This is a genomic window from Roseibium sp. RP-7 (assembly GCF_053005225.1).
The window spans coordinates 2,631,163-2,688,833 of sequence record NZ_JBRKQA010000001.1; the positions used below are offsets into that span (position 1 = coordinate 2,631,163).

At 56.9% G+C, this 57,671-nt stretch carries 44 protein-coding genes (2 of these 44 only partly in view); 30 read left to right on the forward strand and 14 right to left on the reverse strand.

Going from position 1 to position 57,671, the window contains the following annotated elements:
- A protein-coding gene (locus ACVDG9_RS11860) for a DMT family transporter (protein WP_447238047.1) crosses the window boundary here: on the forward strand, window positions 1-411 show its 3' end. The gene continues 513 nt to the left of window position 1, outside the view; only the last 411 of its 924 coding nucleotides appear in the window; its start codon lies beyond the left edge, outside the window; its stop codon occupies window positions 409-411.
- 18 nt (window positions 412-429) lie between these two features.
- On the opposite strand, the gene ACVDG9_RS11865 is transcribed toward ACVDG9_RS11860, so the two are convergent.
- On the reverse strand, window positions 430-1,443 hold the full coding sequence (locus ACVDG9_RS11865) for an alpha/beta hydrolase (RefSeq protein WP_075283947.1): 1,014 nt from the start codon (window positions 1,441-1,443) through the stop codon (window positions 430-432).
- 117 nt (window positions 1,444-1,560) lie between these two features.
- Between ACVDG9_RS11865 and nagZ the strand changes: the two genes are divergently transcribed.
- The 11 genes from nagZ to ACVDG9_RS11920 all read left to right on the forward strand — a co-directional run bounded on the left by nagZ (window position 1,561) and on the right by ACVDG9_RS11920 (window position 11,556).
- On the forward strand, window positions 1,561-2,580 hold the full coding sequence (gene nagZ, locus ACVDG9_RS11870; RefSeq protein ID WP_447238048.1) for a beta-N-acetylhexosaminidase: 1,020 nt from the start codon (window positions 1,561-1,563) through the stop codon (window positions 2,578-2,580).
- Window positions 2,581-2,591: 11 nt separating this feature from the next.
- Window positions 2,592-3,431 carry a segregation and condensation protein A gene (locus ACVDG9_RS11875; protein WP_022998725.1) on the forward strand — a complete coding sequence of 280 codons (840 nt, stop codon included), beginning with the start codon at window positions 2,592-2,594 and terminating at the stop codon, window positions 3,429-3,431.
- Complete coding sequence (scpB, locus tag ACVDG9_RS11880; RefSeq protein WP_022998724.1) at window positions 3,421-4,128, forward strand: SMC-Scp complex subunit ScpB; 708 nt, start codon at window positions 3,421-3,423, stop codon at window positions 4,126-4,128. Before ACVDG9_RS11875 ends, scpB begins: the two co-directional genes overlap by 11 nt.
- Window positions 4,128-5,267 carry an ABC transporter ATP-binding protein gene (locus ACVDG9_RS11885; protein ID WP_055654167.1) on the forward strand — a complete coding sequence of 380 codons (1,140 nt, stop codon included), beginning with the start codon at window positions 4,128-4,130 and terminating at the stop codon, window positions 5,265-5,267. Before scpB ends, ACVDG9_RS11885 begins: the two co-directional genes overlap by 1 nt.
- Window positions 5,268-5,393: 126 nt before the next feature.
- Window positions 5,394-5,618 (forward strand): twin-arginine translocase TatA/TatE family subunit, encoded by a 225-nt coding sequence (locus ACVDG9_RS11890; RefSeq protein WP_022998722.1) that lies wholly within the window; start codon window positions 5,394-5,396, stop codon window positions 5,616-5,618.
- A gap of 41 nt (window positions 5,619-5,659) precedes the next feature.
- On the forward strand, window positions 5,660-6,088 hold the full coding sequence (tatB, locus tag ACVDG9_RS11895) for a Sec-independent protein translocase protein TatB (protein WP_022998721.1): 429 nt from the start codon (window positions 5,660-5,662) through the stop codon (window positions 6,086-6,088).
- Window positions 6,085-6,885 (forward strand): twin-arginine translocase subunit TatC, encoded by an 801-nt coding sequence (gene tatC / locus ACVDG9_RS11900; RefSeq protein WP_447238049.1) that lies wholly within the window; start codon window positions 6,085-6,087, stop codon window positions 6,883-6,885. Before tatB ends, tatC begins: the two co-directional genes overlap by 4 nt.
- A 71-nt stretch (window positions 6,886-6,956) precedes the next feature.
- The gene (serS, locus tag ACVDG9_RS11905; protein WP_206906488.1) at window positions 6,957-8,237 is read left to right on the forward strand and encodes a serine--tRNA ligase; all 1,281 of its coding nucleotides are present in this window, start codon (window positions 6,957-6,959) and stop codon (window positions 8,235-8,237) included.
- 189 nt (window positions 8,238-8,426) lie between these two features.
- Window positions 8,427-9,185 carry a 5'/3'-nucleotidase SurE gene (gene surE, locus ACVDG9_RS11910; protein WP_447238050.1) on the forward strand — a complete coding sequence of 253 codons (759 nt, stop codon included), beginning with the start codon at window positions 8,427-8,429 and terminating at the stop codon, window positions 9,183-9,185.
- Between the two features lie 20 nt (window positions 9,186-9,205).
- Window positions 9,206-9,898 carry a protein-L-isoaspartate(D-aspartate) O-methyltransferase gene (locus ACVDG9_RS11915; RefSeq protein ID WP_022998717.1) on the forward strand — a complete coding sequence of 231 codons (693 nt, stop codon included), beginning with the start codon at window positions 9,206-9,208 and terminating at the stop codon, window positions 9,896-9,898.
- Between the two features lie 227 nt (window positions 9,899-10,125).
- Window positions 10,126-11,556 carry a peptidoglycan DD-metalloendopeptidase family protein gene (locus tag ACVDG9_RS11920; protein WP_447238051.1) on the forward strand — a complete coding sequence of 477 codons (1,431 nt, stop codon included), beginning with the start codon at window positions 10,126-10,128 and terminating at the stop codon, window positions 11,554-11,556.
- A 119-nt stretch (window positions 11,557-11,675) separates the two neighbouring features.
- Here ACVDG9_RS11920 and ACVDG9_RS11925 read toward each other — a convergent pair whose 3' ends face one another.
- Window positions 11,676-12,548, reverse strand: a complete 873-nt coding sequence (locus tag ACVDG9_RS11925) for an ATP-binding protein (RefSeq protein WP_370201040.1) — start codon at window positions 12,546-12,548, stop codon at window positions 11,676-11,678.
- Between the two features lie 243 nt (window positions 12,549-12,791).
- On the opposite strand from ACVDG9_RS11925, the gene yajC reads away from it, so the two are divergent.
- The 5 genes from yajC to ACVDG9_RS11950 all read left to right on the forward strand — a co-directional run bounded on the left by yajC (window position 12,792) and on the right by ACVDG9_RS11950 (window position 17,041).
- A complete protein-coding gene (gene yajC, locus ACVDG9_RS11930; RefSeq protein ID WP_022998714.1) occupies window positions 12,792-13,127 on the forward strand; it encodes a preprotein translocase subunit YajC in 336 nt (111 codons plus the stop codon).
- A gap of 71 nt (window positions 13,128-13,198) precedes the next feature.
- Window positions 13,199-14,809 (forward strand): protein translocase subunit SecD, encoded by a 1,611-nt coding sequence (gene secD, locus ACVDG9_RS11935; RefSeq protein WP_447238052.1) that lies wholly within the window; start codon window positions 13,199-13,201, stop codon window positions 14,807-14,809.
- 16 nt (window positions 14,810-14,825) lie between these two features.
- Window positions 14,826-15,776: a protein translocase subunit SecF gene (gene secF, locus ACVDG9_RS11940; RefSeq protein ID WP_062488805.1), complete on the forward strand. Its 951-nt coding sequence runs from the start codon at window positions 14,826-14,828 to the stop codon at window positions 15,774-15,776.
- Between the two features lie 10 nt (window positions 15,777-15,786).
- The gene (locus tag ACVDG9_RS11945) at window positions 15,787-16,164 is read left to right on the forward strand and encodes an Mth938-like domain-containing protein (protein WP_447238053.1); all 378 of its coding nucleotides are present in this window, start codon (window positions 15,787-15,789) and stop codon (window positions 16,162-16,164) included.
- A 25-nt stretch (window positions 16,165-16,189) separates the two neighbouring features.
- Window positions 16,190-17,041, forward strand: coding sequence for a phytoene/squalene synthase family protein (locus ACVDG9_RS11950; RefSeq protein WP_447238054.1), 852 nt, complete (start codon window positions 16,190-16,192; stop codon window positions 17,039-17,041).
- Window positions 17,042-17,168: 127 nt separating this feature from the next.
- On the opposite strand, the gene trmFO is transcribed toward ACVDG9_RS11950, so the two are convergent.
- From trmFO to uvrA, 4 genes are all read right to left on the reverse strand, one after another.
- On the reverse strand, window positions 17,169-18,587 hold the full coding sequence (gene trmFO / locus ACVDG9_RS11955; protein WP_447238055.1) for a methylenetetrahydrofolate--tRNA-(uracil(54)-C(5))-methyltransferase (FADH(2)-oxidizing) TrmFO: 1,419 nt from the start codon (window positions 18,585-18,587) through the stop codon (window positions 17,169-17,171).
- Window positions 18,588-18,882: 295 nt separating this feature from the next.
- On the reverse strand, window positions 18,883-19,032 hold the full coding sequence (locus ACVDG9_RS11960; RefSeq protein ID WP_006933293.1) for a DUF1127 domain-containing protein: 150 nt from the start codon (window positions 19,030-19,032) through the stop codon (window positions 18,883-18,885).
- Between the two features lie 830 nt (window positions 19,033-19,862).
- Window positions 19,863-20,012 (reverse strand): DUF1127 domain-containing protein, encoded by a 150-nt coding sequence (locus ACVDG9_RS11965; RefSeq protein WP_006933294.1) that lies wholly within the window; start codon window positions 20,010-20,012, stop codon window positions 19,863-19,865.
- Between the two features lie 244 nt (window positions 20,013-20,256).
- Entirely contained in the window at window positions 20,257-23,187 is a 2,931-nt protein-coding gene (gene uvrA, locus ACVDG9_RS11970) for an excinuclease ABC subunit UvrA (protein ID WP_447238056.1), read from the reverse strand.
- Between the two features lie 584 nt (window positions 23,188-23,771).
- Here uvrA and ACVDG9_RS11975 point away from each other — a divergent pair.
- The gene (locus tag ACVDG9_RS11975; protein ID WP_447238057.1) at window positions 23,772-24,326 is read left to right on the forward strand and encodes a single-stranded DNA-binding protein; all 555 of its coding nucleotides are present in this window, start codon (window positions 23,772-23,774) and stop codon (window positions 24,324-24,326) included.
- Between the two features lie 61 nt (window positions 24,327-24,387).
- Here ACVDG9_RS11975 and ACVDG9_RS11980 read toward each other — a convergent pair whose 3' ends face one another.
- Window positions 24,388-24,864 (reverse strand): hypothetical protein, encoded by a 477-nt coding sequence (locus ACVDG9_RS11980; protein ID WP_447238058.1) that lies wholly within the window; start codon window positions 24,862-24,864, stop codon window positions 24,388-24,390.
- A 531-nt stretch (window positions 24,865-25,395) separates the two neighbouring features.
- On the opposite strand from ACVDG9_RS11980, the gene ACVDG9_RS11985 reads away from it, so the two are divergent.
- Window positions 25,396-27,285 (forward strand): L,D-transpeptidase family protein, encoded by a 1,890-nt coding sequence (locus tag ACVDG9_RS11985; RefSeq protein ID WP_209010186.1) that lies wholly within the window; start codon window positions 25,396-25,398, stop codon window positions 27,283-27,285.
- Between the two features lie 80 nt (window positions 27,286-27,365).
- On the opposite strand, the gene ACVDG9_RS11990 is transcribed toward ACVDG9_RS11985, so the two are convergent.
- Entirely contained in the window at window positions 27,366-28,511 is a 1,146-nt protein-coding gene (locus ACVDG9_RS11990) for a zinc ABC transporter substrate-binding protein (RefSeq protein WP_447238059.1), read from the reverse strand.
- 171 nt (window positions 28,512-28,682) lie between these two features.
- Here ACVDG9_RS11990 and ACVDG9_RS11995 point away from each other — a divergent pair, with 171 nt between their 5' ends.
- From ACVDG9_RS11995 to paaZ, 8 genes are all read left to right on the forward strand, one after another.
- On the forward strand, window positions 28,683-29,543 hold the full coding sequence (locus tag ACVDG9_RS11995) for a PaaX family transcriptional regulator C-terminal domain-containing protein (protein ID WP_447238060.1): 861 nt from the start codon (window positions 28,683-28,685) through the stop codon (window positions 29,541-29,543).
- Between the two features lie 129 nt (window positions 29,544-29,672).
- A complete protein-coding gene (gene paaA, locus ACVDG9_RS12000) occupies window positions 29,673-30,665 on the forward strand; it encodes a 1,2-phenylacetyl-CoA epoxidase subunit PaaA (protein WP_152507656.1) in 993 nt (330 codons plus the stop codon).
- Between the two features lie 5 nt (window positions 30,666-30,670).
- The gene (locus ACVDG9_RS12005; RefSeq protein ID WP_022998700.1) at window positions 30,671-31,153 is read left to right on the forward strand and encodes a DUF3291 domain-containing protein; all 483 of its coding nucleotides are present in this window, start codon (window positions 30,671-30,673) and stop codon (window positions 31,151-31,153) included.
- 16 nt (window positions 31,154-31,169) lie between these two features.
- Window positions 31,170-31,454, forward strand: coding sequence for a 1,2-phenylacetyl-CoA epoxidase subunit PaaB (paaB, locus tag ACVDG9_RS12010; protein WP_006933303.1), 285 nt, complete (start codon window positions 31,170-31,172; stop codon window positions 31,452-31,454).
- The gene (paaC, locus tag ACVDG9_RS12015; protein ID WP_205838570.1) at window positions 31,454-32,230 is read left to right on the forward strand and encodes a 1,2-phenylacetyl-CoA epoxidase subunit PaaC; all 777 of its coding nucleotides are present in this window, start codon (window positions 31,454-31,456) and stop codon (window positions 32,228-32,230) included. Before paaB ends, paaC begins: the two co-directional genes overlap by 1 nt.
- Window positions 32,231-32,234: 4 nt before the next feature.
- Window positions 32,235-32,747: a 1,2-phenylacetyl-CoA epoxidase subunit PaaD gene (gene paaD, locus ACVDG9_RS12020; RefSeq protein WP_447238061.1), complete on the forward strand. Its 513-nt coding sequence runs from the start codon at window positions 32,235-32,237 to the stop codon at window positions 32,745-32,747.
- Window positions 32,748-32,875: 128 nt separating this feature from the next.
- On the forward strand, window positions 32,876-33,949 hold the full coding sequence (gene paaE, locus ACVDG9_RS12025; RefSeq protein ID WP_077292895.1) for a 1,2-phenylacetyl-CoA epoxidase subunit PaaE: 1,074 nt from the start codon (window positions 32,876-32,878) through the stop codon (window positions 33,947-33,949).
- Window positions 33,950-33,980: 31 nt separating this feature from the next.
- Window positions 33,981-36,029, forward strand: a complete 2,049-nt coding sequence (gene paaZ, locus ACVDG9_RS12030; RefSeq protein WP_447238062.1) for a phenylacetic acid degradation bifunctional protein PaaZ — start codon at window positions 33,981-33,983, stop codon at window positions 36,027-36,029.
- Window positions 36,030-36,161: 132 nt separating this feature from the next.
- On the opposite strand, the gene paaK is transcribed toward paaZ, so the two are convergent.
- The 3 genes from paaK to paaG are packed head-to-tail and all read right to left on the reverse strand — an operon-like array spanning window position 36,162 to window position 38,743.
- Window positions 36,162-37,472: a phenylacetate--CoA ligase PaaK gene (gene paaK, locus ACVDG9_RS12035; protein ID WP_447238063.1), complete on the reverse strand. Its 1,311-nt coding sequence runs from the start codon at window positions 37,470-37,472 to the stop codon at window positions 36,162-36,164.
- Between the two features lie 38 nt (window positions 37,473-37,510).
- Window positions 37,511-37,936, reverse strand: a complete 426-nt coding sequence (paaI, locus tag ACVDG9_RS12040; protein WP_022998694.1) for a hydroxyphenylacetyl-CoA thioesterase PaaI — start codon at window positions 37,934-37,936, stop codon at window positions 37,511-37,513.
- 12 nt (window positions 37,937-37,948) lie between these two features.
- Complete coding sequence (gene paaG / locus ACVDG9_RS12045; RefSeq protein ID WP_022998693.1) at window positions 37,949-38,743, reverse strand: 2-(1,2-epoxy-1,2-dihydrophenyl)acetyl-CoA isomerase PaaG; 795 nt, start codon at window positions 38,741-38,743, stop codon at window positions 37,949-37,951.
- 292 nt (window positions 38,744-39,035) lie between these two features.
- On the opposite strand from paaG, the gene ACVDG9_RS12050 reads away from it, so the two are divergent.
- Entirely contained in the window at window positions 39,036-40,319 is a 1,284-nt protein-coding gene (locus tag ACVDG9_RS12050; protein WP_209009505.1) for an HlyD family type I secretion periplasmic adaptor subunit, read from the forward strand.
- A 112-nt stretch (window positions 40,320-40,431) separates the two neighbouring features.
- On the opposite strand, the gene ACVDG9_RS12055 is transcribed toward ACVDG9_RS12050, so the two are convergent.
- Complete coding sequence (locus ACVDG9_RS12055; RefSeq protein WP_447238064.1) at window positions 40,432-50,613, reverse strand: cadherin domain-containing protein; 10,182 nt, start codon at window positions 50,611-50,613, stop codon at window positions 40,432-40,434.
- 187 nt (window positions 50,614-50,800) lie between these two features.
- Here ACVDG9_RS12055 and ACVDG9_RS12060 point away from each other — a divergent pair, with 187 nt between their 5' ends.
- Window positions 50,801-52,534, forward strand: a complete 1,734-nt coding sequence (locus ACVDG9_RS12060; RefSeq protein ID WP_447238065.1) for a peptidase domain-containing ABC transporter — start codon at window positions 50,801-50,803, stop codon at window positions 52,532-52,534.
- Window positions 52,531-54,747 carry a peptidase domain-containing ABC transporter gene (locus tag ACVDG9_RS12065; RefSeq protein WP_367021230.1) on the forward strand — a complete coding sequence of 739 codons (2,217 nt, stop codon included), beginning with the start codon at window positions 52,531-52,533 and terminating at the stop codon, window positions 54,745-54,747. Before ACVDG9_RS12060 ends, ACVDG9_RS12065 begins: the two co-directional genes overlap by 4 nt.
- A gap of 76 nt (window positions 54,748-54,823) precedes the next feature.
- Here the strand turns inward: ACVDG9_RS12065 and ACVDG9_RS12070 are convergent, their stop codons facing one another.
- Both ACVDG9_RS12070 and ACVDG9_RS12075 read right to left on the reverse strand, forming a co-directional pair.
- Complete coding sequence (locus tag ACVDG9_RS12070) at window positions 54,824-56,191, reverse strand: aspartate aminotransferase family protein (RefSeq protein WP_447238066.1); 1,368 nt, start codon at window positions 56,189-56,191, stop codon at window positions 54,824-54,826.
- A 32-nt stretch (window positions 56,192-56,223) separates the two neighbouring features.
- On the reverse strand, window positions 56,224-57,671 hold the 3' portion of the coding sequence (locus tag ACVDG9_RS12075) for an NAD-dependent succinate-semialdehyde dehydrogenase (RefSeq protein ID WP_447238068.1). It continues 49 nt past the right edge of the window; only the last 1,448 of its 1,497 coding nucleotides appear in the window; its start codon lies beyond the right edge, outside the window — the gene reads right to left on this strand; it ends in the stop codon at window positions 56,224-56,226.

Genomic DNA, 57,671 nt, shown 5'->3' on the forward strand with positions numbered 1-57,671 from the left:
GCCGTGTTCATGGCCTGTGAAGCCCTGATCATGCGCTATATTGCCCAGCGCGAGGACACCGTCACCATCCTGGCATATGTCAATGTCTTTGCCGCGGTGCTGTTGAGTGGGCCGGTCCTTTGGCTGATCGTCAAAGAGGGAGTTTCCTGGAACGATCTGCTGATTTTTGCCTGGATGGGTCCATTGGCAATTGTCGGCCAATCTATGAATATTTCCGCCTACAGAAGAGCAGGGGCGGCAACACTTGCTCCCGTGTACTACGGCACAGTGGTGATGTCGGCTGTTTTCGGTTTTGCAGTCTGGGGAGAAATTCCCACTCGCGTTGCTGTCTTTGGGGCCGTTCTGATTGTGGCGGGAGGTGCTATTCTGACCCTGCCGAACCCTTTCAGAAAGTTCCGCCAGGCTTCCTGAGATGCCTGGCGCCGAAGGTCAATGACTGAGCTTTTCTGCCAGAAACGGCAGGCTTTCATCCAGCCGGTAATCCACTGAGGAATGATTGTCGCTGAATTCCTGATAGACGTGGTCAACGCTGGCTTCGCTCAGTTTCCTGTGCAGGCGGCGCGCACCATAGACCAGGTTGTATTGATCGACATCGCCGCATTCGATCCAAAGGCCTTTCAAGGATTTCAGGGCATCGATGTGATCACCTACGATGTGCACAGGGTCCCACTTCAGCCAGGCATTCCAGCGTTCTTCAATGAGTTCGCATGTTTCCGGATCGACAGGCAGCCGGATGCCGCAAAAGACCTCCGGATCGGGATCCGGATCGTAGGTTGCAGCCATGGCAAAGGTCATCAGGTCATGAAGTGAGTTGCCCGGATATTTCGGACCCTTTTCAAAATCCCGGACGAAAGCTTCGATTGAGCCCGCTTTTGCAATTGCCCTCAATGCGCTTGGCATTTCGGGCAGGTAACAAAGTTCAAACGCCATGTCACCGGAATGGCAGGCGGCGGCAGACCAGACGTCTGAGTGTTTCATCGCGTGAATGATCGCGCCGTAGCCGCCTGAGGATTTTCCGAAGATACCGCGCTTGCCGGAGCCGCCGCACTTGAAGCGATTTTCAACATCTTCCAGCATTTCGGTTGTCAGCCAGGTTGCCCAGGGCCCCATAGCGTCACTGTCGATGTACTGGTTCCCGCCAAGACGCGTGAAACAGTCGGGAAAAGCGACTGCAACAGGTGGCATGGCACCGTCATGGATGAGCCTGTCGAGCCGCTCCGGTACGTTCTCACCGAAATTCTTCCAGTTTGTGTGAGCCGGGCCGCCGGCGGTAAATCCGACGATATCCACCAGAAGCGGCAAGCCGCTGCCGTCATGACCATGCGGGGTATAGACGTGGATCTCGCGCGTTGCCGTATCTCCCAGCCGGTTTCTTCCAAGGATTTCAGATCTATGGGAAAAACGGTGCAGGGTGCCGGCAGGAATGTCGAGACGCGCGCGCATGGGGGCTCCAATCAGATCTGGGACGAAGGTCGTCTAGATTGCAAGATAGTGACAAGGGTGCAAGAGGCAGCACTTGCATTTCTTGACGGCTCCCGGCGCTGCGGCTAAGCCGGATCAATGACCAAAGCCTTTGTATCCGGGTGTGCCGGACCGACCCTGACAAGTTCCGAAATCGACTTTTTCCAGCAGGAAGACCCTTGGGGACTGATCCTGTTCGCGCGCAACATCGAAACGCCGGAACAGGTCAGGATACTCACGTCGGCTTTTCGGGAAGCTGTAGGCCGGAGCGATGCACCCGTTCTGGTGGATCAGGAAGGTGGCCGGGTGCAACGGTTGAAGCCACCTCATTGGCCAAAGTATCCGGCACCGAAGGCATACGGTGATCTGTACGACCGGGACGCTGCAGCAGGACAAAGAGTTGCCTGGCTTGCCGGGCGGCTAATCGCAGATGATCTCTACAAGGTTGGCATAACAGTCGATTGCCTGCCTTGTCTGGATGTCAGGTTCCCTGAAACTGTCGATGCTATCGGAGACAGGGCGTTTTCACAGGATCCGGAAGTCGTTGCAATACTCGGCAAGGCGATGGCGGAAGGTGCTTTGGCGGGTGGCGTGTTGCCCGTGATCAAACATATTCCGGGCCACGGACGCGCACGTGTCGACAGTCATTTTGAGCTGCCGCGTGTCAATGCGGCCATTTCTTCTTTGGAAAGCGTGGATTTCCGGCCCTTCAAGGCCCTTTCTCACGTGTCATTGGGGATGACAGCCCATATTGTGTACGAGGGGATCGATCCGAATACAGCTGGGACGCAAAGCGCGAAAGTCATTCAGGAAATCATCAGGGGTGAAATCGGCTTCGACGGCTGTCTGATGAGCGACGACATTTCCATGAAGGCGCTCGGTGGCAGTTTTGAGGACCGGTCCGGCAAGATCATCGAAGCAGGGTGCGACATCGTTTTGCACTGCAATGGTGATATGGATGAAATGATTGCAGTCGCGAAGGTGGTGCCCGAGCTTTCGGGTGAAGCCAGGCGGCGTTGCGAGACGGCCTTGAGCGGTTTCCAGGTTCCCGATCCGGAATTTGACAGGCTTGCGGCCTTTGATGAATTTCACTCCTTGACCGGCTGGCAGGGCGTTTGACCGGAGCGGCAATGGCGGAAATGGAAAACAGCTCGAAGAGACAGCAGGATGGTTCCTATGATCTTCTCAGTTCTGTCAGCACTCCCGAGGAGCGTGCGAGTTCCGATCCGCAACTTGTTGTCGATGTGGAAGGTTTCGAAGGCCCGCTCGATCTCCTGTTAGGCCTGGCGCGAACGCAAAAGGTAGATCTTGCGCGTATTTCCATTCTCGAACTCGTCGAACAATACCTGGAATTCGTGGCCGAAGCCCGCAGGATGAGGCTGGAGCTGGCCGCGGACTATCTGGTCATGGCTGCATGGCTTGCTTTCCTGAAGTCCAAACTGTTGCTGCCTGAGCAGAAGAATGAGGACGAACCGACAGGGGAGGAACTTGCCGCGGCTCTCGCTTTCCGTTTGCGGCGTCTGGAGGCTATGCGGGAGGTTTCCGAAAAACTCCTGACCCGGAACAGACAGGGGCGGGACGTGTTCCATCGTGGTGAACCTGAAACCATGTCGGTGCAACACAAGAGTATCTGGGACGCTTCCATCTACGATCTGCTGTCTGCGTATGCCACGCAGCGCCAAAGGCAATCCGTAACCTCCGTCCGTGTGTTGCGCAGGACGGTATGGTCGCTGCAGGAAGCGCGCGAACTGCTCACCAAACTGGTGGGCCGTGTCGGTGAATGGGCCCCGATGAATGCCTATCTGCGCGATTATCTCTACGACAACAAGGATTGGGCGACGATTGTCGCAAGCACCTTCAGCGCCAGTCTCGAGATGGTGCGCGAAGGACAGGTCGAAATCCGGCAGGGCGAACCTTTTTCGCCGGTTTATATCCGTGCCGTCATGAAGGAGCCGGATCATGGCGTCTGATTTCGATCTTCTGCAGTTGGAAAACGACGAGGAAACTGCTCCATCTAAGCCTCTGGATCCGGCTGGCCTTCGCATGGTAGAAGCGTTGCTGTTCGCCTCGTCCGAACCGCTGTCGCTTGAAGAGCTGACACTACGTCTGCCAGAAGGCACGGATGTGCTGGCCCTTCTCGAGGAGTTGCAGAACACCTATGCCTCGAGAGGCGTCAATCTGGTGAGGGTCGCGGGGAAATGGTGCTTCCGAACGGCTGAGGATCTCGCCTATCTGATGCACCGGAACGTCGAAGAACAGCGCAAATTGTCGCGCGCAGCACTCGAGACGCTTGCGATCATCGCCTATCATCAGCCGGTCACGCGCGCCGAGATTGAGGAAATTCGAGGCGTTTCCACGTCCAAGGGAACGCTTGATGTTCTGCTTGAAACGACATGGATACGAATGCGAGGACGCCGCAGAACTCCCGGCCGTCCCGTCACTTACGGAACCACCGATCATTTCCTGATCCACTTCGGTCTGGAGAATGTCCGAGACTTGCCGGGACTTGAGGAGCTGAAGGGAGCTGGGCTTCTGGACAGCGCCGTGCCGGCCTCGTTCCTTGTGCCGACACCCAATGACGATATCGCATTGACGGAAGATGAGGATCCACTAGAAGACGGGTCTCTGTTTGACGATGATGACGCGGACGAGACCGCCGGATCCTGATGCCCGATCGCAAAAAGCCGACTTCAACCAATGGCAATGGCCATACGCTGAGCTGGGGTGCGCCCGGAACAGCCGGCGCAACCATCGCCGCAGGTCTGGTCTTTGAGAATGTGTCTCACGATTATGATGGTGTGACATCGGTTCAGGACCTGAGCCTGTCCATCGCACCAGGCGAGATCCTTTGTCTGCTTGGTCATTCCGGCTGCGGCAAGACAACATTGATGCGTATTGCCGCAGGCGTTGAGCGTCAGAGCAAGGGCAGGGTGCTGATCAACGGCCGGGAAATTGCCGGCGATGAACTGTTTCAGCCGCCTGAAAAGCGCGGTGTCGGCCTGATGTTCCAGGATTACGCGCTTTTTCCGCATATGAGCATTCTGGCGAATGTAATGTTCGGCCTGACCAACATGCCAAGACGGGAAGCCCAGACCGCCGCCCTGAGCGCACTCGGCCGTGTCGGTCTGGCGGACTATGCAGCCGACTATCCTCACGCGCTTTCCGGTGGTGAACAACAGCGTGTCGCGCTGGCCCGTGCACTGGTTCCCCGGCCCGGCATTCTCCTGATGGACGAACCATTCTCGGGTCTCGACAAACGTCTTCGTGACAATGTGCGCGATGAAACGCTCGCGGTTATTCGCGAAACGCGCGCCACCTGCATCATTGTGACCCACGATCCGGAAGAAGCCATGCGCATGGGCGACAAGATCGCACTGATGCGCCAAGGCCGCCTGGTTCAGCACGGCACGGCCGCAGACCTATACAAGGCGCCCGTCGACCTGTTTGCCGCCAGGTTCTTTTCTGAACTGAACCAGTTGGAAGGTGTTGTGACCCCGGCAGGTGTCGAAACGCCGGTCGGCGTCTTGTCATCGGAGGGCTTGTCGCCGGGGCAGAAGGTTGATGTTTGCGTTCGGCCACAAGGCGTTGTTTTGAACAATGCGGGATTGTGCGGTGTTCCCGGCAGAATTCGTTCGAAACGATTCGTCGGCGAGGTCGATTTGTTGTCTATTGCAATAGACGGGCTCAATCATCCCCTCCAGGCAAGGGTTCGTGCGGGCAGTCCCTGGGAGCGTGGAATGGACGTTGCCGTCACGACTGATCCGAAAGACGTGCTTGTTTTTCCGCGTTCACCTTCCCAAGTCTAAGGGGAGGGCAACTTATCATTCCGTCTAAGTGATCGAAATCAAATAGACTGGCATGTTGCAGGGAGTGGGCCGTTTTTGTAAGAAGGGCCTAAGGGCTTTTAAAGCCGATTATCAGGAGTTTGGCGTATGGGCATTAGTATTTGGCAGATCTTGATCATCGCAGTGGTCGTTGTTCTGCTGTTCGGACGTGGCAAGATTTCCGATCTCATGGGTGATGTTGCAAAGGGAATCAAAAGCTTCAAGAAGGGCATGGCCGAAGACGACGTAGCCGACTCTCCGAAGACCATCGACCACAAGAGCAGCGAAACGGCATCGTCCGTGAACGCCGAAGATCAGACCAAAGCGAGCTGATCTCAATCTGCATCGCGTCTCCTTAAGGGACGATACATCTCATGTTCGATATCGGGTGGACCGAACTATTGGTGATCGCCTGTGTGGCGATCATCGTCGTGGGGCCAAAGGATTTGCCGCGCATGCTGCGCACACTTGGCCAGACGATTGGGAAGATGCGAAAGCTTTCGCGTGAGTTCCAGTCGACCTTCAACGACGCGCTGCGTGAGGCCGAACAACAGGCCGATATCGCTGACATGAAGAAGCAGGTCGAATCGGCCGCCAACTTCAATCCGTTGGGTGATTTGAAAAAATCCATCGAAGAAGACGCGACCAAGAAAGCCGACAAGCCAAAAGTGGCAGCCAGCGAACCGGCGTCGCCGCCGGCAGACAGCGCAAATGCGGATAAGGTTTCTCCTACGGAAACAGCCCAGGCTGAAACCGAGGCAAAGCCGAAAACCGCGCCGGTGACGGAAGATGTAAAGGCATGAGCCAGGACGAAATCGACGCCTCGAAGGCGCCACTGATCGAACATCTGATTGAACTGCGTCAACGACTTATGTGGTCGATCGGTGCGATCCTTGTGATGTTCGTTATCTGCTTCTATTTCGCCACGGATATCTACAACATCCTGACTGTGCCTTACCTGCGCGCTGCAGGAGAGGGCCACCCGGTGGAGATGATCTTCACCGCGCCGCAGGAATGGTTTTTCACCCAGTTGAAGCTCGCGCTTTTCGGCGCGCTCTTTCTGGCTTTTCCTGTCGTGGCCAGCCAGGTCTACATGTTCGTGGCGCCCGGGCTCTACAAGCATGAGCGTGGCGCGTTCCTGCCGTTTCTGGTCGCAACGCCTGTTCTGTTCCTGATCGGTGCCTGTCTCGTCTATTTCCTGGTCATGCCCATGGCCATGGGCTTCTTCCTGTCTCAGGAACAGGCTGCGGCCACCGGTAAGGTTGCCATTCAGCATCTTGCCAAGGTGAGTGAATACCTGGGCCTGATCATGATCCTGATCTTCGCCTTCGGCCTGGTGTTCCAGTTGCCGGTGGTGCTGACCTTGCTCGGCAGGGCAGGCCTGGTGAGCTCCGATACGCTTCGCCAAAAACGCAAATATGCGATTGTTGGTGCCTTTGCTGCTGCTGCAATTTTGACACCACCCGACCCGATCTCGCAGATCGGTCTTGCGCTGCCTACGCTGCTTCTCTACGAAGTCTCCATTCTGTCCGTCAAACTGGTGGAACGCCAGCGTGCCGAAAGGGAGGCTCAACGCGAAGCCGAGGATGCGGCCGCTTGATGCTTTGAACGCTGCGCTTCCCGGATTGACAGACGGAATTGATTGAAACGACCGTCGTTCGGGAAGCGAAGATGTTTGATATTAGATGGATACGGGAAAACGCAGTCGCCTTTGACCAGGCTTTGGCTAAACGGGGTTATGAAGCTTCCGCAGCCAAACTGATCGCACTGGACGATTCCCGTCGCTCCCATATCACCAAACTTCAGGAAGCTCAGGAACGGCGCAACGCCGCCTCCAAGGAAATCGGCAAGGCCAAGGGCTCGGGCGATGACGCGCGTGCGCAGGAGCTGATTGACGAAGTCGCACAGATCAAGGCTTTCATTCAGTCGGGTGAAGAAGAAGAGCGTAAGCTCATTGCCGATCTGGAAGCGGCCATGGCCGTCATCCCCAATCTGCCGCATGACGATGTTCCTGTGGGCGAGGATGAAGCCGGCAACGTGCTTCTGAAGACGCACGGTGAAAAACCGGTCTTCACGTTCAATGAAGCTCCGAAAGAACACTATGAGCTGGGCGAAGACCTCGGCGGCATGGACTTTGCCGCAGCGGCCAAGCTGTCTGGTTCGCGCTTTGTGATCCTCAAGGGTCAGATTGCCCGGCTGGAACGCGCTCTTGGCCAGTTCATGATTGACCTGCACACCCAGGAAAACGGCTATACAGAGGTATCGCCGCCGCTTCTGGTTCATAGCGATCCGCTCTACGGGACCGGGCAGCTGCCGAAATTCGAGGAAGATCTCTTCAAGACCACCACGGATCACTACCTGATCCCGACGGCCGAAATACCGCTGACCAATCTGGTTGCCGGTGAGATTCTCCCAGAAGATCAACTGCCGCTTCGTGTGACTGCGCTCACCTATTGTTTCCGGTCCGAGGCCGGGTCTGCCGGGCGTGATACGCGTGGTATGCTGCGCCAGCATCAGTTCCAGAAATGCGAACTCGTTTCCGTTACCAAGCCGGAAGACTCGCTCAACGAACTGGAACGCATGTTGGGCTGCGCGGAGAAAGTTCTGCAGAAACTCGGCCTGCATTACCGGGTGATGACCTTGTGCAGCGGCGATATGGGCTTTGGCGCACGCAAGACCTACGACATCGAGGTCTGGCTGCCCGGGCAGGATACCTACCGCGAGATTTCGTCCTGTTCTGTTTGCGGCGACTTTCAGGCGCGCCGCATGAATGCAAGGTTCCGGCCCACTGACTCAAAACAACCGCTCCACGTGCACACCCTCAACGGATCGGGTATCGCAGTTGGCCGGGCATTGATTGCCGTTTTGGAAAACTATCAAAATGGCGATGGCACCATCACCGTTCCCGACGTTCTGCGACCTTACATGGGCGGTCTGGAAAAGATCGGCTGAGCGGGACCGGCGGGAACGGCGGCCTCATCTGCATTGCGTGGATCGTGAGCGCTGGCGTTCAGTCGCAGCATACCGCCGGAATTTTGATTGCAATGGACGGCAACCGCGCAAGTTTGCCGTCCATCTTCATTTGGGCCTCTTCGGACCTGATGTCAGAAGAGCTCGTGGGAAAACGGAGCAAAGATCGAGATGCGTATCCTCATCACCAATGACGACGGAATTCAGTCTCCCGGGCTGACGGTTCTGGAACACATTGCCAGGACACTTTCCGACGATGTCTGGGTAATCGCTCCTGAAACCGACCAGAGTGGTGTTGCCCATTCCCTGACACTGAGCGACCCGCTGCGCCTTCGTAAGCTCGATGACCGGCACTACGCCTTGAAAGGGACGCCAACAGATTGCGTGATCATGGGCGTGCGCAAGGTGCTTCCCGGTTTGCCGGATCTTGTGCTGTCGGGAATCAACCGGGGCCAGAACCTCGCTGAAGACGTGACCTATTCCGGAACTGTTGCCGGAGCGATGGAAGGTGCCATCCTCGGGATCAGGTCGATCGCCGTTTCCCAGGCTTACAATTGGGATGTGCGTGCCGAGCCGGACTATTCGACCGCTGAGGCCCATGCGCCGGCGCTCTTCCGCAGGCTGATCGATTTCGAACTTCCGCAATATACGTTGTTGAATGTCAACTTTCCGGCCTGTGACGCCAAGGACGTGAAGGGGATCAAGGTTACCGTACAGGGGCACCATGAACAAAGCGGACTGTCCATCGACGAGCGTTCGGACGGGCGTGGTTATCCCTATTACTGGCTGCGTTTTCAGGATCGCGGCAAATCCGTACTTGATAATTCCGATCTGCAGGCAATTGCGGATGGATATGTTTCCGTTTCGCCGCTACGCATAGATCTGACAGCCCACGACCTGGTGACACACTTGGCGGAGGCTTTGGGGTAAACCCTGAGGGGGAACGGTTCATGGCCGGTCAATTGCCCGGCAAGGAAAACAGGACGATGGCGTCCGCTTTGCCGGATGAAGCGGAAGCCCGCGCTGCATTGGTTCTGGCACTGCGACAGCGCGGTGTCGGGGCGAGGGACGTACTGGCTGCAATTGAACGCGTCCCTCGGCGCCTTTTCCTGTCCGCACGCCATCACAGTCTTGCCTATGAAGACGCAATGCTGCCGATCGAATGCGGGCAGATCGTTTCAGCACCTTCAATCGTTGCCTTCACGGTACAGGCGCTAGCAATCGACTCCAGTCACGTGGTTCTGGAGATAGGGACCGGTTCCGGCTATCAGGCAGCCGTTATGTCCCATCTCGCCGCCCAGGTGGAAACGCTCGACAGGTTCGCCACCTTGACGGATCTGGCAACACGACGTTTTGAGGCGCTCAAACTGACGAACGTCAAAGCCCGGCAGGCTGACGGTTTGAGCGAGTTTCGCCAGAAAGGCCCCTACGACAGGATTGTCGTCAACGCGGCAGTGGAAGAAGTACCAGATCCTTGGCTGCAGCAGCTGAAACCGGGAGGCATCCTGATTGCGCCGGTCGGTCAGGCAAAAAAGGCCCAGCCGTTGATCAAGTTCCAGAAAACCGAGAGTGTTGTGACTGCGGAAACGCTGATGATGGTGCGGACGGTCATGTTGCAGCCGGGAATCGCCAAGAAGCTCTAGAACGGTGTTTCATGCCGATTCTTGGGCCCATGCATTCGTTGAGCTTACTCGACCACTTGCCTGTTCAAATTTACTATAATCGGCGCGATTGCTGGCTTTCTGGTTTGCTTCAATACTGAGAAATCGTTGTTTTTCAGCGAAAGCGTCAACCGTCTTTAGCCTTTATAAACCTTACTGCCGTCTACTCTTAACCATAACAGCCACAGTCAGCGGTTAGAGTTAAGGCGATGATGAAGCGGAAGCGTACCCTCCGCAGGGATCTGATGGGCAAGGTAGCGACAGTGTCGCTGGTTGCTGTTGCTCTCGCGGGATGTTCCAGCGCGGTCGAGCGATTTGGTGAACCACCCTATTATACGGGCAATACACAGAATCAGCGGGATATTCTCAACGGCGGCCAGAAGCAGCCGACATACCAGGATATCGTGAATGGGCCTGGAGGGACCGCCGCAGGGCTTCCACAGAGTTCGTCCCAGCCGGTGACGACGGGGTCCATCCCGAACAGAACACCATCTGTCCAGTCTGCGCCGTTGCCGGCGCCGATGACGACGGCTCAGCGTCCTGCACCTGTCCGCGCAACACCAGTTGCGACACAGCCCGCACCGGAAGCGGTGGCATCGGCCGGGAATGTGAGGAGCTGGAAAGGGTGGACGTCAGCCGGCGGAACCCGGGTGCAAATGCGTCAGGGTGATTCCATCAATTCGATGGCACGCCGGTATGGTGTTCCGATCCAGGCTATTGTTGCTGTCAATGGCATCGACGACCCGGCAAAGGTACAGCCGGGCCAGAGCGTCATCATCCCGACTTACGTTTACGCTGAACGGAACGGTTCAACGAGCACGACTGAAGGCGAAAGCGGCAAGGTCAAACTGCCGACAGCTGGACGAAGCGATAATGTTGTCACTGGCTCCGTGCCTACGTCTGTCGGGACGATGCCGAGGCCTGATCAGAAGAACGGTCAGCAGCCGACATTTGCTGATATCAGCCAGGGCAAGGTTGACGTTGTCCGCGTCAGCACCTTGCCGAGGCGCAAGCCCGGTGGATCCGATCAAACTCTGACGACGGCTTCCATTTCGTCCGGATCGTCTTCCTCAAGCGTGCCGACACCGCGCCGTCAGCCAGAGACTTCATCCGCCGCTTCGCAGCCTGTTGCTGCGGCACCGTCGGGAACGGTAGAGAAAACCAAGCTGCCACAGCCGGCTCTGACGCAGGAAGCCCGGCCTACAGAACCGATCAAGATGCCAACTGTCGTTGCCAAGGTTCAGGAAGACGATAGCGCGGATGCCAAGTTCCGGTGGCCTGTTCGTGGCCGTATCATCTCCGACTTCGGCGCGAAGCCGGGTGGTGGCAAGAACGAGGGTGTGAATCTTGCTGTTCCTGAAGGAACACCTGTTCATGCTGCTGACGACGGCTCAGTGATCTATTCAGGCAACGAACTGAAGGGCTACGGTAACTTGATCCTCGTGCGACACAATGATGGCTGGGTCTCTGCCTATGCACATAACAGCGAGTTGAAGGTCAAGCGGGGCGATACGATCCGCCGCGGCGACGTGGTTGCGCTGGCGGGCGCGACTGGGTCAGTCAACCAGCCGCAGCTCCATTTCGAACTGCGCCAGGGCAACAAGCCCGTCGATCCGCTGAAATACCTGCCACGACGCTGACGCTGACAATTCTCGTATCCGGTGGGACCTTGCGATCCGCCGGATGAGAAAAGGCAGTCCGTGGCCAAAAACCGTGAATCTTGTCAATCAGCCCGGCCCTTGCGCCGGGCTTTGTCATTTCAGGAAATCGTCTTGCCGAGCCTGCCGGCCAGATCCTGAATGAACTGAAAGGCGACACGGCCCGACCGGCTGCCGCGCGTCGTCGCCCATTCCAGCGCTTTTGCCCGCAATTCGTCTGCTTCGATCTTCAGGTCAAAGTGTGCGGCATAGCCGCGCACCATATCCAGGTAGTCGTCCTGGCTGCACTTGTGAAACCCGAGCCAAAGCCCGAACCGGTCCGACAGCGAAACCTTTTCTTCAACGGCTTCTGCGGGGTTTATTGCTGTCGAGCGTTCGTTCTCGATCATGTCCCTTGGCAGAAGGTGACGGCGGTTCGAAGTGGCATAGAAAATGACGTTGTCAGGCCGACCCTCGATCCCGCCCTCAAGAACGGCTTTGAGCGACTTGTACGAGGTGTCGTCATTGTCGAAACTCAGGTCGTCGCAAAAAACGATGAACCTGCAGGAAACGTCCCGGATGAGGTTCATGAGTTTGGGCAGCGACTCGATGTCTTCTCGATGAATTTCAATGAGTTTCAAGCCCGCGGAAGCGTTTTCGACGGCGATCGCTGCATGGGCAGCCTTGACCAGTGAGGATTTGCCCATGCCTCTGGCGCCCCAGAGCAATGCGTTGTTTGCAGGTAATCCCTTCGCAAACCGGCGTGTATTGTCGAGAAGAAGATCACGCACATGGGAAACTGCACAAAGCAACGTGATGTCGACGCGATTGACCTTTTGAACCGGTAGCAGTTCACCTGGATCAGGCGCCCAGACGAAAGCGTCCGCAACCGAAAAATCCGGGCTGCCGGGACGGGCCGGCACCGCACGTGCGATAAGGTCGATCAGGGAATCGAGTTTTGCATTTAATGCGGTGAGGTCGTTTTCAGCGTTCATTCTTCTTGCAAGCCCTGTCAAAAAGGCCCATGTCAGGCCCTGAATTAAGTGATGGCAGGATTAACACGGTGCGGGAAACACGAAAACGTCAGTTATTCCCATACCGGTACGCTGGAAACTGCTTGCAAAGCTTGAAATGAGGCGCGCCGCAGTTATAGTCCGCGCCACCAGAATGAGAGCGTTTTTGCCGAAGACCCGACAGAGGGGTCGGTGGTCACCAAAAACGCCACTTAGGAGAAGTGAATGTTTATCACACCAGCCTACGCGCAGGCAGCCGGTCCGGCAGGCGCTTCCGGTTTCTTGATCCAGATCCTGCCTTTCGTGGCGATCTTCGCAATCATGTATTTCCTGATCATCCGCCCGCAGCGTCAGCGCATGAAGAAGCATCAGGACATGGTTGCCAACCTTCGCCGTGGTGACACCATCGTGACCACCGGTGGCCTGATCGGCAAGGTTTCCAAAGTCGTAGACGACGGTGAAGTGCAGGTCGAACTTTCCGAGGGCGTCAAGGTTCGTCTCGTACGTTCCATGGTGCAGGAAGTGCGCTCCAAAACCGAACCGGCCAAGGAAAACGCGTAACGCGATCCGCGCCGCTTCGATGATACCGCCGGGCCGGTTCAGATCGGCCTGGCTGCATTTAAGGCTTGACCATGCTCTATTTCGCACGCTGGAAAATCGCGCTGATCGTGCTTGTGGTTGCCGCTGGCATCCTGACCACGCTGCCGAATTTCTTCTCCCAACAACAACTTGAAAGCTGGCCGGACTTCCTGCCGAAGAACCAGATGGTTCTCGGTCTCGACCTTCAGGGCGGTGCTTATCTGCTTTATGAAATCGACAAGCAGGATTACGTCCAGAAGCGCATGAAGGCGCTGGTCGGCGATATCCGGTCAACCCTGCGCGAAGATCCGCGCATCGGGTATACGGGGCTCGGAGTTCAGGGAGACGCCGCTCAGGTTCGTATTCGCGATCTGACCCGGTTGGCCGATGCGGAAGAGCGTCTGCAACCACTCGTCAACCCGCTGGCCTCCAGTGTTTTTGGCGGTCAGGCGGTCAATGAGTTTGACATGACCGTGACGGAAGACGGTCTGGTTCGATTTTCCTATTCCGAGCGTGGCCTTGAGGATCGCATGACGAATATCGTCCAGCAATCCATCGAGGTCATCCGGCGTCGTGTTGATGAACTGGGGACTACGGAACCCAGCATCCAGCGCCAGGGCGCCGACCGGATTCTGGTCGAAGCGCCGGGTGAAGATGATCCGGAACGCTTGAAAGATCTCGTCGGCCAGACGGCGCAGCTCACTTTCCACATGGTCGATACGTCCATGTCCGGCGAACAGGCGCTTCAGAACCGTCCGCCTGCAGGCACCGTCATCATGACTTCGGTTGATGATCCGCCCATTCCTTATCTTCTCGAGGAAGCGCCGCTCCTGTCGGGCGAAGACCTTGTCGATGCTCAGGTCAGCTTCGATCAGCGCAACAACGAACCGGTTGTGAACTTCCGCTTCAATCAGTCCGGCGCGCGCAAGTTCGCCCAGATCACGCAGCAGAACGTCAACCGTCCGTTCGCAATCGTGCTCGACAATGAAGTCATTTCCGCGCCGGTTATCCGTGAGCCGATCACCGGTGGTTCAGGTCAGATTTCCGGCAGCTTCACGCTGGAGGGCGCCAACGATCTTGCCGTGTTGTTGCGCGCAGGTGCGTTGCCGGCCAAGCTGACCGTCATCGAGGAACGCTCCATCGGTCCGGGGCTTGGCGCTGATTCCATTGAAGCGGGCAAGTTGGCGTCTATCATCGGCGGCGGTCTGGTGATCGTCTTCATGATCCTTGCCTATGGCCGCTTCGGCATCATTGCCGACCTTGCTCTGATGGTGAACATCTTCCTGATCTTCGGTGCTCTGACAATGCTGCAGGCAACACTGACCTTGCCCGGCATTGCAGGTATCGTTTTGACGATCGGTATGGCGGTGGATGCGAACGTGCTGATCTTCGAGCGTATTCGCGAAGAAGCCAGGGCAGGGAGATCTGTCATTTCTGCGGTGGATGCAGGCTTCAGCCGTGCCCTCGGTACGATCCTGGATGCCAACATCACGACCCTGATCGCCGCCGTGATCCTGTTCCAGCTCGGCTCGGGTCCGGTCAAGGGCTTCGCCGTGACATTGGCCATCGGTATCTTCACCACAGTGTTCTCGGCATTCACGTTCAGCCGGTTGCTGGTAGCCCTTTGGCTCCGCCACCGCCGTCCGTCGAAATTGCCGATTTGATCCGGGAGACTTTCAAATGTTGCTGAGAATTGTTCCGGACAACACCAAAATCAAATTCATGTGGCTGCGGAAAGTCAGTTTTCCGCTGTCCATCGTACTCGTGATCGCATCAATCGCCGCCTTCTTCACCGTTGGGCTGAACTACGGCATCGACTTCAAGGGTGGTACCATCATCGAAATTAAGACCGATGGTCCGGCCGATGTCGCCTCGATCCGTTCCGATCTGTCTTCACTGAACCTTGGGGATGTCCAGGTACAGGAATTCGGCGGGTCGGACGACATTTTGATCCGTGTTGAAGAACAGCCAGGTGGCGAGCTTGCTCAGCAGGCCGTTATCGGCAAGGTGCGAACCATTTTCGAAGGTCAGGAAGTGGATTTCCGCCGCGTCGAAGTTGTGGGCCCGCGTGTTTCGGGAGAGCTGGCTCAGGCAGGGGCAATCGCGGTTGCCGCCTCGTTGCTGGCGATCCTGTTCTACATCTGGTTCCGCTTCGAGTGGCAGTTTGCGGTTGGGGCCATTCTGACAACGGCAAACGACGTGGTCATAACCATTGGCCTGTTCGTCCTGCTGCAGCTTGATTTCTCGTTGTCCAGTATCGCGGCCGTTCTGACCATCATCGGTTACTCACTCAACGATACCGTGGTCGTTTATGACCGTATTCGCGAGAACCTGCGCAAATACAAGAAGCGGCCATTGACGGAAGTGCTCGACATGTCGATCAACGAGACGCTGTCTCGTACGACCATGACGTCTCTCACGACGCTGCTGGCGCTTTTCGCGCTTTACATCTTCGGCGGTGAGGTCATCCAGTCGTTCACCCTGGCAATGATCTTCGGTATCGTGATCGGCACCTATTCGTCGATCTTCCTGGCGGCACCTTTCCTGATCCTTTTCAATCTTCGTGCGGAGGCCATGTCTCCGAAGGACGACGATGGCGAAAAGGATCCAAAGGCGAAAGCGTCGGCTTAGGGACGGTACGATGGAAATCCGCGATGCGCATTTTCCCGGTCGGGCGCCGCTCGAAGCTTATGGCAACGGCGGCTTCCGGTTTGCCGGGATGTCTCATCGCGGATCCTTGTTATGCGTTCCGAGCGGAATCTACGGTTGGGACGTTACCGATGCGTCCGCCTTTACTCCTGAAGCCTTTCAGAAGGTTCTGGAGGAACAGGCGGACATTGAAGTGCTTCTGGTCGGAACCGGCAAGGAACTTCGACCTTTGCCGGCAGAGCTGAAAACGCTGTTTCGGGAGGCGGGCATATTGTCCGACCCGATGTCGACAGGCGCCGCGCTTCGGACCTTCAATGTGCTTTTGTCGGAAGACCGGGCTGTCGCTGCTGCACTGATCGCTATCGACTGAAGTACCTCAAAGGCTATCGGGCATTATGACGACCGATTTTGACCATGCTGCCGATGTGGTTCGTCAATTTGACAAGGACCGCTATCTCAGTGCGTTGCTGGCACCAGAAGCCCATCGCAATGGACTGATGGCGCTCTATGCCTATAGCGCCGAGATTTCCCGTATTCGAGAACTGGTGTCGGAACCGCTTCCGGGTGAAGTTCGGCTACAATGGTGGCGAGACCTGCTCGAAGGCACGGAACATGGAGCTGTTGCGTCCAATCCGGTTGCCAATGCCTTGTTGCAGACGATCGACCGATACGAGTTGCCGAAAGAAAGCCTTGTGGCGATGGCGGAGGCAAGGGTTTTCGATCTCTACAACGACCAGATGCCAAGTCTCAACGATCTGGAAGGTTACGCTGGTGAAACCGTTTCTGGGGTGATCCAGCTGGCTTGCCTTGTCTTGAATGATGGCAAGGAAGCCGGCACGGCAACGGCCGCAGGGCACGCGGGCGTGGCGTATGCGCTGACCGGTTTGATGCGCGCACTTCCTTGGCATGCGTCGCGGCAGCAGATGTATTTGCCGAAGGACGTCTGTGACCGGCACAATCTTGACGTCCAGACAGTGTTTCGAGGCGAAACGACGGCTGAACTTCGGGCTGTGCTTGCTGAAATGCGCGGCCATGTCCGCCATCACCTCGGCCGTGTACGTCAGGCATCGAAGGATGTACCAACCGCCTGTCAGGCAGCCTACCTGCCACTGGTTCTCGTGGAGCCATTCCTGAAAAAACTGGAACGGGAAGACCTGGATCCGTTGAAGCAGGTCGCGGAGATGTCTCAACTCAGGCGACAATGGATACTCTGGCGAGCGTCCGGGAACGTACTGAAGGCCATCTGATCCTGAATGGACTGATTTCCCGACGCGCAAAAAGGCGCTTTCCCGAGTGAAAAAGCGCCTGTTTGAAAATCATGAAAATGCATTCGATCCGGCCGCACATGCCTGAACATGGGCTAATCGGCACCGACTATTCGGCGGCCTGTTTCACAGGGCCTAACTTGGCCTGCCAGCCCGTGAAGTCCGTTTTCGCCCGATTGGTCATCGCAAGCTTCTTTGCACGGGTCTTGTCCTTGCCTTTCAGTCGCTTGCCGTTTTCATCCTTGTTTGGTGCGTCCACTTCGGGGAACAGGCCGAAATTGACATTCATCGGCTGGAATGAGCCCGGTTTGCCGGCACCTTCGTCCCGTGTGATATGTCCGCCGGTAATATGACCGAGCAGCGCACCCATGGCAGTCGTTGCGGGTGGCGGGACGATCTCCTGACCGCGGGCTTCAAGGACTGCAAACAGCCCGGCAAGGCAGCCGACGCTCGCCGATTCCACATAGCCCTCACAGCCGGTGATCTGACCGGCAAACCGCAGCCGAGGATCGGCTTTGAGCCGTAAGGTTCCATCGAGAACCTTCGGCGAGTTCAGGAAGGTGTTGCGGTGAAGGCCGCCAAGGCGGGCAAATTGTGCGTTTTCAAGGCCTGGAATCATCCTGAAAATGTCGGCCTGGGCACCGTATTTCAGCTTTGTCTGGAAACCGACCATGTTGTAGAGCGTGCCGAGTGCATTGTCCTGACGCAGTTGCACAACCGCGTAGGCCTTCACCTCCGGATTATGTGCGTTGGTCAGTCCCATGGGTTTCATCGGGCCATGCCGAAGTGTTTCGCGGCCGCGGGCAGCCATGACTTCAATTGGCAGGCAGCCATCAAAGTAGGGCGTGTTTTCTTCCCATTCCTTGAAGTCCGCTGTTTCACCTTCAAGAAGCGCATCGACGAAGGCCTCGTATTGCACCTTGTCCAGCGGGCAGTTGAGATAGTCCTTGCCAGTGCCACCAGGCCCCACCTTGTCATAGCGGGACTGGAACCAGGCCTTGGAAAGATCAACACTTTCGAAGTGGACGATCGGTGCAATAGCGTCGAAGAATGCAAGAGCATCTTCCCCGCTTTTTTCCAGGATTGCGGCCGAGAGAGCCGGTGACGTCAGCGGTCCCGTTGCAATGATGACCTTTTCCCAGTCAGAAGGGGGCAGACCTGCGACTTCCTCACGCGAGATCGTCACATTCGGATGATTTTGAAGTGCGGTCGTGACGGCGTTCGAGAATCCGTCCCGATCCACGGCAAGTGCACTGCCGGCAGGTACCTGATGAGCGTCAGCGCAAGACATGATGAGAGAACCGAGTTGACGCAGTTCATGATGTATCAGGCCAACGGCGTTTTGCTCAGAATCATCAGAACGAAAAGAATTCGAGCAGACAAGTTCGGCAAGACCTTCGGTCTGATGAGCATCCGTTTTGCGGACAGGACGCATTTCGTGGAGGACGACGGGCAATCCGGCTTGTGCGATCTGCCAGGCAGCCTCTGAACCGGCAAGGCCGCCGCCGATGATATGGATGGGGGTCATTTTGTGTCCCTGGGACTTGTTCCGGCCGCCTTTCGTCACCGACTTGCGGCAAGGTGGATCCGGACAATTGCTTTGCCGACCTGATTACAGGCAAAGTCGGGCAACCGCAATGTGCGCCATATCGATGTGACGGAATGGTCTGATGTCGGGCACCGATATGATTGCCGACAAAACAAAAAAAAACGCCCGCCGGTGGGAGGAGGTACCGGCAGGCGCTTTTGGAGTTCCACGCATGGAGCGCGGAAGATGCGGTCATCAGGTTGGGAGGAGGATACCTTCTGACCGCGAAGCTTTGTTATTTCGCAGACATGCGCGCGTAGCGAGCGATGTCGGAGCGGGCAATGCCCAGGTCGTCCAGTTCGCGGTTGGACAGGTTGGACAGCTCGTCATAGGTCTGACGGAAGCGTTTCCAGTTATTGAATTTGCGAACAACAGTATCGATCATGGTTTAGGCCTTTCGCTATCTCATGGCCATGGCACCGCGGATCGGCGTCTGGCCCGTTCATCTCTTACAGGCTGGAAGATAGGTGTTTTGTGCAGTGCGAGGTAGAGGGGAAATTGCGAAGCTGATATGCAGAAAATGCAGATTAAAAAAGCCTTAATGGGGTTGAAATGGCAAAACGACCCGCATGCTTCGCATAGCTGTCATGATTTGAGTGTTCGCAGGTGCGAAATGGAAATGGAGTCGGGAGGGTTCCTTTCTACGGATCAGTCCGTCATTTGGTCTCGCCTGAAAACTCTAGACTGACCTGGTACGCACAAGTGATCTGCGCTGACGGAAGGCAGGCGGCGATAGCGGAGAAGACGGTGGAGTTCACAAGACAGGTTGTCGATCTACCAGCCCAATCGAAAACGTGGCATCGCAACAAGCGAAGACATCAAATTATCCGAATGCGACCCCGGCCCGGGTAACGACCCAGCTTGTGAATACCTATTTTGTGCTGACTCGCATCGCTTGGGCGTTCTCACAGGGATTGCTTCGCTTGGAGGAATGAGCGAGCTGTCGCCGCAAGAGCAGAGACATCGACCTGGAGATAGTTCAACACATCCAGATATCGCACTTGGCGTTGGAGTGTCAGAATTTTGAGGAATCTCTTGCCTGACCAGACAGGCATGGGAGGAAATCAGGACGCCAGAAAAACGAACGCCCGCCAGCGGGAGGAGGTGCTGGCGGGCGACGTTTCGACGTGACAGGGCTGGGAGGAGGATGCCCTGCGTGTCACACGCCCGTCGGCTGGGAGGAGGATGCCTAGGGACGCGATCTCTTTATTTCATTCAGCCAATCTGACGACGCGCGACAAATTTGATGTCGCTGCGGCAGATGCCGAGGTCGGCAAGCTCACGGGCCGAAAGGCGGGACAATTCGTCAACCGCACGGCGGTAGCTTACCCAGTTGCTGTACTTTTGGCGCACGGTGTCAAACATCTTCTTATTCCTTAATTATCGAAACGCGTGTGCGTTCCGCGCCGTTGTTGTCCAATGATATATTTCACCACTCGAAATAAAAGAAGTGCCATCTCTGCATGCCTGACATGCGTTTGATGCAATGCAGCAAAGCTTGCGCAGACAGATTCGAGATGATTCGTGGAACATGCGGAAATACAAATGAAAAAGGCATGTGTGCGGTGCACACATGCCTGTCGTCACGTAACTGGAGACTGGTTAAGACCTATTCCGCAGCGTCGTGTGCACGTTGCGGACGTCGCTGCAGCAGTTCCTTCAGGAATTGACCCGTGTAGCTTTCCGAAACCTCGGCAACGTCTTCAGGCCGTCCGGTTGCAACCACCGTGCCGCCACCGTCGCCTCCTTCCGGTCCCAGATCGATAATCCAGTCTGCCGTCTTGATGACTTCAAGATTGTGCTCGATCACCAGTACGGTGTTGCCCTGGTCGACCAGTTCGTGAAGCACTTCCAGCAGCTTTGCGACATCGTGAAAATGCAGGCCTGTCGTGGGTTCGTCCAGTATGTACAGCGTACGCCCCGTCGAGCGCTTGGAGAGTTCCTTCGCAAGCTTTACGCGCTGCGCTTCACCACCTGAGAGCGTGGTCGCCTGCTGGCCGACCTTGATGTAGCCGAGACCGACACGCGCCAGTGTCTCCATCTTGTCGCGTACAGCGGGAACTGCGGAGAAGAACACGGCGGCTTCATCCACGGTCATGTCGAGCACGTCGGCAATCGACTTGCCCTTGAACTCGACCTCGAGCGTTTCCCGATTGTACCGTTTGCCTTTGCATACGTCGCAAGTGACGTACACATCCGGCAGGAAGTGCATTTCGATCTTTATGACGCCGTCGCCCTGACAGGCTTCGCAGCGGCCTCCCTTGACGTTGAAGGAGAACCGGCCGGGCTGATAGCCTCTGGCCTTGGCTTCAGGCATGCCGGCGAACCATTCACGGATCGGGGTAAAGGCACCGGTGTAGGTCGCCGGGTTGGATCTGGGTGTCCGGCCGATCGGTGACTGATCGATGTCGATGACCTTGTCGAGCACTTCCAGGCCTTCGATGCGATCGTGCGGGGCAGGGTTGTCCCGCGCGCCATTGAGGCGACGAGCTGCGGCCTTGTAGAGCGTATCGATCAGGAACGTGGACTTGCCGCCACCCGACACACCGGTGACACAGGTAAACGTGCTGAGCGGCACGTCGACGTCAATGTCCTTGAGATTGTTGCCGCGGGCGCCGCGAACGGAGATCTTCCGCTTCTTGTTGATTTTTCTGCGCTCGTCGTTGCGCGAAACCATCATGGATCCAGACAGGTACTGCCCCGTCAACGAATTGGGATTGGCCATGATTTCGGAGGGAGTGCCCTTGGCGACGATCTGCCCGCCATGGACACCTGCTCCTGGTCCGACGTCGACAACGTAATCGGCAGTCAGCACCGCGTCTTCATCATGCTCGACCACAATCACCGTATTGCCGAGATCGCGCAGGTGTTTCAGCGTTTCCAGAAGACGGGCGTTGTCGCGCTGATGAAGGCCGATGGACGGCTCATCCAGTACATAGAGAACTCCTGTCAGCCCCGAGCCGATCTGCGAGGCGAGGCGGATACGCTGGCTTTCGCCGCCTGACAGTGTTCCGGAAGACCGGGACAAGGTGAGATATTCAAGGCCAACGTCATTCAGGAACTTCAGCCGCTCGCGAATTTCCTTCAGGATGCGGCCTGCGATTTCGCTCTGTTTGTCGTTCAGTTGCTCCGGCAGGGCTTCAAACCAGAGGCTTGCATCGCGAATGGAATGTTCGGTGATCTGACCGATATGCCTGCCGGCGATCTTGACGGCAAGCGCTTCCGGCTTCAGACGGAACCCGCTGCAAGCCGGGCAGGCATGATCGGATTGAAACCTTGCCAGTTCCTCGCGAACCCAGGTGGATTCCGTCTCGCGCCAGCGCCGCTCGATATTGCCGATTACACCTTCAAAGGTCTTCTCTGTCCGGTAGCTGCGGACGCCGTCATCATAGACGAATTCAATCTTCGCATTGCCGGTTCCATGAAGGATTGCCTCGCGCACTTCCGAAGGAAGATCCTTCCAGGGCGTTGCCATGGACACCTTGAAATGACTGCAGAGTGCTTCCAGCGTCTGGGCATAATAAGGTGATGTCGACCCTGTCTTCGCCCACGGCAGGACAGCTCCTTCGCGCAGGGAAAGCGAGTGGTCAGGAACAACCAGGTCTTCCTCGAAGGCGAGTGTTGTTCCAAGGCCGTCACAAGTGGGGCAGGCGCCGAAGGGATTGTTGAACGAGAACAGACGCGGCTCGATTTCCGGAATGGTGAAGCCGGATACCGGGCAGGCAAATTTTTCGGAAAAGATCAGCCGTTCCGGGTTGCCGTTCTCGTCGGTCTTGTCGGCAAATTCGGCAATTGCAATGCCATCGGCAAGTTTCAGCGCCGTTTCCAGTGAATCGGCAAGCCGACCGGAGATATCGTCACGCACGACGATACGGTCTACGACGACGTCGATATCGTGCTTGAATTTCTTGTCGAGGGCAGGGGCCTCGGAAATCTCATGGAAGGTTCCGTCGATCTTGACGCGCTGGAAACCCTTCTTCATCAGCTCGGCAAGTTCCTTGCGATACTCGCCCTTGCGGCCGCGAACCATCGGCGCGAGCAGGTAGAGGCGGGCACCTTCTTCCAGTTCCAGAATGCGATCGACCATCTGGCTGACGGTCTGGCTTTCGATCGGCAGACCGGTGGCGGGGGAATAGGGAACGCCGACACGCGCAAACAAAAGGCGCATGTAATCGTAGATTTCCGTAACCGTCCCGACCGTGGAGCGCGGATTGCGGGACGTGGTCTTCTGTTCGATGGAGATTGCCGGCGACAGTCCGTCGATCTGGTCGACGTCCGGTTTCTGCATCATTTCCAGGAACTGACGCGCGTAGGCGGACAGGCTTTCCACGTACCGCCGCTGTCCTTCTGCATATATGGTGTCGAAGGCGAGTGACGACTTGCCTGAGCCAGACAGGCCGGTCATGACAATCAACTTGTCGCGGGGCAGGTCCAGATCGACGCCCTTGAGGTTATGCTCTCGTGCGCCACGGATGCTGATGACCCGTGTTGGGTCCGCCTTCCAGGCTTCTTCCGACTGCGATCCCTTGGCTGTCTTCATTGTCGTTCTTTCTGACCGCATGCGTCGCCCAAAGCCGATTGTTGCTCTCGCATACGCTAAGATGGTCCATTGCCGATGATGTCTGTTTGCCCCGATATAGCAGTTTCGGGCGGAGCTTCCAGTGAGGCATTTTCATTATCGTGCTGGAGGCACTTGTCGATGCGATGCCTGATTGAATCGCTTTTACAGAAATGGTAAGAACAAAACAAGTACATTAACGATTGCCGCGTCAGGAGCCGAGCAGAAATAGGTGACCGAAACCTCGCAGTTCGTGAGATAATGTCCTGACAGAAAAATCGGGGCTTGATTGGAACAAAAGTGGAGCAAATTGTAACTTGGCGCAATCAAGGATTGTGTCTGTCGACTTTGCTCGAATTTTAGGCGGATGAACCAGGCGGCAGTTTGTGAGTTGCCTTGTGGAAAATGAGTGAAGCCTGGCGAAAATAGCGGCGAAGCTGTTGGCGTGCCGTTAGGGTTCTGGTTTCTAGCAGCAAAGCTTGCAACGTTGACCGTTTATCGACACGTGCCGGAGAAGCACACGAACATCGTCGGCGGGGTCAACGAAAAACAAACAGGAGTTCAGTATGGCGGGCAGCGTCAACAAAGTAATTTTGGTCGGCAATCTGGGAGCAGACCCGGAAATCCGCCGTACGCAGGATGGCCGCCCGATCGCCAATCTCCGGATTGCGACGTCGGAATCCTGGCGCGACCGCAACACCGGTGAGCGTCGTGAAAAGACGGAGTGGCACCGCGTCGTGATCTTCAACGACGGTCTTTGCAAAGTTGCGGAGCAATATCTGCGCAAGGGATCAAAGGTTTATCTCGAAGGCCAGCTTCAGACCCGCAAATGGCAGGATCAGTCCGGTCAGGACCGGTACTCCACCGAGATCGTGCTGCAGGGCTTCAACTCCAACCTGACCATGCTTGACGGCCGCGGCGAAGGTGGCGGTGCATCCGGCGGTCTTCCCGATTACGGCAATGACTCACAAGGCGGCGGCGGAGGTGGCTTCGGCGGCGGCGGCTCCGGTTCCGGCGGGAATTTTGGTGGTGGCTATGGCGGCGGTTCCAGCGGCGGTGGCGGTTACGGCGGTCCGTCCGGTGGCGGTGGCGGCCCCATGGACGACGAAATTCCGTTCTGATCTTTTTCTGCCCTACCGGGTGCGGTCCCATGCTTTGGGGCCGCGCACCAGGGTATGTTGATCAACCGCCGACGTTCGGGTCGTAAGGCGTGTTCGGGTCATCAATGCCGTCGTAATATTCCTGCGCACTGCCGAGACCGCAGTGATAGACGGCTTCTTCTGCGCGTGTGTCGCCACCCGTAATCGGGGCGCCGTTGTGATGCGCGAATTCATGAATGATGGTGGCCAGCACCATCCACCTGCCCATTTTAAAGGCCCGGTCACCAACCGCGATTTCCCCGGAAGGAACGTGGATTTCCCCATGTAGCGGTGAAATGGTCGGTCCGTAATTCACCCAAATCGAGCTGTCGTTGATCATGTCCGACAAGCTTCGCCCCTTGGGTAGCGTCCGGAAATAGGCATTACATCCCGGGTTGTTCTTGACCATCTTGAAAAGCTTGTTTCTGGCCCATTTCAGCTTTGAATACTGGGAAGAGTTGAAACTTGTGTATTTCCAGATCGGTGACGAATGGTCACCAACATTGAATTGAAACGGCATTTGGCTCTCCGGTAATGTCTCACGTACTCGTGAAGCCGTAGATACCCCTTTGACGAAGAAGGGGGCGTGATGCCAATCACGCCAGGTAGTTTTTCCAAACAGCTGCAGTTCTGCCGTTTCTGGCACCGTGATGGTGGGCAGCTGTACTGTCAGCAACGAGGCAAAATCGTCACAGTCGGCTGATTTCAAACCTGTGTAGGACGGCGCCCCTTAACCATCTGATGAACCCTGTTATAGTATCAAACGGTTTACGGGCGCAGTTTCCGGGAATCGGGTCGCGGGGCCCGGTTGCACGGTAACTGCGTTGCCATATCACGCTCGGATGTAGAACATCCTCGGCGGATATGCCGAACAGCCTTCGATCCTTGCAGGGAAGCAATAAAACCCTGGTGACTTGGGCAAGGCGTCAGGTTCGAAAAGATTTAAAATAAGCGGGTTTAGACAATGCGAGCGAATGCAATGGCACTGAGCGAATGTACCAGGAAAAAACCGAAACGTTCCGTCCTGGGGACGTCCCTCAGGGCTGGCTTGATGGCGACGGTGCTTTTTTCCGGTTTTAACCTGGTCTCGGTAGAACCTGCTTCCGCGCAGGGGTTGTTCCAGCGTCTGTTCAATCCGGAAGCGCATCGCCGACAGCAGGAGCGTGAGCGCCAACAGGATCTTAGCAAGAAGGTCGTTACCGCAAAGGTCTCTGCGCCGCGCTACCTCAATTACACGGCCGACAGCTGGAAGAAGGTTTCGCTGGCTGAGCTGTCGGAGATCAAGTCCGCCGAGGTGAAGCCTGATGTCCAGCCCGTTGAAACGACGGATGCCCCGAGCACCGAAAGCGATAGCCTGCCACAGGCTCCGGTCGTTCTGACCGCATTCGACACGGCGCGTCCGGCATTGAAAGACATGTCGCTCACCGTCCTTCCGGAAGTGGGTTCTGCAGTCATTTCATTCTATCGTGAGCATCCCGATTTCGTCTGGGTGAAAGACGGTAAGCCGACAGAAAAGGCAATCGCGGTCCGTAGCAGTCTCGCTGATACAGGCAAATTTGCGCTGAACCCGGAAGACTATGTCGTCGATCTTCCCGTAACTGAAGGTCTTGAAGGTGAGGCACTCGATGCCGCCACGATGCGGTTCGAGATGGAGATGAGTGCAGCCGTTCTGACATATGTTCTGGATTCCAGGCGCGGACGTGTCGATCCGAACCGGATTTCCGAATACCACGATCTTCCGAGGCATGAAGTCGATCTCGTTGCAGCCCTGGAAGGCTTCAAGGCAGCGGCCAATGCCGAAACAGCAGTTGCCAAAGCGCAACCTCAGAGTGAACATTTCCGCAAGCTGACCGAAGAGTTGGCCCGCCTGCGTGCAGAAGATGAAGACGCCGACCAGATCGTCATCGCGCCCGGTACGTTCCTGAAGGCTGGCAAATCCAGCCCTGAAATGAAGAACATCGTCGCCGCGATCGCCAAGAACGGCTCGGAGGAACTCAAGTCGGCTCATGAAGAGACGCTGACTGCCTATGATGGCGCTGAACTTTATTCTCCGGAACTCGTTGAGCTGGTGAAGGCTTTCCAGAAGGAAGCCAAGCTCACGCCGGATGGTATCATCGGCAAGAACACCATCAACGCGATGGTCGGCGAAACCAACGCGGCGAAGATCGCCAAGGTCGAACTGGCCATGGAGCGCAGCCGCTGGCTTCCCGAAGAGCTCGGCGAACGCAAGGTTTTCATCAACCAGGCTGCCTTCACCGCGACCTATACCGCGCCTGACGAAGCTCCATTGAGCATGCGGGTGGTTGTCGGCAAGAAGTCCAATCAGACCAACTTCTTCTACGACAAGATCGAAATCGTTGAATACAATCCGTATTGGGGCGTGCCGTATTCGATCATTGTCAATGAAATGCTGCCGAAACTGGCTAACGACCCAAGTTATCTCGACCGCGCCGGTTATGAAGTAACGACACCAGGCGGCCGGCAGGTTTCGTCTTCCGCGGTCGACTGGTACGCGGTTGCTTCAAAACAGCAATCGGTCAACGTCCGCCAGTATCCGGGCAGCTCGAACGCGCTTGGCGAAGTCAAGATCCTGTTCCCGAACAGGCATCACATCTACATGCACGATACGCCGTCAAAGAACCTCTTCAACAAGGATATGCGAGCATACAGCCATGGCTGCATCCGTCTGCAGGATCCCAAGGCCATGGCCGCTGCGGTTCTCGGTAAATCCAAGGATTACGTGAGCTCGCGTATTTCGGGCGGTCAGAACCAGCAAGAACAGGTGACCGGTGATATTCCGGTTTATGTGTCCTATTTCACGGCATGGCCTGAGCTGGACGGGACGGTTGCCTTCTATACCGACGTCTACGACAGGGACATGCATCTGTTGAAGGCCATCGAGAAAACCGAAGCAGAGCGGGAAAAAGTCAGAACGTCCTGATCTAGGATAGCAGAACAACAAAAGCCGCCGAAGGGGTGACCTCCGGCGGCTTTTTTGTTTGCCCTCTCCAAGAGGCAATATCAGGAGGCGCCGCCGAGGCATTCCTTCAGAGAGCTTGAGAGCCCCTTCAGAAGTTGCGGATAAAGGTCCGGTCCATTTTCAAGATCGGTGCCCAGCGGGTCAAGCGTACCTGACTTAGCGCTGCTGCCTTCCAGAACAACCGAAACCAGCTTTGCGTCAAATTGCGGTTCCTGAAAAACGCAGCTTACGCCGAGGTCCCTGATCTTGCCCTGGATTTCCTGAATTCGGTCTGCACTCGCCAGCGCTTCCGGAGAAACGGTAACCGATCCACTGGCCTCGATTTCATAGTGATGTTCGAAATGATGATAGGCATCGTGGAAGACGATGAACTTTTTGTCTGCAAACGGAGCCAGTTCAGCGGAAATGTCCTGATCGAGTGACGCGATCCGCTTGGAAAAAGCCGCTGCATTCTTCTTATAGGTTTCGGCGTTGGCTGGATCCTGTTTCGCCAGGGTATCTGCCATGATTTTTGCGATCTCGATGCCGTTTTCCGGGTTCAGCCAGATATGCGGATCGACAGCCCCGTGTGCCGCGTGCTGATGCTCTGCGTCGTGGTCGTGACCCGAGTGGTCATGGGCTTCGGCGTGGCTGTCGTCGTCATCATGTTCGTGGCCGGCATGTTCATGTTCGCCCTCTTCGTGATCATGTTCGCCGCCAGCGTGGTCGTGGTCATCTTCTTCTGCATGATCATGCGCATGCTCTTCGCCACTGTGCCCATCGTCATGATCGTGATCATGGGCGTCGAAGCTGGCACCTTCGCGAATGTCGAGTTGATGAATTGCAGACGCATCGATCAGTTCGACCGTTACAGCATTCTTGGCCATGGTTTCGATCGGCTTCTTGAGCGAGGGAGCCAGTTCTGGCCCAACCCAGAACACCACATCGGCTCCCTGAAGTAGAAACGCCTGCGACGGTTTCAGCGCGTAGCCATGAGGAGAGGAGGCGCCGTCGACAAGGACATAGGGCGTCCCGACACCTTCCATAACGGCCGATGCGATGGAATGGATCGGTTTGATGGACGTGACGACACTGGGGGCGTCGGCGTGCGCATTCACTGTCAGGGTCACAAGTGCTGCTGCGGCGGGAGCCGTCAGATAAAGTGACCTGCAGGCGCTGTTCTTGATGGCGGAGAAGGTGAGGGGCATAGGTAGGCCTTCAGGATGATGTAATTTTATAACGTGTAATTTTATAACGTTCAAAAATTGGGTTTTCAAGTCCGCTTTCGCCGGAATGTTGTCGAGAGCATCCGTGAACATCTTGGTTTGCAGCCGCCGTACAGATAAGCTTTAGAAAAATGCTGACGGATCAGAAGCTTCATGCACACCGGAACCGAAATACTTGCTGACAGTTTCCTGCGGCCCTTTCCGCCCAAGGCTGCGCAGCTGATCGTGACCATCTACGGAGACATCGTTGAACCGCGTGGCGGTGTGCTTTGGATGGGAGACCTGATCAGCCTTTGTGCCGGCTTCAGCGTTAATGAATCGCTTGTCAGGACAGCGGTGTCTCGCCTGGTTTCAAAAGGTCAGTTGAAAGGTGAGCGGGAAGGCAGGCGAAGCTTTTATGCCCTGACACCGGATGCCCGGGAGGAATATCACCTGGCGGCAGACTTGTTCTATGGCCCTGAGGATCCGGATTGTGGCTGGCTGTTGACCCGTTGTACGGAAGCCGCGGATCAGGCCGTTCTGATGCGGTTTGGTTTCGCGTCACTTGAGGGGAATGTCTACATCGGTGCCGACAGACCGGGACGCCCCGTCCTTGGTACCGCGTTTCGCGCATCGGCATTGAACCTGAAATCAGGTGAACTGGAAAAAATAGCTGCTTCCTCATTCGGACTGGAGCTGCTGGCTCGGGACTACACAGGCTTCGTCTCGCACTTCAAACCCATGCAGAACCTGATCGCAGATGGTGTTGCACCTGCCTCAGCACTGTTGTTCCGACTGGCATTGGTGCATGCCTATCGCGGCATTCGCCTGCGGGATCCCCGCCTGCCACGCTCGGTCCTGCCGGCAGACTGGGCCGGATATGAAGCGCGTTCGTTGTTCGCCGCGCTCTACGCGGGCCTTTCTCCTGCAGCCGACAGTTACATCGGTCGGAACCTCCTGAATCAGGATGGTCCACTACCGGCCACACCGGATGCAGTGCAGGAACGTATGCGATCACTGAACTTAACTTATTGAATTATTGAGTTTTTCGGCAATCGTCTGAAACGGGCGACAAAACATCACAAAAATAATTAATTTCATGCTTTTTCTGTGATGTGTTGTGAGGTATCCTTTTGGAAATTCAACATGACGAAAGGAGGCGTCATGTATGCCCAGATGGTAAAAACCGACTCGACCAAAGTTCTCTCTCTCGCGGAGATGACGGACGAGGAAAGAGCCTTTCAGGAACGCATTGACCGTGGTGAGAAAATCGAACCTACGGACTGGATGCCGGAAGGCTATCGCAAGACCCTGATCCGTCAGATCGGTCAGCATGCTCATTCGGAAATTGTCGGCCAGTTGCCGGAAGGCAATTGGATAACCCGTGCGCCTACACTCGAGCGCAAGGCGATCCTGCTTGCCAAGGTTCAGGATGAGGCAGGCCATGGCCTTTATCTCTACTGTGCGGCAGAAACCCTCGGCGTCAGCCGGGACGAGTTGATCGAGCTGCTCCATGCCGGCAAAATGAAATATTCCTCGATCTTCAATTACCCAACGCTGACGTGGGCCGATATCGGTGCCGTCGGATGGTTGGTGGACGGCGCGGCGATCATGAACCAGGTGCCGTTGCAGCGGACGTCCTTCGGGCCGTACTCGCGGGCGATGATCCGTATCTGCAAGGAAGAAAGCTTCCACCAGCGCCAAGGCTACGACATCATGATGAAGATGGCGAAGGGTTCGGAAGCGCAGCGCCGCATGGCGCAGGATGCCTTGAACAGGTTCTGGTATCCGTCGTTGATGATGTTCGGTCCTTCCGACAAGGACTCTGTCCATTCCGCCCAGTCGATGGCCTGGAAGATCAAGATCAACACCAACGACGAGTTGCGCCAGAAGTTTGTCGATCAGACCGTTCCCCAGGCTGAGTATCTCGGGCTGACAGTGCCTGACGAGAACCTCAGGTGGAACGAGGAAAAGGGCGGTTACGATTTTTCCGAACCGGACTGGAGCGAGTTTTTCGAAGTTCTCAAGGGCAACGGTCCATGCAACCGGGAACGCATGGAAGCCCGGGTGACGGCATGGGAAGATGGTGCCTGGGTGCGTGACGGGTTGATGGCGCATGCTGACAAGCAGGTCGCTGCCAGAACCGCGGCCGAGTAAGCGCCATGACCGAAACTCATCTGGCCGAATTGAATGTGGCTCGGCTCCGTTACGATATCAACGATCCGCGGATTGCCGATTTCGTCAACAATCTGAACCGGGTAAACGCCGCCGCCGAACGCAGCAACGGTTTTGTCTGGCGCTTGAAGGATGAGGCCGGCAACGCGGTTTCCATGACGCGCGAAAGCGACCCGTTGGTCATACCGAACCTTTCGGTATGGACCGACGTCGGGTCTCTGGAAAACTTCGTGTTCAAGACCGTTCACAAACGCATCTACGACCGACGGGCGGAATGGTTTGAAGTGATGGAGCGCATGCATTTTGTCATGTGGCCGGTCGCCGCTGGCCATGTGCCAACGCTCGAAGAAGCTTGGCAGAAGCTCGACTATCTGAACGAGCACGGGTCAACGGATCTTGCCTTCGGCTGGGAGCATGTGAAAGACGCCAATCTGTGGCGGTCGGCACGATGCTCAAGTTCTGCAGCCTGACATTTCGGAGGAAATCATGAAAAAGGAATGGCCCCTCTGGGAGGTCTTTATTCGCGGCCAGCATGGTCTCAATCATCGCCATGTAGGGTCGCTGCATGCGCCGGACGCTGAAATGGCAATCAAGAATGCGCGCGACGTCTATACGCGCCGCAAGGAAGGCGTTTCGATCTGGGTCGTGCCGTCGGCACAGATCACTGCTTCTGATCCGGGCGCGAAGGATGCCTTGTTCGAGCCGTCCATGGACAAGATCTATCGTCACCCAAGTTTTTACGACATTCCGGATGAAGTCGGAAAAATGTGATGACCAGAAAAGACGAACTAATCGCACGCGACACTCTCTTCGAATGGTTGCTGCGCAGAGGCGATACCGCGCTTGTTCTGGGGCACCGCGTTTCTGAATGGTGCGGGCATTCTCCTGTGTTGGAAGAAGATATCGCACTCGCCAATGTCGCTCTCGATCTAATCGGACAGGCGCGCATGTGGCTGGGGCTTGCCGGTGAAGTCGAAGGTAAGGGACGCGGCGAAAATGAGCTGGCTTACCTTCGGGACGCCTGGGACTTTCGCAACTTCCTGCTGGCCGAACAGCCAAATGGTGATTTTGGCCAGACGTTGATGAGACAGTTCCTGATCGATGCCTATCAGGTTCCGTTGCTCGAGGCTCTGAAAAGCTCGAAAGACGAGCGGATCGCTGCCATTGCTGCGAAGGCTGGCAAGGAGGTTGCCTACCATCTCGACCGATCCGCGGACCTCGTGATCCGTCTAGGAGACGGTACTGAAGAGAGCCATCGCCGCATGCAGCAGGCTCTTGATGCGTTGTGGTCCTACACCGGTGAAATGTTCGCCAGTGATGCCATCGACACCGCGATGGCGGAAGCAGGGCTTGCTCCAGATGCCGCCTCCTTGAAAGCGGAATGGAAAGAAACAGTCGAAGCTGTTCTGGATGAGGCTACGCTTACCCTTCCGGAAAGCGATTTCGCCCATATGGGCGGCTTGACCGGTCGTCATTCGGAACATCTGGGGCACATGCTGGCAGAAATGCAGTTCCTGCAGCGGGCCTATCCCGGCGCAACCTGGTGATCCGATGCCTGTTTCCATGGACACGGTCTGGCAATGGCTTTCCGAGATCCCTGATCCGGAAATTCCGGTTCTGTCCCTGACGGACCTGGGCGTCATTCGTGATGTCTCCTGGCAAGACGAAACGCTTGTTGTAACCGTCACGCCGACCTACAGCGGCTGCCCGGCAACTGCGGTGATCAATCTGGACATCGAAACCAAGTTGCTGGAATGCGGCGTTACCAAGGTGCGTCTTGAGCAGCAGCTCAGCCCGCCGTGGACGACCGATTGGCTGACGCAGGAGGGCCGGGCGAAATTGCGTGCCTACGGCATTGCACCGCCGGTAGACGGAACCCGCTCGGACGGTTCGGCAGCCGGAAGGCTCGCGCGGCTGACAGGTCAGGGGAGCTTTCAGGTCGCCTGTCCGCGCTGTGGTTCGGAAAACACGGAAAAGGTCAGCCAGTTTGGCTCCACGCCCTGCAAGGCGGCTTATCGCTGCCGGTCGTGCCTGGAGCCATTCGATTACTTCAAGTGCCACTGAGAGGGCACTTCAATTAGTTGGGACGCGCGGGAAGGTGAAACGCTTCCATTGGTTGTCCTGAGTTATTTGAGCATCCGTTTTTGCCGATATCGGCAGGGTGCAGCAGATCATGTTTCGGGAGGACATGCATGTCGCGGTTTCATGCGCTGACAGTGACTGACGTAACGCCGGATACAAGAGATTCGGTCGTTGTGACCCTTCAGCCGCAGTCGGAGGAACAGGATTTGTTCCGTTTCGAGCAGGGGCAATATCTGACCTTCCGGCGTGATTTCGACGGACACGAGGTGCGCCGTTGCTACTCAATCTGTGCCGGGACCGAAGACGGTGCACTGAAGGTCGGGATCAAGCGCGTCGACGGAGGGGCTTTTTCCTGCTGGGCGCATGAAAGCATGCGGCCGGGAGACATGGTCGAGGCCATGCCACCACTCGGCAGCTTCAACGCCCCGATCGAACCGGATCTCGCGCGTTTTTATGTCGGTTTCGCCGGTGGGTCTGGCATCACGCCGATCCTTTCGATCCTGAAGACAGTACTGGCCCGCGAGCCGAATTCTCAATTCACACTGGTCTATGCCAACCGGCAGATATCCTCGATCATGTTCCGAGAGGAACTGGAGGATCTGAAAAACCGATATCTCGGTCGACTGCAGGTGATCCACATTCTCAAAAGCGATGCGCAGGACACCGAGCTGTTTTCCGGCCGCGTCGATGAGCAGAAGCTGAACGATCTCTTCGATACGCTGATCGATCCTCAGGACATTGATATTGCTTTTCTTTGCGGACCTCACGGAATGATGGAAACCGTTCGTGGCAGCCTGGAAGCGCGCGGTGTCGCGGCGGACAAGATACGGCAGGAACTGTTCAAGTCCGACCAGCCGGGACGCTTGCCGGCACGGCTGCGGCCGGAGGTCATCGACGGTTCAGCGAAGGAGGCCGATCTTCGGTTGACCATCGACGGCACCACGCGGGAAATCCACATGGAACCGGGCGAGACCATTCTGGAAGCAGCGCATCGTCACAACATCGATGCACCATATTCCTGCTGTGCAGGCGTGTGTTCCACATGCCGCGGCAAGGTGCTGGAAGGTGAGGTCGAAATGGCGGCCAATCATGCTCTGGAAGACGACGAAATTCGGGATGGCTACGTTCTGACATGCCAGTCGCGGCCGCTGAGCAAACGCCTCGTCGTGACTTACGACGCCTGAGACCATTCCGTTTCAAGAACTGGAATTCGATATGACCGTTCATCCGCAAAAAGTCCGCGTTTTGGAAAGCTATCTCGCTGGCAGCTGGAGGCAAGGCAAGGCCGAGGGAAAGCCGCTGCTTGACGCTGCAACCGGTGCGCCTGTCGCCGCAATCGACGCATCCGGTCTGGACCTTGGCGAGGCCCTTGCCTGGGGGCGTGACACCGGTGGCAAGGCCTTGCGCAAGATGACCTACCACGAGCGCGCCTTGATGCTGAAAACCCTGGCGCAGGCGCTGACCGAGCAAAAGGAAATCTTCTACCAGGAGAGTTTCGCGACCGGGGCAACGCGCAAGGACAGCTGGATCGATATTGAAGGCGGCATTGGCACCATGTTCGCCTATTCCTCCAAGGCCCGTCGCGAGATGCCGAACACCCGGGTGTTCGTCGAAGGTGCGGTCGAGCCGCTGTCACGGGACAATAGTTTTTCAGGGCAGCATGTGCTGACACCACTGCGCGGTATTGCCGTTCATATCAACGCTTTCAACTTCCCCTGCTGGGGAATGCTGGAAAAGATCGCCCCCGCCCTGATCGCGGGCGTACCCTGCCTGGTCAAGCCTGCCAGCCAGACTGCTTATCTGACCGAGCTGATGGTTCGCCACATTCTGGCGACCGGCATTCTTCCTGAAGGCTCGCTTCAGCTTCTTTGCGGGTCGGCGGGTGATCTGATCGACCATGTCACGGGACAGGATGTTGTTACCTTCACCGGATCCGCCGCCACCGGGCAAATGCTGCGTCGGAACCCGGCAGTCGTGCAGAATTCCGTTCGCTTCTCGATGGAGGCCGACAGCCTCAATGCTGCGGTTCTGGGCCCGGATGTCAGCCCTGAAGATCCCGAATTTGACCTCTTCATCAAGGAAGTTGCCCGGGAAATGACCGTGAAGGCAGGGCAGAAGTGCACTGCGATCCGCAGGGTCATCGTGCCACGTAAATTGTCCGATGCGGTTGCTGATGCGCTCGGCAAGAGGCTTGGGAAGGCCGTGATCGGAGATCCTCGAGACGAAGCGGTGTCGATGGGGCCACTCGCTTCAGCCGGTCAGCGTGAGGAAGTGCTTGCGCGCGTAAGTGATCTGAAGGTGGAAGCTGAGATCGTTTCCGATCTTGCAGGCTCAAGCCCCGCAACCGGCGCGTTCGCGGCTCCCGTACTTTTGCATTGCGCCAACCCGATGAGCGCAGAAGCGGTTCACTCGGTCGAAGCATTCGGACCGGTTGCGACATTGATGCCCTACGACGAGCTGGAAGAAGCGGTCGAACTCACCCACAAGGGCAAGGGCTCTCTTGTTGCCTCGCTGTTCACAAACGACCCCTTGGTTGCCGAGGAAGCCGTTCTCGGCATGGCGCCTTTCCATGGACGCGTCATGATCGGCAATCGGAAGAGTGCAAAGTCTTCAACCGGACATGGTTCTCCCTTGCCCATGCTTGTGCACGGCGGACCGGGCCGGGCAGGTGGCGGCGAAGAACTTGGCGGCCTTCGCTCGGTCAAGCATTACATGCAACGGACGGCGGTCCAGGGAACGCCCGCCTTGCTGGGCGCAGTGACCGGCCGCTGGATTTCCGGTGCACCAGGTCAGGAAGACAGCCGGCACCCGTTCCGCAAGTCATTGGCCGACCTCAAGATCGGCGATCAGCTGAACACCGGGGCACGGGAAGTTTCCCTGGAAGATATCGAGCATTTTGCCAAGTTCACCGGCGACACCTTCTATGCGCATATGGATGAAGCCGCCGCGAAACGGAACCCGTTCTTCGAAGGCCGCGTGGCACATGGCTATCTGATTGTTTCCTTCGCCGCCGGTCTGTTCGTCGATCCTGATGAAGGTCCGGTGCTGGCGAATTACGGCGTTGATAATCTGCGTTTCATGACGCCGGTGAACGCAGGTGATGCACTCAAAATTCAGTTGACCGCCAAGGAGATTTCGCCGCGTATTTCAGCAGACTATGGCGAAGTGCGGTGGGATTGTCTTGTGACTAACCAGAATGATGAAGCTGTTGCCCAGTACGACGTTCTGACATTGGTCGCCAAGGAATGGCCGATGTCTGCGTAAGCCGACCACATATCCAAATGAAAAAGGCCACCTGATCAGGTGGCCTTTTTCTTTGGCGAAAGGTCTGGAAAGGACCGGCTGATTTCGATGTCTTGGAGAAACGTCCTCCGAACGCCTGGCCTGCGTGTTCCCTTATTCCTTGGGTCTGTTGTCGACGACCCGCTTTGCCTTGCCGGCGGAACGTTCCACTTTGCCGGGCTCGGCAACATCGATCCTTGCGGATACGCCGACCACGCTCTTGATGTGATGCGAGAGTTCCTTCGCCGATGCCTGACGTGCGTCACTTGTTGCTGCTGTCGGCAGGGCTTCGACGTGCACTGTCATGACGTCCAGGCGGTCGGACCGGGAAAGCTCTATCTGGAAATGCGGCGACAGGCCTTGGCATTTCAGGATCTGTTCTTCGATCTGGGTCGGGAATACGTTGACGCCGCGCAGAATGATCATGTCGTCAGATCGGCCGGTGATCTTTTCCATTCGCCGCATGGACCGGGCTGTGCCGGGCAGGAGCCTGGTCAGGTCGCGCGTGCGGTAGCGGACCATTGGCAGGCCTTCCTTGGTAAGCGTGGTGAAGACCAGCTCTCCAATTTCACCGTCCGGCAGAACGTCGCCGGTCACCGGATCAATGATTTCCGGGTAGAAGTGGTCTTCCCAGATGTGGAGACCATCCTTCGTCTCAACGCATTCGTTGGCAACGCCTGGTCCAAGCACTTCCGACAAGCCGTAGATGTCGACGGCATGCATGTCGAACGCGTCTTCGATTTCCTTGCGCATTGCGTTGGTCCAGGGTTCGGCGCCGAAGATCCCCGTCGCAAGCGACGTTTCCCGAGGATCGATGCCTTGCCGCCGGAATTCATCCAGAATGGACAGGAGGTAGGACGGCGTCACCATGATGATGCGCGGTTTGAAGTCCTGGATAAGTGTCACCTGGCGTTCCGTCATGCCACCGGAGACCGGAACAACCGTGCAGCCTAGCTTTTCTGCGCCGTAGTGGGCGCCCAGTCCGCCGGTAAAGAGACCGTAGCCATAAGCAACATGGATGATGTCACCCGGACGGCCACCAGAGGCTCGAATGGAGCGAGCGACGAGACCGGCCCACATATCGATATCGTTGGCTGTGTAGCCAACCACCGTTGGTTTGCCGGTCGTGCCCGAGGAGGCGTGTACGCGTACGATCTTGTCGCGCGGGACAGCGAACAAACCGAACGGATAATTGTCCCGGAGATCGCTCTTGGTCGTAAACGGAAATTTCGACAGGTCCGAGAGGGTCTTCAGGTCGGAAGGGTGTACGCCTTTCTCGTCGAAGCGTTGTTTGAAAAGCGGAACGTTTTCATACGAATGGGTGAGGGACCATTGCAGTCTCTTCAGCTGCAGGGCCGACAATTCGTCCCGGCTGGCTGTTTCAATAGGCTCAAGATCTCCCGGTCGCGGAGCCAGATTTTCCATATTTTCCTCCCTTGAGCAGCCCGCCGGGCCGCTCGCCGTCATTCCGGCAAGATTGTACCTTTGGTCGTTCTGGAATTGCCGCGGAATTCGGCAATGACAGTGCCATTCTGGTTGGCCACCGTCACGTCGTAGAGGCCGGATCGGCCGGTACGCGATTTCTCGCTGGCCGTAGCCGTCAAGCGGTCTCCGAGATGGGCCGGTGCCAGAAACGTGATGTCGCAATGCTGGGCAACCGTAACCTGGTTGTACGTGTTGCAGGCAAAAGCGAAGGCACTGTCGGCGAGCGTGAAGATATAGCCGCCGTGGCAAATGCCGTGGCCGTTGGTCATGGCCTTCGTAACCGTCATCGCCATCGTCGAATGTCCGGCACGTACATCTTCAAGTTTCATGTCCAGGTGCTGTGTCGCCGTATCCTGCGACCACATGCGATCGGCGCAGGCGCGCGCAAATTCATCCGGTGTCATTCTGTGCCTCATTCAAGCGCCGGTAAATCGGGCGGACCGCTTTTCAAGGAAAGCGGTGACGCCCTCCCGATAATCATTCGTGCGTCCTGCCTGACGTTGGCTATCGCGCTCGGCGTCCAGTTGCCGATCGAGTGACTGGTCTGCTGCCGATTGTATCAGTTCCTTGGTAAGCGCAAGGCCGGTGGTTGCCCCCGCGGCCAGCTGCGTTGCCAGCGTTCCGGCCTCCGTCATGAGGTCCGTATCCGGAACTGCCTTCCAGATGAGGCCCCAGGAGGCAGCTGTTTCGGCCCCCAACGGTTCGCCCGTCATGGCGAGTGCCTTCGCACGAGCTTCTCCAATCAGGCGTGGCAGCAACCATGTGCCGCCCGAATCGGGCACCAGGCCGATCTTGGAGAAAGCCTGGATGAAACGGGCAGACTGGGCGGCGAGGACGATATCGCAGGCAAGCGCTACATTGGCGCCTGCACCCGCGGCAACGCCGTTGACCGCACAGATGACAGGCTTTCTGAGAGCCCTGATTTGCCGAACCAGGGGATTGTAAAGTGTCTCGAGTGTTACTCCGAGATCAGGTGCCTCGCCACCTCCGCGCATGTCGCGATCGGAAAGGTCCTGACCAGCGCAGAAAGCGCGGCCGGCCCCGGTCAGCAGCACTGCCCTGATTGAGCTGTCTTCTGTTGCGGTGGTCAAATGCTTGCGGAGCGCATGATGCATGGCTTCGTTGAAGGCATTGAGCCGGTCCGGTCTGTTGAGTGTTAGAAAAAGACAGCCATCCCGCTGTTCAGCGAGCACAGTATCACGGTCTGTCATGCGCCCCTCCCAAAGCATCACACCTTTTGCATGAAAATCGATAATGTTGTGACATTAATGCACGACGAACCGTTCTGGTCAAAGGCAGAATGCAGTTTTCCGGTACGCCAATTCACTTTGGTCGGTTCGCAACTGGCAACACGTCCGGATTTCAACTCTTGTGAGAAAAGGCGCGTAAAATATGGTCAGCCCGATTCAGCTGATATTTACTTTAATCGTCAATAGTTAGCCCAGTTTCGGCCAGCGCTAGGGCAACATGTTTATCCGTAAAACCACCGCTGACAATTTTTCGTTGGACATTCCTCTTGAACTTGAGGAAGGCCCGCCGCCAGTCGCGTACCGGCGCGTTCTGCAGGTTTTGTCGCTGACTGCGGCGGCTTTTCTGGCGTGGGCGGCAATCGGTCAGGTGCGTGAAGTCGCCAGTGCGACAGGGGAAATTGTTCCGGCAGGCAAGGTGCAGACTGTCGGTCACCTGGAAGGTGGCATCGTTGCAGAAGTGTTGGTTCAGGAAGGCCAACTGGTTGAAATAGGCACCCCCATCGTTCGGTTGCAGGAAACCGCGGCGTCAAGTGATCTCGAGAAGGTCCAGACCCGCTTGAAGTTTCTGGCGACCGAAGAGCAGCGGCTCGGAAATCCGGGTCTTGGCAGTGCCGCCAATGGTCTGAGACTAGGCGCCGATGCAGGCTTCAGCGAAGCGCAACAGGCTGCCTATGACGCGCAACGCCTGGCACTGGAAAAAGAACAGCAGGCCTTGAAGGCGAGGGTGAGCGAAAAGCAGGCAGAGCTAGCCAGTATCCTGGAACGGATAGCCCTGCAGGAAACCCAGATCGAGATCCAGCAGGAACAGTACAAGATCCAGGAAAACCTCTTCGAACAGGGTTACACATCCAAGCGGCGCTTTCTGGAAGCCAAGTCGTCTCTTCAGAATGCCCAGAGCCTTTTGAGCGAACTGAACGGTATGAGCGGCAGCGTTCGAGCACAGTTGACGGAGGCAACCGCCAGCCTGGAACGTTCGATAGCCGTAGCCGAAGAGGAGCAGGCCGTAGAGCGCAGCCGGGTTGCGCAGGAGCGCAGTGAGCTGACTTTCGAAGCCGATAAACAGAAAGACCGGTACGACCGACTGTTCGTGCGAGCTCCGGTCAGCGGGCACATCAAGGCGCTTTATCTCAAAGGTCCGGGCAGTGTACTGGCGCCTGGCGATGTGGTTGCCGAAATTGTGCCGAGCGATAGCGATCTTGTTGCCGAGGTTCGTGTTTCACCGCGCGATATCGGCCATGTGGATGTCGGTGACGAGGCAGAAATCGCCGTTACGACCTTCGACCCGAATATCGAAGGTACCTTGAAGGGGGAAGTTTCCGTCATCTCGGCGTCAAGTTTTCGGGATGAATACGGCAACTACTATTTCAAGGCCATGATCCCGCTGAAAACCAACACGATCGGGCAGGGTGCGCGCGCTGAAACAATCTCGCCAGGCATGGTCGTTGACGCAAAGATCGTCACAGGGTCCAAGTCCGTGCTCCAGTACATGTTGAAGCCGGTCACCCGCGCAATCGGAGATCCGCTCAGCGAACGTTGAGCCGGGTCATATCCAAATCCCATTTTCCGAATTCTGTCACTGGCAGATAAATGAAAAGCCCCGCCGTTTCCGGCGGGGCTTTTCGTCAGTCACCGCTGTCCGGTGACATCAGCTACCAGCGGATTTCCTCAACATCGTTGAAGTTGACACGGCTGCCGTCTGCAAAGTCGATGTAGCCGTCGGCATCCTGGGAAAGGTCGAGCCTGCCGCCTTCAAGGTCTGTTGTCTCGATCGAGCCGTTGGTGATCGTCACTGTCCAGTCCGTACCGTATTCGCCGGCGGCAGTGATCCCTGGACCACCACCCAGATCGATAACGTCTGTCCAACCGGCCCCCATGCCTGCGTTGATGGTGTCACTGCCGTCGCCCAGGCCGTACATGAACAGGTCGGAACCGTCACCACCGCTCAGGTTGTCGTTGCCAAGACCACCGATGATCACATCATCTCCAGCGCCACCGCTGATGTTGTCGTGCCCGTCGCCACCGAAGATAAGGTCGCGGCCGTCACCTGCCGAAATGTTGTCGTTACCGGTGCCGCCTTCGATCCTGTCGTTGTTTGAACCGCCTTCGATAACGTCATCACCACCGGCGCCGTCAAGGTGGTACGTATAGTCGTAGCCTGCACCGCTGCCGGTATTGCTTTCGTCAGTATCGTTGTAGGTGACGTCATATTCGCCGGTAACGGCAATCGAGAAGGATTCACTCGACTGGGATCCATCCGCGGAAGTGGCGGTGATCGTCAGATCGATCGAATTTTCAATCTCGCTGTCGAAGAACGCATGGTCTGCAATCGTGACATTGCCGTCGGCATCGATCTCGAAACGGTCGTCACTCAGAGTGTAGGTAACTGCATCGCCGTTCGGGTCGTCGGCAAAGGCGGTGATCCCAACCTGTGTGCCGGCACCATCCAGTTCGTGGATTGTGTTGGCGGACGCGTTGGTATCGGTCACATCACTAATTGGGCGATCGATCAGATGTTCCGATTGGATTTCTCCGTCGGCAAACCTGAAGTTCTCGACGTTGGACACCGTATCGATACCGTCAGGAGCGCCGGAGCGAAGATCGGAAATCGTGTAGCTGCCATCTTCGTTCTGGACGATGTTGTAGTCTTCCCAGTTACCGGAATAGATGGCGGTATCCGCGCCCTTGCCGCCGTCGATGGTATCGTTGCCGGAGCCACCTTCCAGCATGTCCGCCCCGTCACCGCCAATCAGTGTATCGTTGCCTGCACCGCCTTCGAGCGTGTCGCCTGGAACCTGGTATTCGGAGTCAAGCCTGTTGGCGTACATGCTAGCGTCGTTGATGGTCAGCGTATCAAGTGAAATTCCAACGATAGGTTTGCTGGAAAGCAGGTCGGAATCCGCATTCGACATGTATTCCGGAGCCAGATAGACATCACCATTGTCGAGCTGAATGACGACCGCCGAAATGGTTCCGGTGGTTCCGTCCGTGAACGTGACTGTCGCATCAAAGGTCTGCAGGGAATCTAGGGCATAGTTCGTGCCGCCGATTGTCAGGGTCTCTGCTGTGCCGTTGAAATCGTTGTCCGCCAGTACCCCGTCACCATTGGTGTCGTTTGCGGTTGCTCTCACCGTCTGCGTGTAGAGGGGGGTACCTGCATCGCCATAAGATCCCAGCAGGCTGGAGGCATTCTCGCTGACGCCGTTGTTCTCATCCGTGTCGACATCCGCCATGGTTCCCAGGTGGATGAGAGAGTAGGTGGCGCCAACCGTATTGGTTCCACCGTTTGTTGGGGCTGCGCCGTCGCCGGCAATCAACGTGTCATCGCCATCGCCGCCCTGAAGCGTGTCGGAACCCGCTCCACCGGACAGCGTATCGTTGCCTGAGCCGCCAATCAGCGTGTCATCACCTGCGCCACCATAAAGGTTGCCACCGTCGTCATGGGCGGTGATCGTGTCGTTGCCAGACCCGCCGCTGATCGATGTTTCAGACACACCGGTGTCAGTGAAGGTGGCGCTGCCGTCTGCAAGCTGCAGGTCTTCTGCCACATCCATGACATCCAGCGTGAAGGATTCCTGCGATGTCGATCCGTCTGTGGAAGTTGCCGTAACGGTGAGCGTGATTTCCGTCTCGGTTTCGTAATTGAAACTCGCACCGCTCGCGACGGTGACCACGCCGTTTTCGTCAACCGTGAAACGGTCGTCATCGACAGTATAGGTCACACTGTCAGAGGTGTTCGCGTCGTCGGCAAAGGCTGTTACGCCAACAGTGCTGCCAGCGCCTGCGTTCTCAGCGATGCTGTTGGAAGAACCGTCCGTATCCGAAACCGCAGAAATATCTTTCGCGACAAGATCGCCTGCAAGAATGTCGCCATCCGCGAAGCGGAAGTTCTCAACTCCGACGACAGTGTCGGTTCCGTCCGGCGAGCCGGAGCGGTTGTCGACTACCGTGTAGGTGCCGTTCGCGTTTTCGGTAACGGTATAGTCGGAACGGTTACCGGAATAGATTGCGGTGTCTGTACCGCTTCCGCCGTCGATATAGTCGTTGCCGGCCCCACCTTCGAGCGTGTCGTTTCCGGCGCCGCCGTACAGCTTGTCGCTGCCTGAGCCGCCCTGAAGGGTGTCGTCGTCATTTTCGCCGGACAGGCTATCGTTGCCTGCGCCACCGATCAGTGTGTCGTTCCCGCTGCCGCCAAAGATGGAGTCGTTACCTTCGCCGCCATCCAGGTAGTTGTCACCGGTGTTCGGCTGGGTGCCACGCTCATCATCGATGAAATCGTCGCCCGCACCGCCGTAAACGACGTCGTTGCCTTCGCCGAACATGATGGTGTCATTGCCTGCGCCGCCATAGATCGTGTCGTCGCCCGCACCGCTGTAGATGGTGCTGCCGTCGTCATGAGCGGTAATCGTGTCGGCACTGTCGTTGCCGGTGATGGATGTTTCGGCGACGCCGGTGTCGGTGAAGGTCGTTTGACCTTCGGCCATCTGATAGGCTTCAGCGACGTCGGCAACCGAAAGAGCAAAGGTTTCCTGAGACGTGGAGCCGTCAGAAGAGGTCGCGGTCACCGTCAGGTTGATGGTCGGTTCGCTCTCGTAGTCAAACGTTGCTCCGGCGGCTACCGTTACCAGGCCATCGTCGCCAACGGTGAACCGGTTATCGGACACCGTATAGGTTACCGTGTCGGTCACATCACTGTCTGTTGCCTGAACAGTAATACCGACAGTGGTGCCTTCTCCGGCATTTTCCGCGAAGCCATTGGCCGTCGCATCGATGTCGGTCACCGCAGATACGGCAACTTCATTGACGTCGGAAACGGCGATCGTGAAGGTTTCTTCCGAGGTTGAGCCATCGGTTGAAGTTGCCGTCACGATGATGTCGATTGACCCTTCGGTTTCCGCATCAAAGCTCGCACCTTCCGCTACCCGAACCACGCCGTTTTCGTCCACGGTGAAGCGGCTGTCGTTGACAGCATAGGAAACCGTATCCGAGACATCGGCATCGCTTGCCGACGCCGTGATACCAACCTGTGTGCCTGCGGTTGCATCTTCTGCGATTGTGTTTGCCGAGATGTCTGCGTCAGTCACGCTGGAAACGTCGTATTCGTCAACATCAGACACCGCTACGGTAAAGGTTTCCGTTGAAGCCGAGCCGTCAGAAGACGTCGCGGTCACGGTAACGTTGATGGACCCCTCGGTCTCTGCGTCGAAGCTGGCACCATCGGCAACACGAACCACACCGTTTTCATCGATTGTGAAGCGCGTGTCATCAACAGCGTAAGAAACCGTGTCAGAGGCATCTGCATCTGTTGCCAGGGCCGTGATGCCAACCTGAGTGCCGGCAGTTGCTGCTTCCGAAATCGTGTTATCAGAGGTGTCCGTATCGGTGACGTTTGAAACGGCGCCCTCGTTGACGTCGGAAACGGCAATCGAGAAGGTCTCCTGCGACGTGGAACCGTCAGAGGAGGTGGCAGTCACGACAATGTCGATGGATCCTTCGGTTTCTGCATCGAAGCTGGCGCCATCGGCAACACGGACGACGCCATTCGCATCGACAGTAAAGCGGCTGTCATCGACGGAATAGCTCACAGACGCGGTGATATCCGCGTCACTCGCGTGTGCGGTTATACCAACCTTTGTCCAGGCAGATGCGTCTTCGGATATCGTGTTCGTCGCGGCGTCGGTGTCGGAAACGGCTGAGACGTCGTATTCGTTAACGTCGGACACGGCAATCGTGAATGTCTCTTCGGAAGCCGAGCCATCGGAAGATGTGGCGGTTACAACGATGTCGATGGAACCTTCGGTTTCCGCGTCGAAGCTGGCCCCATCCGCAACCCGGACAACGCCGTTTTCGTCCACGACAAAGCGATCGTCATCTACGGTGTAGGACACAGTATCAGACGTGTTTCCATCTTCAGCGAACGCGATGACACCGACAGCCTTTCCTGCGGTAGCGTCTTCCGCAACCGTGTTTGCGCTGCTGTCCTTGTCGGTAACGGCAGAAATATCCTGCGCGATCAAATCGCCCGAAAGAACATCGCCATCGGCAAACCGGAAGTTTTCAACATTCACGACGGTGTCGGTACCATCGGGAGAACCTGGACGATTGTCCGTAACGGTGAAGATGCCTTCGTTCTCGGTAATGGTGTAGTCAGCGAAATTGCCGCTGTAGACCGCTGTGTCAGTACCTAGCCCGCCGTCGATCATATCGTCGCCGGCACCACCCGTCAGCGTGTCGTCTCCCGGGATAACCGCGGCCGCACTGACAAAATCGGAGGTGAACAGGTCTACTGACGTTCCGCCTGGAGGCGTTACCGTTGCATCGAGAACCTCTTCTCCCTGGTTCTCCCAGACCTTGACGACAATGGTGTAGATCTCACCCGGTTCCAGATCAACGTCCGCCCAGCGGGTGGTCGCTGATTGGTGGTAATCGTTGTCGAGATAGTCGGTCTGCGTACCGTTCTGGTTGGTGAACGTCAGTCGGTTGCCATAGGCATCGAAGATCTCGATGGTGGATCCATCGTCCGAGCGGGTGGAGAAACGATAGGTGCCGCCATCGGTGGCAGTGAAGTTGGACGTCAGAATGACACCAAAATCTTCAGGGTTATCAGTCGACCCGCGCGCACCCTGGACAATTGTGTCCAGGTCGAACGCATCTGTCGTTCCCTCATCAATCAGCGTGCCTGAGGAGATGTCGACAGTCTGGCCGGCATCGCCACTGAAGTTGTGGTCATAAACCTGGTAGTGCCAGGTGCCGGACACAGGTGCATTTTCACCATAGATCGTGTCATTCCCGGCGCCACCTTCAATCGTGTCGTCACCCGCACCACCTGCAAGAGTATCGGCAGCATTGTTTCCGGCAATCGTGTCGTTGCCATCTGCGCCATCGACGTTGGCACCGTCGGCGTGTGCCACAATGGTATCGTCACCGGAGCCGCCGGTGATGCTGGTTTCAGCGACAGTAACATCGGTGAAGGTCTGGCCGCCGTCTTCGAGCTGATAGTCTTCAGCAACGTCGGTTACTGAAACCGAGAATGCATCCGAAGACGTGGAGCCGTCTGAAGACGTCGCGGTCACCGTCAGAGTGATGTTGGGTTCGCTTTCAAAGTCGAAAGAAGCACCATCTGCAACGCGGACTACGCCGTTTTCGTCCACCGTGAACCGGTTATCGTCTACCGAGTAGGATACCGTGTCAGTGATGTCACTGTCGGTCGCAAGAACCGTGATGCCAACCTGCGTTCCGGCTGCGGCATCTTCGGTAATCGAATTTGCCGCTGCGTCCGTATCAGTTACGGGAGTAATGGCACTTTCATTGATATCGGAAACGGCGATTGTGAAGGTCTCTTTAGAGCTCGATCCATCGCTTGAGGTCGCCGTCACGATAATGGCGATGGAACCTTCGGTTTCCGCATCGAAGCTCGCACCCTCAGCCACACGGACGACACCGTTGTCATCAACAGTGAAGCGCGTATCGTTCACCGAGTATGAGACAGTATCTGTGACGTCCTTGTCTTCGGCAAATGCGGTCACACCAACCTGGGTACCTGCCACAGCATCTTCCGCAACGGTGTTGGCAGAAGTGTCGGCATCGGTAACAGCTGAAATGTCAAACTCATCAACATCAGACACCGCGATGGAGAAGGTCTCTTCCGAGGTCGAGCCGTCGGTGGAGGTCGCCGTCACGATGATGTCGATGGACCCTTCGGTTTCGGCATCGAAGCTTGCGCCGTCAGCAACCCGAACCACGCCGTTCTCATCGATAGTGAATCGTGCGTCGTCAACGGAGTAGGAGACAGTGTCGGTGGCGTCAGCATCCGTTGCCAGGGCCGTTACGCCAACCTGGGTACCGGCAGCTACATCTTCTGCAATTGTGTTGTCGGAAGAATCCGTGTCGGTGACAGCGGACACGGCGCTTTCGTTGACGTCTGAAACGGAAATCGTGAAGGTCTCTTCCGAAGTCGAACCGTCAGTCGAAGTCGCCGTGACGATGATATCGATGGAGCCCTCGGTTTCGGCGTCGAAGCTCGCGCCATCTGCAACCCGAACCACACCGTTTTCGTCAACCGTGAAACGGGCATCGTTGACGGTGTAGGAGACCGTGTCGGTGATGTCCTTGTCTTCGGCGAATGCGGTGACACCAACCTGTGTGCCAGCGACAGCATCTTCTGCAATGGAATTGGCAGATGCGTCTGTGTCGGTCACGGCGGTGACGTCATACTCATCAACGTCAGAAACGGAGATCGTGAAGGTCTCTTCCGAAGTTGATCCATCGGTGGAGGTCGCCGTCACGATGATGTCGATGGAGCCCTCGGTTTCGGCGTCGAAGCTTGCGCCATCCGCAACTCGAACCACACCGTTTTCGTCGATGGTAAAGCGGCTGTCGTTGACAGCATAAGAGACGGTATCGGTGGCGTCTGAATCAGTTGCCAGGGCGGTCACGCCGACCTGAGTGCCCGCGCTTGCATCTTCCGCGATGGTGTTGTCGGAAGAATCGGTATCGGTAATAGCGGACACGGCGCTTTCGTTGACGTCGGAAACCGCAATCGTGAAGGTCTCTTCCGAGGTCGAGCCGTCGGTCGAGGTCGCCGTCACGATGATGTCGATGGACCCTTCAGTTTCGGCATCGAAGCTTGCGCCGTCAGCAACCCGAACCACGCCGTTCTCATCGATAGTGAATCGTGCGTCGTTGACAGCATAAGAGACGGTATCGGTGGCGTCTGAATCCGTTGCCAGGGCGGTCACGCCAACCTGAGTGCCCGCGCTTGCATCTTCCGCGATGGTGTTGTCGGAAGAATCCGTGTCGGTGACAGCGGAGACTGCGCTTTCGTTGACGTCTGAAACGGAAATCGTGAAGGTCTCTTCCGAAGTCGAACCGTCAGTCGATGTCGCCGTGACGATGATATCGATGGAGCCCTCGGTTTCGGCGTCGAAGCTCGCGCCATCGGCAACCCGAACTACGCCGTTTTCGTCAACGGTGAAACGGGTGTCGTTGACGGTGTAGGAGACCGTGTCGGTAATGTCCTTGTCTTCGGCGAATGCGGTGACGCCAACCTGTGTGCCTGCGACAGCATCTTCTGCAATGGTATTGGCAGATGCGTCTGTGTCGGTCACGGCGGTGACGTCATATTCATCAACGTCTGAAACGGAGATCGTGAAGGTCTCTTCCGAAGTTGATCCATCGGAGGAGGTCGCCGTCACGATGATATCGATGGAGCCTTCGGTTTCGGCATCGAAGCTCGCACCATCCGCAACCCGAACCACACCCTTGTCGTCAACGGTGAAACGGGTGTCGTTGATCGAATAAGAAACCGTGTCGGTGGCGTCTGCATCAGTTGCCAGAGCGGTCACGCCAACCTGCGTACCAGCGCTCGCATCTTCGGCGATGGTATTGGCCGAGGAATCCGTGTCGGTGACAGCGGAAACAGCGCTTTCGTTGACGTCTGAAACGGAAATCGTGAAGGTTTCTTCCGAGGTCGAACCGTCGGTCGAGGTCGCCGTCACGATGATGTCGATGGACCCTTCAGTTTCCGCGTCGAAGCTCGCGCCGTCTGCAACCCGAACCACGCCGGTTTCGTCAACGGTGAAACGGGCGTCGTTCACGGAATAGGAGACGGTGTCCGTTACATCTTTGTCTTCGGCAAATGCAGTGACGCCCACCTGCGTACCAGCCGCAGCATCTTCCGCGATGGTGTTGGCGGAAGTGTCTGTGTCGGTCACCGCGGTGATGTCATACTCATCAACGTCTGACACCGAGATCGTGAAGGTCTCTTCCGAAGTCGATCCATCGGTAGAGGTAGCGGTCACGGTGATGTCGATGGACCCTTCGGTCTCCGCGTCGAAGCTTGCGCCGTCGGCAACCCGAACGACACCGTTCTCATCAACCGTGAAGCGGGCATCATCAACCGAATAAGAAACCGTGTCGGTGATGTCCTGGTCTTTGGCGAATGCAGTGACGCCCACCTGCGTGCCAGCTGCAGCATCTTCTGCAATTATATTGGCAGATGTATCTGTGTCGGTTACGGCGGTGACATCATATTCATCGACGTCGGACACCGATATCATAAAGGTCTCTTCCGAGGTCGAACCGTCGGTGGAGGTCGCCGTGACAGTGATGTCAATGGACCCTTCGGTTTCGGCGTCGAAGCTAGCACCGTCCGCAACCCGAACCACGCCGTTCTCATCGATAGTGAAACGTGCGTCGTCGACGGAGTAGGAGACAGTGTCTGTGGCGTCTGCATCAGTCGCCAGTGCAGTTACGCCAACCTGGGTGCCCGCGCTCGCATCTTCCGCGATGGTGTTGGCCGAAGAATCCGTATCGGTAACAGCGGTGACGTCATACTCATCGACGTCAGATACCGCGATCGTGAATGTCTCTTCCGAGGTCGAACCGTCGGTCGAGGTTGCTGTCACGATGATATCGATGGAACCTTCGGTTTCGGCATCGAAGCTCGCGCCATCCGCAACTCGAACGACGCCATTCTCATCAACCGTGAAACGGGGATCATCGACGGTGTAGGAGACGGTGTCCGTTACATCCTTGTCTTCGGCGAATGCGGTGACGCCCACCTGCGTACCAGCCGCAGCATCTTCCGCGATGGTGTTGGCGGAAGTGTCTGTGTCCTGAACTGCGGACGTAGCGTATTCGTTTTCGTCTTCGACCTTCAATGTGAAGCTTTGCGTGGACTGCGAGCCGTCGGTGGAGGTGGCGGTCACAGTGAAGGAGACAGTCGCTTCGGTTTCAGCGTCAAACACGGCGTCTTCGGCAATGCTGACCACACCCTGGTCATCGATGACAAAGCGCGGGTCGTCTATGGAGTAGGAGACACTGTCGCTCACGTCCCGGTCGGTCGCCACAACAGTGATGCCAGACTGACTGCCGCTGTCTACACCTTCGGAAATTGTGTTCGCAACAGCGCCGACCGTGCTGATCGGGCTGACGTCGTATTCGTTTACGTCACGGATATTGATCGTGAAGGTTTCTGTCTGCGTCGCTCCGTCGGATCCGGTGGCAAGCACGATGATCTGGTGACTTCCAGCCGTTTCGGCATCGAGCGAACCTGCTACCGTAACGATGCCCGTCTCGGGATCAATGGAGAACAGACCACCCGCGTCGTCCAGGAGGCTGTAGGTTACTCTGGCCCCTTCTGCGGCGGTTGCGCTTGCCCGAATGCCGGTTGCAGATCCGACTGCTGAATTTTCGTCAACGGCGTTTTCAGTTGCATCGATATCGGTGACCGCAGACAAATCGGAAGCGACGATGCCCGCGGCAAGGTCGTCGTTGCCGTCATCGAAACCTGCGCCTGACTGCACCTGGCCATTCTGGCTACTGAAGGTGCCGTCGCCCGGGTTGGTTGCAGAGCCATTCGAATAGGTCTGGTTCGATCCATCATCCAGAGCAGAAGCTATGCTTGCGGACGTGCCGCCGCCCAACGGCAAATCGTCGCTGTTCGACCCTGAAAAGTCCTGTGTGCCAGTTGAATTGTCGGAAGATTGCTCAGCGTATGCATTGACTGCATCGCTGTCTTCAAGCGCAGAAAGCTCCGTACCATCATCCTCAAACCCGATACCTTGCGCGCCGGACGATGGGTCTTCCTGTTCGACGTAGCGTTGTTCTTCCTCGTCGCTTCCAAGGTGCAGGTTGGCGTTGACCTGTTCCATGGATTCGCCCATGTCCTGGTCGAGATGATAGTCGTGCGCCTTGTCGAGATGCTCATCTCGATTATCGAGAAGCCCCGAATGCAGGATGCTATCGGAATTCAGGGTCGTCCTGGTTTCCGTAGTGTTACCTTCTGACGAGGTGTTTTCCTGGGTGTCTCGATTCTGAGTGTCGCTTGCCATTTCGGTCGCACGTCCGCACAATTTCCGATAATGCCAATGAACGTCGGCGTCCTTAACAAAGCGCAAAATTCCTCTTGGAATCTGAAGTTTAGTTCTAATAAAATTCGGGAAACACGGCGTAGGGTAAACGCTTTTTAAACCCGATCAGCACAGTTTGAGCGAGTAGCTACACGACTCTGGCCCGCATATGCTGAAATCGGTATTTTCATCTTTCTTTTTGCCTCGTCTGAGGATCCGGCATTCTCCGTCCGGACGCTGGATTTCTTCGCCCGGATTGCCGCGCGACGTTGTAGTTGCTTCCGTTTTCGCAAATATCATGGGGCTGGCGATGCCGCTGGCCATTCTTCAGGTTTATGACCGCGTTCTGCCAAATGCTTCCACCGACACGCTGCTTGTGCTCATCCTCGGGGTGGCTGTCGTTTTAATTGCCGATGCCGTCATCAAGGTCTCCCGTACCGCGGTTGTCGGCAGGCTCGGGGCAGGGTTCAATCATCAGGCGCACACCGAACTTTTCCGCCGGGTGCTTGATGCCGAGCCTTCCCAGTTTGCCAAAACGCCTGTTTCCGTACAGGTGCACCAGCTTCGGGCATTGCAATCGGTTGCAGATCACTATGGCGACCAGAACCGTCTTCTCGCCATTGACCTGCCCGCAGGGGGTATCTTCCTGGCGGCGCTCATCTTCATCGCAGGGCCGCTGGCGCTGGTGCCGATCACGTTGCTGGGCATCTTCATGCTGTTTGCCCTCAACAGAAACAAGGTGCTGCAGCAGGTTGTCGCCGACCGGGCAGATCAGGACGATCGCAAATCCGATTTCATCCTGGAGGTACTGTCCGGCGCCAAGACCGTGAAGTCCCAGGCGATGGAAGCACTGATCATGCGCCGCTTCGAGCGATTGCAGCGGGCAACGGCAGAGCTCAGCTCCAGATATATGCGCTTGTCCGGCCAGGCGAGGGATGCGTCCGCACTTTTCGGAACCCTCACGACTATCTTTGTGGTCATCTGCGGCGCGTTGATGGCCATCTATGGCAATTTCAGCGTCGGCGGTGTCGCTGCCAGCACACTCTTGTCCGGTCAGTTCGTGCAGCCATTCCTTCGCGCGATCAACCAGCTGACAGACATGCAACGACTGAAGCACGACTACGCTCAGGTCAATTCGCTCTTCAAGCTGCCGGAGGTTGCGCAGCAGGAGCCTTTGACGGTCGATACCGACGGTTCCATTCACCTGATCAACGTGTCAGTCGAACTGGGCGAAAGCCAGCGCCGGGTGTTCGAGGACATCAACCTGACAATCGAAGCCGGACAATTCGTCGGTTTCCGCGGCGCGGACGGCAGCGGCAAGTCCACACTCATGAAATTGCTGACCGGTGAAATGACGCCGACGACCGGCAAGGTCATGATCGGCGGGCAGGATTATGATGGCCTCCACAAACATGCACTGCGCAAGACCGTTGCCTATGTCGACAACCAGTCTGCTATCTTCAACGGCACAATCCTTGAAAACATCACGATGTTCGGTGCCGTATCCGACATCGCTCATGCGCGTATGGCGGCAAAGCTGATCGGGCTTGAAAAGGAAATCCATCTCTTGCCGCGCGGTTATGAAACGCAGCTGGGGTCAGACCTGGGCGGCAAGGTTCCTGCAGCTACCTTGCAGCGGATCTGCATTGCAAGGGCTTTGGCAGGCGAGCCGAAGATCCTGATCCTGGACGAGGCGAATGCGCAACTGGACCAACAGGCAGAAAAGGCGCTTGTCGATGCGCTGATCCGTCTGAAGGGCTATCTGACGGTTATCATCATCAGCCACCGTCCTTCCATGCTGGCAGTCGCGGATCACCAATACGAACTCAGGGACGGCAGCGTGCATGACCTCGGCACGATGAACGTAACCGGTACACCTCAGAAAATGGGGATGCCGGCGTGAGCAGACCGCTATTCAACCTTGAAGACGTCCACGCTGCCGACAACGCCGTACACCGCCAGTGGCGCGATCTGTCGGCCGAACTGGCAGCCGATGGGACCGCCACAAGCCGGTTAGGACTTCCTGATGACGGTGCGGCGCCCGCCGAAAGGTGCCTGATTCCGCTTTTGCGGGAGATGCGCTGGCAGGGCAATGACCGGCTTCTTTTCGAGGCATTGCCGCACTTCGACCGGATTGAAACTTTCCAGGTCTTGCGGACCGTCCTCAGCCGCTTGACAGTCAAGACGACACCTTTTCATGGAAGTGCCGGGGAACTGACCCATGCACAGATGCCGTGTCTGCGTGTAACCAGGGACGACGTTCAGGTTCTCGTTGGAAAAACCGGAACGGGTGAGTTTCGCGCCTATTCCGGCCGTCAGGGAGAGGCAATTTCAGTTCCTGCCGCGGATATTCTGAAAAACGAGATCTATCTCGCGGCCGAAGACAATGAGGAACAGGGGCAGGTTCAAAACAACCGAAGCTGGTTCTCGACCGTATCCAAGCGGTTCCGGACCAGTATCATCTCTATTCTGGCTCTCGGTTTTGTTCTCAACATTCTCGCTCTTGCACCGCCGTTGTTCATCATGGCGATCTACGACAAGGCAATGGGAGCAAAATCGACCGAGGTGCTTCTGACCATGGCGGTCGGCGTTGGAATCATTCTTCTGTGCGAAGTTGCGCTGCGCAGAATGAAGACATGGCTACAATCCTATCTCGGCGGACGGGTTGATGCGATTGTCGGCAACAAGACCTTTGAGCGCATCCTGCATCTTCCATATGCGATGCTGTCCGAAGCGCCGATCGGCACCCAGGTCATGCGGCTGCGCTATTTCGACAGCGTGCGCGACATATTCCAGAGTTCGCTGTTCAACGCGATCGTCGATATTCCCTTCACGCTGATCTTCATTGTCGCGATCTTCCTGATCGGCGGACCTGTTGCGCTGCCGCCGCTCGCACTGCTGACCATCTACACGCTGCTGGCAGTTTATGTCCTGCCCAAGGTCCAGCGCGAAGTCGCTGCCGTTGGCGAGCAGAAGTCGAAACTCAACAGTTTCATGATCGAGACCTTTCGCAACCAGCGGGCTCTCAGGAACCTTTCTGTAGAAGATACCTGGCTGGAGCGATTTTCGGCGCTTTCCACCAACTTCAACAAACTCAACATCCATGCACGTCATATCACGCATGTGCTGCAGACACTGTCGCAGACGCTGATGACCATTTGCGGTGTCCTGGTTCTGGGGATCGGGGCAATGCGTGTCATGGAAGGAGAAATGAGCCTGGGCGCCCTGATTGCCACAATGGCCCTCAGCTGGCGGGTTCTGAACCCGATGAACCAGGCATTTCTCAGCATCACGCAGCTTGCGCAAAGCCGCACGGTGATCGAACAGATCAACAACCTCATGAAGGTGCAGCTCGAGCGCGAGCCGGGGCATCTGCCGAAAATCACACGTGACATTCGCGGTGATCTGAAAGTGTCCTCACTCGTCCTCAGGTATCCAGGGGCAACGGAAGCCTCGCTTAAGGGCCTTGAGCTGACGGTGAAGGAAGGCGAAACCGTTGCCATCACGGGCCCGAGCGGCTCGGGCAAGACCGCATTGTTCCAGGCTGTCATCGGCTTGTTTCAGCCCCAGGTGGGGTCCATCCTGTTTGACGGTCTGGATGTGCGCCAGCTGGATACCGCAGAGTGGCGCTCCTCCATTGGCTATGCACCCGACGATCTCGACTTCTTTTACGGCACGGTAAAACAGAACCTGCTGATGTCGGATCCGGGTGCTACCGACGAACGTCTGATCGAGGTTACCGGTAAACTTGGCTTGCTGTCCTACCTGGAGGAGAACTTCAACGGACTTGAAACGCGCCTCAATGGCGAGGTCCTGAAGCAGATCCCGGACAACATGAAGCAGCGCATTGTTTTGGCCCGTGCCTTCGTGAAAGCGGCACCGCTCTATCTGTTCGACAATCCGGGAACGCATCTCGATTTCGAGGGCGACAAGAAATTCATGGCGATGATCGAGGAACTCAAGGGCAAGGCGACCATCCTCATCAATACTCAACGGCCTAGCCACATGAAAATGGCCAACCGGGTGGTTGTACTCAGAGGTGGCCAGATTGCGATGATGGGGCCACCGGAACAAGTAGTGCCGGCACTCATGGGACAGACCGCGAAAGCCGGATAGGCAGCTTTCCTACCGAAGATACCAAAAAGCCCGCCGGGTTGCTCCGACGGGCTTTGTTATTTGGTGGTGCCGCTTCTTAGAAGACGGATTTTACTGCTTTCACGGTTGCATCAACAACCTTGTCGATTTCAGCTTCAGAAATGCACAGGGGAGGGGCGAACCCCAGGATGTCACCCTGCGGCATCGCCCGGCCGATGACGCCTTCCTTCAACAGGGCTGCTGCAACCTGTGGGCCGGTTTTGCTTGCCGGATCGAGATAGGTTCTGCTGGCCTTGTCCGATACAAATTCGATCGCGCAAAGCAGACCGTCGCCGCGGATGTCGCCAACGTTGGCGTGATCTCCGAGCGCATTCGTAAGTGCATTCTTGAAGTAGCTACCTGCGGAACCGGCATTCGCCACCAGGCCGAGACTGTCGATAAGCTTGAGGTTCGCAACGCCGGCTGCGGCACCGATCGGGTGTGCGGAATAGGTCCACCCATGGCCGATCGGCCCAAATTCGTCGGTACCGTCCTCCAGCACCTTCCAGACCTTGTCGGAAACGATGGAGCCGGACAGGGGAGCATATGCCGATGTCAGGCCTTTAGCGATGGTGATGAAATCCGGCTGAATACCGTAGTGGTCTGACCCGAACATCGTGCCGAGACGTCCAAAGCCTGAAACAACTTCATCTGCGATCAGCAGAATGTCGTGTTTCTTGAGCACGGCCTGAATGGCCTCCCAGTACCCGCTTGGGGGCGGTACGATCCCGCCCGTACCAAGGGCCGGCTCGCCAATGAAGGCTGCAATGGTGTCAGCGCCTTCGCGTTCGATCACGGCTTCCAGGTCAGCAACGCAATAGGCAACAAATTCTGCTTCGGACTGGGAAAGGTCTTCCCTGCGGAAATAGTCGGGCGCGACCGTGTGCAGAACCTGTGAAAGCGGCAGGTCGAACTTCTTGTGAAACAACTCGAGGCCCGTCAGAGAACCGGTCATCAGGCCCGAGCCGTGATAGCCGCGCCAGCGCGAGATGATCTTCTTCTTCTCCGGGCGGCCGAGAATGTTGTTGTAGTACCAGACCAGCTTGATGTTGGTTTCGTTCGCATCCGAGCCGCCCAGTCCGAAATAGACCTTGGACATGTGGTCGGGCGCTCGCTCCATCACCATTTGTGCAAGCGTGATGGAGGCTTCGGTGCCGTGGCCGACGTATGCGTGGTAATAGGCCAGTTCACGAGCCTGCTCTGCAATGGCGTCAGCAATTTCGGAACGGCCATAGCCGACGTTGACGCAATAAAGTCCGGCGAATGCGTCCAATAGTTTGGTGCCGTCACGGTCTTCGATATAGACGCCGCTGCCACCGGTGACGATCCGGTTAAGGCTCTCTCCGCGCGCATGTTGGGCAAGATGGGTCGAGGGATGGAAGAAGTTCTCTCTGTCCCAGGCATCCAGTTGGTCGTTCTTGAGCATATTCAAGTCCTTCTAGTGTTGGTTGGGCCAGGTCAGCTCCAGTCCCGGCAGACGTATTTGATTTCGGTGAAGGCCTCCAGTCCGTAGCGGGCACCTTCGCGGCCAAGGCCGGATTGTTTCACGCCTCCAAAGGGGATCGGATAGCCGGTCACTTTTGTGCGATTGACGGCAACCATGCCGTATTGAAGCGCGCGGCTTGCACGGTAGATGCGGCGCGGGTCCTGCGTGTGGAGATAGGCGATAAGGCCGTATTCGGTGTCGTTTGCCCGTGCAATGGCGTCCTCCTCCTTATCGAAGGCTGCCAGGGCTGCCACCGGACCAAATGTTTCTTCACGTAAAATCGATGCATCAGCGGGAACGTCCGCCAGAACGGTCGGTTGAAAAAACAATGGGCCGGCCGTGTGACGGTGGCCACCGGTGAGGAGGCGCGCACCTCGTGCGAGTGCATCTCGAACATGGTCTTCCTGCTTGGCAACCGCCCGCTCATGCATCAGCGGTCCGATGTCAGGATCTTCAAGCCCAGGTCCGACAGACAAGGCTTCAACACGTTTGGTGAAGGCTTCGCAAAACGCCTGGTAGACCGGTCTTTCAACCAGAATGCGATTTGCCGCGAGGCAATCCTGACCGGATGTTTCGAATTTTGCGGCGATTGCCTGATCGACGGCATGGTCAAGATCAGCATCTGCAAACACGAGGAAGGGGGCGTGACCGCCGAGTTCCAGCACAAGTCGTTTTACAGTCTGAGCACCCTGCGAATAAAGAAGCCGTCCGATACCTGTCGACCCGGTGAACGAAACCGCCCTGACGCGCGGGTCTGACATCCACGGCTTCACGATGTCTTCCGCGTTCCCGGGAAGCACGTTGAAAACACCTGCCGGAAGCCCAGCCTGGTCAGCAAGTTCAGCTAGGGCGAGTGCGGAATACGGCGTTTCCTGTGAAGGGTGCACGACAACGGTACAGCCGGCAGCGAGTGCGGCAGCTGCTTTTCGCGTGATCATCGCGCATGGAAAGTTCCACGGAGTGATCAATGCGGCAACGCCAACAGGTTCCCGCCAGACTTCCATCTCTGCGTCAGGCAAGTGGGAAGTGATGCTCTCGATATTCGGCCGTTTGGCCTCTTCGGCGTAAAACGATACGAAGGAGGCTGCATAATCGATCTCGCCGCGGGATTCCGAAAGTGGTTTTCCTTGCTCACGCGTCATCAGACGAGCGAGATCTTCCCGGTTTTCCAAGATCAAGTCGTGCCAGGCCAACAGAAAGGATGCCCTTTCCTGAGGCAGCAAGGTGGACCAACTTGAAAAGGCGTCATTGGCGGCATCGATAGCTTCGGCGGATTGGGCGCTGGAAAGAGATGTCACTTCCCCAAGAAGACTTCCATCCGCCGGATCGGTTACTCGAAACACGGCACCATCACGTGCCGCTGCCCAACGTCCACCGACATAGGCGAAGTGCTTTACCAGGTGACGGTTGTCGATCAGGT

Bases quoted from the DNA above. Each gene is read 5' to 3' on its own strand.
- ACVDG9_RS11865 (WP_075283947.1), bottom strand. From the start codon at position 1,443: ATGCGCGCGCGTCTCGACATTCCTGCCGGCACCCTGCACCGTTTTTCC.
- nagZ (WP_447238048.1), top strand. From the start codon at position 1,561: ATGACCAAAGCCTTTGTATCCGGGTGTGCCGGACCGACCCTGACAAGT.
- ACVDG9_RS11875 (WP_022998725.1), top strand. From the start codon at position 2,592: ATGGCGGAAATGGAAAACAGCTCGAAGAGACAGCAGGATGGTTCCTAT.
- scpB (WP_022998724.1), top strand. From the start codon at position 3,421: ATGGCGTCTGATTTCGATCTTCTGCAGTTGGAAAACGACGAGGAAACT.
- ACVDG9_RS11885 (WP_055654167.1), top strand. From the start codon at position 4,128: ATGCCCGATCGCAAAAAGCCGACTTCAACCAATGGCAATGGCCATACG.
- ACVDG9_RS11890 (WP_022998722.1), top strand. From the start codon at position 5,394: ATGGGCATTAGTATTTGGCAGATCTTGATCATCGCAGTGGTCGTTGTT.
- tatB (WP_022998721.1), top strand. From the start codon at position 5,660: ATGTTCGATATCGGGTGGACCGAACTATTGGTGATCGCCTGTGTGGCG.
- tatC (WP_447238049.1), top strand. From the start codon at position 6,085: ATGAGCCAGGACGAAATCGACGCCTCGAAGGCGCCACTGATCGAACAT.
- serS (WP_206906488.1), top strand. From the start codon at position 6,957: ATGTTTGATATTAGATGGATACGGGAAAACGCAGTCGCCTTTGACCAG.
- surE (WP_447238050.1), top strand. From the start codon at position 8,427: ATGCGTATCCTCATCACCAATGACGACGGAATTCAGTCTCCCGGGCTG.
- ACVDG9_RS11915 (WP_022998717.1), top strand. From the start codon at position 9,206: ATGGCCGGTCAATTGCCCGGCAAGGAAAACAGGACGATGGCGTCCGCT.
- ACVDG9_RS11920 (WP_447238051.1), top strand. From the start codon at position 10,126: ATGATGAAGCGGAAGCGTACCCTCCGCAGGGATCTGATGGGCAAGGTA.
- ACVDG9_RS11925 (WP_370201040.1), bottom strand. From the start codon at position 12,548: ATGAACGCTGAAAACGACCTCACCGCATTAAATGCAAAACTCGATTCC.
- yajC (WP_022998714.1), top strand. From the start codon at position 12,792: ATGTTTATCACACCAGCCTACGCGCAGGCAGCCGGTCCGGCAGGCGCT.
- secD (WP_447238052.1), top strand. From the start codon at position 13,199: ATGCTCTATTTCGCACGCTGGAAAATCGCGCTGATCGTGCTTGTGGTT.
- secF (WP_062488805.1), top strand. From the start codon at position 14,826: ATGTTGCTGAGAATTGTTCCGGACAACACCAAAATCAAATTCATGTGG.
- ACVDG9_RS11945 (WP_447238053.1), top strand. From the start codon at position 15,787: ATGGAAATCCGCGATGCGCATTTTCCCGGTCGGGCGCCGCTCGAAGCT.
- ACVDG9_RS11950 (WP_447238054.1), top strand. From the start codon at position 16,190: ATGACGACCGATTTTGACCATGCTGCCGATGTGGTTCGTCAATTTGAC.
- trmFO (WP_447238055.1), bottom strand. From the start codon at position 18,587: ATGACCCCCATCCATATCATCGGCGGCGGCCTTGCCGGTTCAGAGGCT.
- ACVDG9_RS11960 (WP_006933293.1), bottom strand. From the start codon at position 19,032: ATGATCGATACTGTTGTTCGCAAATTCAATAACTGGAAACGCTTCCGT.
- ACVDG9_RS11965 (WP_006933294.1), bottom strand. From the start codon at position 20,012: ATGTTTGACACCGTGCGCCAAAAGTACAGCAACTGGGTAAGCTACCGC.
- uvrA (WP_447238056.1), bottom strand. From the start codon at position 23,187: ATGAAGACAGCCAAGGGATCGCAGTCGGAAGAAGCCTGGAAGGCGGAC.
- ACVDG9_RS11975 (WP_447238057.1), top strand. From the start codon at position 23,772: ATGGCGGGCAGCGTCAACAAAGTAATTTTGGTCGGCAATCTGGGAGCA.
- ACVDG9_RS11980 (WP_447238058.1), bottom strand. From the start codon at position 24,864: ATGCCGTTTCAATTCAATGTTGGTGACCATTCGTCACCGATCTGGAAA.
- ACVDG9_RS11985 (WP_209010186.1), top strand. From the start codon at position 25,396: ATGGCGACGGTGCTTTTTTCCGGTTTTAACCTGGTCTCGGTAGAACCT.
- ACVDG9_RS11990 (WP_447238059.1), bottom strand. From the start codon at position 28,511: ATGCCCCTCACCTTCTCCGCCATCAAGAACAGCGCCTGCAGGTCACTT.
- ACVDG9_RS11995 (WP_447238060.1), top strand. From the start codon at position 28,683: ATGCACACCGGAACCGAAATACTTGCTGACAGTTTCCTGCGGCCCTTT.
- paaA (WP_152507656.1), top strand. From the start codon at position 29,673: ATGTATGCCCAGATGGTAAAAACCGACTCGACCAAAGTTCTCTCTCTC.
- ACVDG9_RS12005 (WP_022998700.1), top strand. From the start codon at position 30,671: ATGACCGAAACTCATCTGGCCGAATTGAATGTGGCTCGGCTCCGTTAC.
- paaB (WP_006933303.1), top strand. From the start codon at position 31,170: ATGAAAAAGGAATGGCCCCTCTGGGAGGTCTTTATTCGCGGCCAGCAT.
- paaC (WP_205838570.1), top strand. From the start codon at position 31,454: ATGACCAGAAAAGACGAACTAATCGCACGCGACACTCTCTTCGAATGG.
- paaD (WP_447238061.1), top strand. From the start codon at position 32,235: ATGCCTGTTTCCATGGACACGGTCTGGCAATGGCTTTCCGAGATCCCT.
- paaE (WP_077292895.1), top strand. From the start codon at position 32,876: ATGTCGCGGTTTCATGCGCTGACAGTGACTGACGTAACGCCGGATACA.
- paaZ (WP_447238062.1), top strand. From the start codon at position 33,981: ATGACCGTTCATCCGCAAAAAGTCCGCGTTTTGGAAAGCTATCTCGCT.
- paaK (WP_447238063.1), bottom strand. From the start codon at position 37,472: ATGGAAAATCTGGCTCCGCGACCGGGAGATCTTGAGCCTATTGAAACA.
- paaI (WP_022998694.1), bottom strand. From the start codon at position 37,936: ATGACACCGGATGAATTTGCGCGCGCCTGCGCCGATCGCATGTGGTCG.
- paaG (WP_022998693.1), bottom strand. From the start codon at position 38,743: ATGACAGACCGTGATACTGTGCTCGCTGAACAGCGGGATGGCTGTCTT.
- ACVDG9_RS12055 (WP_447238064.1), bottom strand. From the start codon at position 50,613: ATGGCAAGCGACACTCAGAATCGAGACACCCAGGAAAACACCTCGTCA.
- ACVDG9_RS12060 (WP_447238065.1), top strand. From the start codon at position 50,801: ATGCTGAAATCGGTATTTTCATCTTTCTTTTTGCCTCGTCTGAGGATC.
- ACVDG9_RS12070 (WP_447238066.1), bottom strand. From the start codon at position 56,191: ATGCTCAAGAACGACCAACTGGATGCCTGGGACAGAGAGAACTTCTTC.